50 protein-coding genes (2 of these 50 cut by a window edge) are annotated in these 57,671 nt (G+C 71.2%); 27 read left to right on the top strand and 23 right to left on the bottom strand.

Annotated features, from left to right (window positions below):
* Together greA and BM290_RS26395 are read right to left on the bottom strand one after the other, a co-directional pair.
* A protein-coding gene (gene greA / locus BM290_RS26400; protein ID WP_177319915.1) for a transcription elongation factor GreA crosses the window boundary here: on the bottom strand, positions 1-341 show its 5' portion. 181 nt of this gene lie to the left of the window's left edge; 341 of the gene's 522 nt are visible here — the first part of the coding sequence; it begins with the start codon at positions 339-341; its stop codon lies off the left edge, out of view.
* Between the two features lie 106 nt (positions 342-447).
* Positions 448-870 (bottom strand): DUF4307 domain-containing protein, encoded by a 423-nt coding sequence (locus BM290_RS26395; protein ID WP_093618596.1) that lies wholly within the window; start codon positions 868-870, stop codon positions 448-450.
* A 116-nt stretch (positions 871-986) separates the two neighbouring features.
* On the opposite strand from BM290_RS26395, the gene mca reads away from it, so the two are divergent.
* From mca to BM290_RS26375, 4 genes are all read left to right on the top strand, one after another.
* Positions 987-1,868: a mycothiol conjugate amidase Mca gene (gene mca, locus BM290_RS26390; RefSeq protein WP_093618595.1), complete on the top strand. Its 882-nt coding sequence runs from the start codon at positions 987-989 to the stop codon at positions 1,866-1,868.
* 79 nt (positions 1,869-1,947) lie between these two features.
* Entirely contained in the window at positions 1,948-2,238 is a 291-nt protein-coding gene (locus BM290_RS26385) for a hypothetical protein (protein WP_239143730.1), read from the top strand.
* A gap of 231 nt (positions 2,239-2,469) precedes the next feature.
* Positions 2,470-4,986, top strand: a complete 2,517-nt coding sequence (locus tag BM290_RS26380) for a putative bifunctional diguanylate cyclase/phosphodiesterase (RefSeq protein WP_093618593.1) — start codon at positions 2,470-2,472, stop codon at positions 4,984-4,986.
* A 9-nt stretch (positions 4,987-4,995) separates the two neighbouring features.
* Positions 4,996-6,975 (top strand): thioredoxin domain-containing protein, encoded by a 1,980-nt coding sequence (locus tag BM290_RS26375; RefSeq protein ID WP_093618592.1) that lies wholly within the window; start codon positions 4,996-4,998, stop codon positions 6,973-6,975.
* 2 nt (positions 6,976-6,977) lie between these two features.
* On the opposite strand, the gene BM290_RS26370 is transcribed toward BM290_RS26375, so the two are convergent.
* Entirely contained in the window at positions 6,978-7,475 is a 498-nt protein-coding gene (locus BM290_RS26370) for a Uma2 family endonuclease (protein ID WP_239143723.1), read from the bottom strand.
* Between the two features lie 245 nt (positions 7,476-7,720).
* Here BM290_RS26370 and BM290_RS26365 point away from each other — a divergent pair, with 245 nt between their 5' ends.
* Both BM290_RS26365 and purE read left to right on the top strand, forming a co-directional pair.
* Positions 7,721-8,863, top strand: a complete 1,143-nt coding sequence (locus tag BM290_RS26365) for a 5-(carboxyamino)imidazole ribonucleotide synthase (protein WP_093618590.1) — start codon at positions 7,721-7,723, stop codon at positions 8,861-8,863.
* The gene (gene purE, locus BM290_RS26360) at positions 8,864-9,361 is read left to right on the top strand and encodes a 5-(carboxyamino)imidazole ribonucleotide mutase (protein WP_093618589.1); all 498 of its coding nucleotides are present in this window, start codon (positions 8,864-8,866) and stop codon (positions 9,359-9,361) included.
* On the opposite strand, the gene BM290_RS26355 is transcribed toward purE, so the two are convergent.
* The gene (locus BM290_RS26355; RefSeq protein ID WP_093618588.1) at positions 9,358-14,463 is read right to left on the bottom strand and encodes an SCO7613 C-terminal domain-containing membrane protein; all 5,106 of its coding nucleotides are present in this window, start codon (positions 14,461-14,463) and stop codon (positions 9,358-9,360) included. The two genes, purE and BM290_RS26355, sit on opposite strands and share 4 nt — an antisense overlap.
* Positions 14,464-14,691: 228 nt before the next feature.
* On the opposite strand from BM290_RS26355, the gene BM290_RS26350 reads away from it, so the two are divergent.
* Positions 14,692-15,843: an acyl-CoA dehydrogenase family protein gene (locus tag BM290_RS26350; RefSeq protein WP_093618587.1), complete on the top strand. Its 1,152-nt coding sequence runs from the start codon at positions 14,692-14,694 to the stop codon at positions 15,841-15,843.
* Between the two features lie 96 nt (positions 15,844-15,939).
* On the opposite strand, the gene BM290_RS26345 is transcribed toward BM290_RS26350, so the two are convergent.
* From BM290_RS26345 to BM290_RS26330, 5 genes are all read right to left on the bottom strand, one after another.
* Entirely contained in the window at positions 15,940-16,599 is a 660-nt protein-coding gene (locus BM290_RS26345; RefSeq protein ID WP_239143724.1) for a hypothetical protein, read from the bottom strand.
* A gap of 6 nt (positions 16,600-16,605) precedes the next feature.
* Positions 16,606-18,558, bottom strand: coding sequence for a hypothetical protein (locus BM290_RS26340; RefSeq protein WP_239143725.1), 1,953 nt, complete (start codon positions 18,556-18,558; stop codon positions 16,606-16,608).
* A gap of 23 nt (positions 18,559-18,581) precedes the next feature.
* Positions 18,582-18,920, bottom strand: coding sequence for a hypothetical protein (locus tag BM290_RS50070; protein ID WP_239143726.1), 339 nt, complete (start codon positions 18,918-18,920; stop codon positions 18,582-18,584).
* Positions 18,920-19,231, bottom strand: a complete 312-nt coding sequence (locus BM290_RS26335; RefSeq protein ID WP_093618586.1) for a type VII secretion target — start codon at positions 19,229-19,231, stop codon at positions 18,920-18,922. The genes BM290_RS50070 and BM290_RS26335 overlap by 1 nt, the downstream gene beginning before the upstream one ends.
* Positions 19,232-19,346: 115 nt before the next feature.
* Positions 19,347-20,111 carry a hypothetical protein gene (locus BM290_RS26330; protein WP_093618585.1) on the bottom strand — a complete coding sequence of 255 codons (765 nt, stop codon included), beginning with the start codon at positions 20,109-20,111 and terminating at the stop codon, positions 19,347-19,349.
* Between the two features lie 239 nt (positions 20,112-20,350).
* On the opposite strand from BM290_RS26330, the gene BM290_RS26325 reads away from it, so the two are divergent.
* The gene (locus BM290_RS26325) at positions 20,351-23,713 is read left to right on the top strand and encodes a CARDB domain-containing protein (protein WP_093618584.1); all 3,363 of its coding nucleotides are present in this window, start codon (positions 20,351-20,353) and stop codon (positions 23,711-23,713) included.
* Here the strand turns inward: BM290_RS26325 and BM290_RS26320 are convergent.
* On the bottom strand, positions 23,694-24,134 hold the full coding sequence (locus BM290_RS26320) for a ribosomal maturation YjgA family protein (protein WP_093618583.1): 441 nt from the start codon (positions 24,132-24,134) through the stop codon (positions 23,694-23,696). The two genes, BM290_RS26325 and BM290_RS26320, sit on opposite strands and share 20 nt — an antisense overlap.
* Positions 24,135-24,178: 44 nt before the next feature.
* Positions 24,179-24,496: a hypothetical protein gene (locus BM290_RS26315; RefSeq protein ID WP_143133972.1), complete on the bottom strand. Its 318-nt coding sequence runs from the start codon at positions 24,494-24,496 to the stop codon at positions 24,179-24,181.
* A gap of 567 nt (positions 24,497-25,063) precedes the next feature.
* Here BM290_RS26315 and BM290_RS26310 point away from each other — a divergent pair.
* Positions 25,064-25,624 carry a DivIVA domain-containing protein gene (locus tag BM290_RS26310; RefSeq protein WP_143133971.1) on the top strand — a complete coding sequence of 187 codons (561 nt, stop codon included), beginning with the start codon at positions 25,064-25,066 and terminating at the stop codon, positions 25,622-25,624.
* A gap of 23 nt (positions 25,625-25,647) precedes the next feature.
* Here BM290_RS26310 and BM290_RS26305 read toward each other — a convergent pair whose 3' ends face one another.
* Complete coding sequence (locus tag BM290_RS26305) at positions 25,648-25,935, bottom strand: hypothetical protein (RefSeq protein WP_093618580.1); 288 nt, start codon at positions 25,933-25,935, stop codon at positions 25,648-25,650.
* 467 nt (positions 25,936-26,402) lie between these two features.
* On the opposite strand from BM290_RS26305, the gene BM290_RS26300 reads away from it, so the two are divergent.
* Complete coding sequence (locus tag BM290_RS26300) at positions 26,403-27,152, top strand: hypothetical protein (protein WP_093618579.1); 750 nt, start codon at positions 26,403-26,405, stop codon at positions 27,150-27,152.
* A 95-nt stretch (positions 27,153-27,247) separates the two neighbouring features.
* On the opposite strand, the gene BM290_RS26295 is transcribed toward BM290_RS26300, so the two are convergent.
* A complete protein-coding gene (locus tag BM290_RS26295) occupies positions 27,248-27,460 on the bottom strand; it encodes a hypothetical protein (RefSeq protein ID WP_093618578.1) in 213 nt (70 codons plus the stop codon).
* Positions 27,461-27,617: 157 nt separating this feature from the next.
* On the opposite strand from BM290_RS26295, the gene BM290_RS26290 reads away from it, so the two are divergent.
* Genes BM290_RS26290 through BM290_RS26280 form a run of 3 tightly spaced genes read left to right on the top strand, consistent with a single transcriptional unit; the run spans position 27,618 to position 30,805 of the window.
* Positions 27,618-27,866 carry a hypothetical protein gene (locus tag BM290_RS26290; RefSeq protein ID WP_203779512.1) on the top strand — a complete coding sequence of 83 codons (249 nt, stop codon included), beginning with the start codon at positions 27,618-27,620 and terminating at the stop codon, positions 27,864-27,866.
* A complete protein-coding gene (locus BM290_RS26285; RefSeq protein WP_093618577.1) occupies positions 27,863-28,930 on the top strand; it encodes a LacI family DNA-binding transcriptional regulator in 1,068 nt (355 codons plus the stop codon). Before BM290_RS26290 ends, BM290_RS26285 begins: the two co-directional genes overlap by 4 nt.
* A 33-nt stretch (positions 28,931-28,963) precedes the next feature.
* Positions 28,964-30,805, top strand: a complete 1,842-nt coding sequence (locus tag BM290_RS26280; protein WP_093618576.1) for an RICIN domain-containing protein — start codon at positions 28,964-28,966, stop codon at positions 30,803-30,805.
* A 91-nt stretch (positions 30,806-30,896) separates the two neighbouring features.
* Here BM290_RS26280 and BM290_RS48620 read toward each other — a convergent pair whose 3' ends face one another.
* Positions 30,897-32,783: a hypothetical protein gene (locus BM290_RS48620; RefSeq protein WP_093618575.1), complete on the bottom strand. Its 1,887-nt coding sequence runs from the start codon at positions 32,781-32,783 to the stop codon at positions 30,897-30,899.
* Between the two features lie 45 nt (positions 32,784-32,828).
* On the opposite strand from BM290_RS48620, the gene BM290_RS26270 reads away from it, so the two are divergent.
* Both BM290_RS26270 and BM290_RS26265 read left to right on the top strand, forming a co-directional pair.
* Positions 32,829-33,353 carry an acyl-CoA thioesterase gene (locus BM290_RS26270; RefSeq protein WP_093618574.1) on the top strand — a complete coding sequence of 175 codons (525 nt, stop codon included), beginning with the start codon at positions 32,829-32,831 and terminating at the stop codon, positions 33,351-33,353.
* Positions 33,354-33,373: 20 nt separating this feature from the next.
* A complete protein-coding gene (locus BM290_RS26265) occupies positions 33,374-35,332 on the top strand; it encodes an acetoacetate--CoA ligase (RefSeq protein WP_093618902.1) in 1,959 nt (652 codons plus the stop codon).
* On the opposite strand, the gene BM290_RS26260 is transcribed toward BM290_RS26265, so the two are convergent.
* Entirely contained in the window at positions 35,313-36,038 is a 726-nt protein-coding gene (locus BM290_RS26260; RefSeq protein ID WP_093618573.1) for a TIGR03089 family protein, read from the bottom strand. The two genes, BM290_RS26265 and BM290_RS26260, sit on opposite strands and share 20 nt — an antisense overlap.
* A 183-nt stretch (positions 36,039-36,221) precedes the next feature.
* On the opposite strand from BM290_RS26260, the gene BM290_RS26255 reads away from it, so the two are divergent.
* Positions 36,222-37,367 carry a glycosyltransferase family 4 protein gene (locus BM290_RS26255; protein ID WP_093618572.1) on the top strand — a complete coding sequence of 382 codons (1,146 nt, stop codon included), beginning with the start codon at positions 36,222-36,224 and terminating at the stop codon, positions 37,365-37,367.
* A gap of 40 nt (positions 37,368-37,407) precedes the next feature.
* Entirely contained in the window at positions 37,408-38,508 is a 1,101-nt protein-coding gene (locus tag BM290_RS26250; RefSeq protein ID WP_093618901.1) for a mannose-1-phosphate guanylyltransferase, read from the top strand.
* A 4-nt stretch (positions 38,509-38,512) separates the two neighbouring features.
* On the opposite strand, the gene BM290_RS26245 is transcribed toward BM290_RS26250, so the two are convergent.
* From BM290_RS26245 to cofD, 3 genes are read right to left on the bottom strand one after another with little or no spacing between them, the layout of a single operon-like run.
* Positions 38,513-39,082: an NUDIX hydrolase gene (locus BM290_RS26245; RefSeq protein ID WP_093618571.1), complete on the bottom strand. Its 570-nt coding sequence runs from the start codon at positions 39,080-39,082 to the stop codon at positions 38,513-38,515.
* On the bottom strand, positions 39,079-40,278 hold the full coding sequence (locus tag BM290_RS26240; RefSeq protein ID WP_093618570.1) for a coenzyme F420-0:L-glutamate ligase: 1,200 nt from the start codon (positions 40,276-40,278) through the stop codon (positions 39,079-39,081). Before BM290_RS26240 ends, BM290_RS26245 begins: the two co-directional genes overlap by 4 nt.
* Positions 40,275-41,225: a 2-phospho-L-lactate transferase gene (gene cofD, locus BM290_RS26235; RefSeq protein ID WP_093618569.1), complete on the bottom strand. Its 951-nt coding sequence runs from the start codon at positions 41,223-41,225 to the stop codon at positions 40,275-40,277. Before cofD ends, BM290_RS26240 begins: the two co-directional genes overlap by 4 nt.
* A gap of 92 nt (positions 41,226-41,317) precedes the next feature.
* Here cofD and BM290_RS47550 point away from each other — a divergent pair, with 92 nt between their 5' ends.
* The 3 genes from BM290_RS47550 (at position 41,318) to BM290_RS26220 (ending at position 45,401) form a co-directional block, all read left to right on the top strand.
* Entirely contained in the window at positions 41,318-42,205 is an 888-nt protein-coding gene (locus tag BM290_RS47550; protein ID WP_143133970.1) for a hypothetical protein, read from the top strand.
* Positions 42,206-42,316: 111 nt separating this feature from the next.
* On the top strand, positions 42,317-44,806 hold the full coding sequence (locus BM290_RS26225; protein ID WP_093618900.1) for a bifunctional FO biosynthesis protein CofGH: 2,490 nt from the start codon (positions 42,317-42,319) through the stop codon (positions 44,804-44,806).
* Positions 44,807-45,140: 334 nt separating this feature from the next.
* Complete coding sequence (locus BM290_RS26220; protein WP_093618567.1) at positions 45,141-45,401, top strand: WhiB family transcriptional regulator; 261 nt, start codon at positions 45,141-45,143, stop codon at positions 45,399-45,401.
* A gap of 7 nt (positions 45,402-45,408) precedes the next feature.
* Here the strand turns inward: BM290_RS26220 and BM290_RS26215 are convergent, their stop codons facing one another.
* Positions 45,409-45,885 carry a metallopeptidase family protein gene (locus tag BM290_RS26215; RefSeq protein ID WP_093618566.1) on the bottom strand — a complete coding sequence of 159 codons (477 nt, stop codon included), beginning with the start codon at positions 45,883-45,885 and terminating at the stop codon, positions 45,409-45,411.
* A 185-nt stretch (positions 45,886-46,070) separates the two neighbouring features.
* Between BM290_RS26215 and BM290_RS26210 the strand changes: the two genes are divergently transcribed.
* On the top strand, positions 46,071-46,433 hold the full coding sequence (locus BM290_RS26210) for a DUF3499 domain-containing protein (RefSeq protein ID WP_093618565.1): 363 nt from the start codon (positions 46,071-46,073) through the stop codon (positions 46,431-46,433).
* 277 nt (positions 46,434-46,710) lie between these two features.
* Here BM290_RS26210 and BM290_RS26205 read toward each other — a convergent pair whose 3' ends face one another.
* The 4 genes from BM290_RS26205 to BM290_RS26190 form a co-directional block, all read right to left on the bottom strand.
* A complete protein-coding gene (locus BM290_RS26205; RefSeq protein WP_239143727.1) occupies positions 46,711-47,559 on the bottom strand; it encodes a polysaccharide deacetylase family protein in 849 nt (282 codons plus the stop codon).
* A 214-nt stretch (positions 47,560-47,773) separates the two neighbouring features.
* Positions 47,774-48,148, bottom strand: a complete 375-nt coding sequence (locus tag BM290_RS26200) for a DUF779 domain-containing protein (RefSeq protein WP_093618564.1) — start codon at positions 48,146-48,148, stop codon at positions 47,774-47,776.
* 3 nt (positions 48,149-48,151) lie between these two features.
* Positions 48,152-49,675, bottom strand: a complete 1,524-nt coding sequence (exaC, locus tag BM290_RS26195; protein WP_093618563.1) for an acetaldehyde dehydrogenase ExaC — start codon at positions 49,673-49,675, stop codon at positions 48,152-48,154.
* 37 nt (positions 49,676-49,712) lie between these two features.
* Positions 49,713-50,960 carry a GAF domain-containing protein gene (locus BM290_RS26190; RefSeq protein WP_093618898.1) on the bottom strand — a complete coding sequence of 416 codons (1,248 nt, stop codon included), beginning with the start codon at positions 50,958-50,960 and terminating at the stop codon, positions 49,713-49,715.
* A gap of 57 nt (positions 50,961-51,017) precedes the next feature.
* Here BM290_RS26190 and nfi point away from each other — a divergent pair, with 57 nt between their 5' ends.
* From nfi to ahcY, 6 genes are all read left to right on the top strand, one after another.
* The gene (gene nfi, locus BM290_RS26185; RefSeq protein ID WP_093618562.1) at positions 51,018-51,683 is read left to right on the top strand and encodes a deoxyribonuclease V; all 666 of its coding nucleotides are present in this window, start codon (positions 51,018-51,020) and stop codon (positions 51,681-51,683) included.
* A gap of 85 nt (positions 51,684-51,768) precedes the next feature.
* Complete coding sequence (locus tag BM290_RS26180) at positions 51,769-53,148, top strand: phosphomannomutase/phosphoglucomutase (protein ID WP_093618561.1); 1,380 nt, start codon at positions 51,769-51,771, stop codon at positions 53,146-53,148.
* Between the two features lie 45 nt (positions 53,149-53,193).
* Positions 53,194-53,451 carry a Trm112 family protein gene (locus tag BM290_RS26175; RefSeq protein WP_093618560.1) on the top strand — a complete coding sequence of 86 codons (258 nt, stop codon included), beginning with the start codon at positions 53,194-53,196 and terminating at the stop codon, positions 53,449-53,451.
* Positions 53,451-54,671, top strand: a complete 1,221-nt coding sequence (locus BM290_RS26170) for an SIS domain-containing protein (protein WP_093618559.1) — start codon at positions 53,451-53,453, stop codon at positions 54,669-54,671. Before BM290_RS26175 ends, BM290_RS26170 begins: the two co-directional genes overlap by 1 nt.
* Positions 54,672-54,738: 67 nt before the next feature.
* The gene (gene manA, locus BM290_RS26165; protein ID WP_373871081.1) at positions 54,739-55,923 is read left to right on the top strand and encodes a mannose-6-phosphate isomerase, class I; all 1,185 of its coding nucleotides are present in this window, start codon (positions 54,739-54,741) and stop codon (positions 55,921-55,923) included.
* Between the two features lie 448 nt (positions 55,924-56,371).
* Positions 56,372-57,671: the 5' portion of an adenosylhomocysteinase gene (gene ahcY, locus BM290_RS26160; protein ID WP_093618558.1), read on the top strand. It continues 146 nt past the right edge of the window; 1,300 of the gene's 1,446 nt are visible here — the first part of the coding sequence; the start codon lies at positions 56,372-56,374; its stop codon lies beyond the right edge, outside the window.

The raw sequence follows: 57,671 nt of genomic DNA, 5'->3' as shown, positions 1-57,671 counted from the left end.
TCGGTGTCGCTCTGGTCGTCGTCGAAGTAGATCGTCACGACCGAGCCGGGGCCGACCGAGTCGGCAGCCTTGATCTCGCCGACCTCGGAGTTGCGCAGGAACTCCTTCAAGTACAGGATCCGGCCCTCCTGGCGGCTCTGCTCCTCACGGGCCGCGTGGTAGCCGCCGTTCTCCCGGAGGTCGCCTTCCTCACGCCGGGCGTTGATCTCCGCCGCTATCGCCGGCCGGTTGGCGATCAACTCGTCGAGCTCGGCCTGCAGCCGGTCGTGAGCGTCCTGGGAGAGCCAGGTCTTCGGCGCCTCGGAACTGGACACGGTCGATCTCCTTGCTGAACGGGGCATGGTTGAAACACGCCGCCTGAAAGGCGACATGCTGAACGCAGCGAATTACCAAGCTTACCAGCGGTATGCGTAGTGCCCGGAAGGTGAAGTGTTGTCGGACCTCGCCTCAGTCCGCGGCGCGGCAGCCCATCACGTCGCCGACCGAGGCCCTGCTCGTGGTCTTCACCGGCTGGCTCACCTCGACCGCCGCCCCGCCGCCCTCGGCGCCCGGCACGGTCACCGGCTGGCGGCCGACCTCGAAACCGTCGTAGTCACGGGCCCGCACCATGCACATCGCGGCGCCGCCCTCCGGCACGCGGACCCGGAACCGCACCACCATCTCGGTGTCCGACGGAATGTTCCAGCCGATGATGTCGGCGGTGTAGTCGGTCTGACCGAACTTGTCGTAGTAGGCATAGGTGAGACCGGCGAGCCCGACGCCGAACACCACGGTGGCCACGATCGGGAGCAGACGACGCCGCCCGCCCTCACGACGCCGGCCATACCGGCCGGGCGGGAACACCGGAGCTGTGGCGTGCGTCTCGCTCACCTGACGGCCTCTCGTGCGTTTGTTGTCGGGGGGATCGGCCAGAATGGCAGGGTTCCATCTTCGCAGCCGATCCCGGCCCGCTGACCGCAGGCCTGGTCGAGAGGATCTCAACAACCGTGGCCGAGCAATTGCGTCTCATGACCGTGCACGCGCACCCCGACGACGAGTCGAGCAAGGGCGCCGCCACCATGGCGAAATATGTCGCCGAGGGTGTCCAGGTGCTGGTGGCGACCTGTACCGGTGGGGAGCGGGGCAGTGTCCTCAACCCCAAGATGGATCGGCCCGAGGTGCTCGCCGACATCACGAACATCCGCCGTGCCGAGATGGACCGGGCACGCGAGATCCTCGGCGTCGAGCAGGCGTGGCTCGGGTTCGTCGACTCCGGGCTGCCCGAGGGCGACCCGCTGCCGCCGCTGCCGGAGGGCTGCTTCGGCCTGCAGGACCCGGAGGAGGCGGCCAAGCCGCTGATCAAGCTGATCCGCGAGTTCCGGCCGCACGTGATGACCACCTACGACGAGAACGGCGGCTATCCGCACCCCGACCACATCATGTGCCACAAGATCTCGGTCGTGGCGTTCGAGAAGGCGGGCGACCCCGAGCTCTACCCGGAGCTGGGCGAGCCGTGGCAGCCGTCGAAGCTGTACTACAACTCCGGCTGGACCCGGGCGCGGATGCTGGCGCTGCACGAGGGCATGCTGGCGGCGGGGCTGGAGTCGCCGTACACGGAGTGGCTGGAGAAGTGGGCCGACCGCGACGACCGTGGCGACAAGATCACCACCCGGGTCGAGTGCGGAGAGTACTTCGAGGTCCGTGACGACGCCCTGCGCGCCCACGCGACCCAGGTCGACCCGGACGGGTTCTGGTTCCACATCCCGCTGGAGATGCAGCAGAAGGTGTGGCCCACCGAGGACTTCGAGCTCGCCCGCTCGCTCGTGGACAGCCCGGTGCCGGAGTCCGACCTGTTCGCGGGCATCCGGGAGAAGGTCGACGCCCACTGAGCAGTACGCTGGCGGCGTGGACTTCGTCGTAGCGGTCAACAACTTCGGTGACACCCGATCGGGCGGCCTGGCCGGCCCGATGGGGCTGTTCCTCATCGTCCTCATGTGTGTGGCGACCGTTCTGTTGATCCGCAACATGAACAAGCGCATTCGTCGGCTTCCCGACAGTTTTCCTCTTGCGCCGGAGCAGGATCGTGTGTCAGAGATCGCCCGCGGCGGCGACACGGCAGAGCGTTCCGCGACCACCGGCCCGAGCGACGTCGAGACCGGTCGATCGGTGACGTCTGACCAGGTCGGAGAAGCCGAGGTGGGGGGCGTGCGCGGCGAGCCGGCCGCGCCCGCCCCACGCGACGGCGCGGAGCGTTCCTGATCATCGGGCCGGGCCGAGGCCGCGCGTCGTTTCGGCCGTCCCGCGACGAGTGTGTCCGTGTCGGCCCCGTCAAGCCCTGTTGCGTTCCACAGGATTGATTTAGCCTTCCGCCGGGGGCCGCACGGCCCCGGGACCCTGCGCGGAAGGGGGCGCCGACATGTCACTTGTCCGGCGCCGACTCTCCGTAATCGATCTGCACGTGCATCGTGCCGTGCGATCGCGGATGTCGTCGTGAAAGCCGTCCGCGAGTCCTGGACCAGCGCGACCGGCGCCATCGGCCGCCCCCGTCCGGTGCGGATCCTCACCGCCGTCGTCGTGGTCGCCGCGGCCGCCGCCGTCATCCTCGGCGCCCTGCAACCCGTGCCCTCCGCCGACGGGCGCCCGCTGTCCCCGGTCACCGGAGTCTGCGTGGCCGCCGTCCTGTCGGCCATCGCGCAGCTCGCCGGCCTCCGGTTCCGGCTCGGCCCCGACGCGGTCTCGGTCAGCTGGGCCGAGGCCGCCGTGGTGGTCGGTTTCGTGGTCGCCCCGGCCGGCTGGCTGCCCGCCGCCACCCTGGCCGGCGCCGGCGCCGCGTGGCTGCTGCTCGCCTGGCTGACCGGCCTGCGCAACGTCGCCGAGATAGTCCACCTGGTCGCCTCGATGACGCTCGGCGTGGCCGGCGCCGTCCTGGTCACCGCACTGCTGGCCGGTGACGTCCCGGTGCACAGCGCTCGTCTCCCGCTCGCCCTGGCGGCCGGCGCCGGCACGTACCTGCTCATCACGTTCGGCCTGGTCGTGCTCACCCTGATGCTGCACCGGGACGCCCACCCCGGCCAGATCGCGGCCCGCGTCCTCTACGCCAAGCTGCCGATGTCGGTCGGCAACGTCATCGTCGGGGTCCTCGCCGTCTACGCGCTGATCCGGGAGCCGCTCTGGCTGCTCGCCTTCGGCCCGGTCCTCTGGCTGCTGCACCGGACGTACCGCTTCCACCTGCGCGCCGCCGAGGAACGCCGGATGTGGGAGGCGTTCGCGACCGCCACCGCCCGGCTGCCCGGCGCCAGCGAGGCCGAGGTGGCCCGGGCCGCGCTGCGCGGCGCCCTCGACGTCTTCGGCGCCAGCCGCGCCGAACTCGAGGTGCACACCGGACAGGGCCGGCGGCGGTACGCGCAGGACGGCCCCGGTCTGGAAGGTGTCGCCGGCACCCGCTCCGGCGCGGCCGTCACCCGCACGATGGTCGTCGCCGGGCGTCCCCTGGGCGAGCTGACCGTCTGGCTCGGCGACGCCGGCCTGCCCGGCCCCCGGGACGAGGCGGCGATCGCGGCCTTCGGCGAGGCCCTGGCCGGCGCCCTGCACGATGCGGCCGCCCACCAGCGCATCACCGAGCTCGACGCACGCGCCACCCACGAGCGCCTGCACGACCCGCTGACCGGCCTGAGCAACCGGATCGCGCTGGCCGGCGAGGGCGACCCGCTGCTCCGCTCGCTGGACCGCGACCGCCAGGTGGCCCTGCTGCTGCTCGACATCGTCGGCTTCCGCCAGGTCAACAGCACGCTCGGGCACGGCGGCGGCGACGAGGTGCTCCGCCTGGCCGCCGGCCGGCTCACCGCGCTGGCCCGGCCCGGCGAGCTGGTGGCCCGGATCGGTGACGACGAGTTCGCACTGCTCCTGCCGGTGACGGCGCTCGCCGACTCGGCGTGGCAGCAGACCCGGCCCAGCCCGTTGCCGGACGCTCTGCGCCGCGCCCGGGAGCTGGTCGAGCAGCTGCGCCTGCCGGTCCAGGCGGCCGGGGTCCGGCTCTCCGTCGAGGTGACCGTCGGCGTGGCGGTGGCCGCCGCCGGTGAAGCGGAGGTCGCCGAGCTGCTGCGCCGCGCGTCGATCGCCGTGGACCGGGCCAAGGAGCTGGGCGTCACCGTCGGGACGTACGACAGCGGCCAGGACGCCAGCAGCACCGACCAGCTGGCCCTCCTCGCCGACCTGCAGGACGCGTTCGCCGCCGACGACCAGATCCTGCTGCACCTGCAGCCCGCCGTGGACCTGGTGACCGCTGCGCCGACCGGGGTGGAGGCGCTGGTCCGCTGGCGGCACCCCCGGCGTGGCCACCTGTCGCCGGCCGAGTTCCTGCCCGCTGTGGAACGCAGCGAACTGCTCATCCCCTTCACGCGACGGGTGCTCGACCTGGCGCTGGCCTCGGCCGCCGACTGGACGGCGGCGGGCGTCGACGTGCCCGTCTCGGTGAACGTGTCGGCGCGCAGCCTGACCGACCCGACCTTCCCGGCCCAGGTCACCGAGGCGTTGCGCCGGCACCGTACCCCCGCGTCCCGTCTGGTCCTGGAGATCACCGAATCGGTGGCGGTCAGCGAACAGGAGATCGTCGACGAGGTGCTGGCCCGGCTCCGGGCATCCGGCGTGCAGGTGTCCCTCGACGACTTCGGCACCGGCTTCTCCTCACTGGCCTCGGTCACCCGGATGCCGGTCGACGAGATCAAGATCGACCGCTCGTTCGTGGACGAGATGATCGACTCCGCGGCGGCCGGCGCGGTCGTCCGGGCCGCCGTCGAACTCGGCGTCCGCCTGGGCGTACGGGTCGTCGCCGAGGGCATCGAGACGATCGAGCAGCGGGCCGCCCTGATCGCGCTGGGCTGCCCGTCCGCGCAGGGCTACCACTTCTGCAAGCCGATGCCGGCCGACAAGATCGTGCAGGCCCTGACCCAGCTGGCCCGCTCCGCGCCCCCGAATGTCACGCAGCTCAGAGCGGACGGCACGGCATAGTCTGGGGGCATGGCCAACCGTCTCGCTGATGCCACTTCGCCCTACCTGCAGCAGCACCGCGACAACCCGGTGGACTGGTGGCAGTGGTCGGCGGAGGCGTTCGCGGAGGCACGGCGGCGGGACGTGCCCGTGCTGATCTCGGTGGGATATGCGGCGTGCCACTGGTGTCACGTGATGGCGCACGAGTCCTTCGAGGACGAGGCGATCGCGGCTCGGCTCAACGCGGGCTTCGTGTCGATCAAGGTGGACCGGGAGGAGCGGCCCGACGTCGACGCCGTCTACATGACCGCGACGCAGGCGATGACCGGGCAGGGCGGCTGGCCGATGACGGTCTTCGCCACGCCCGGCGGTCAGCCGTTCTTCTGCGGCACCTACTTCCCCAAGGACCAGTTCGCCCGGCTGATCTCCTCGGTCGAGGAGGCGTGGCGCGACCAGCGCGACGCGGTGATCCAGCAGGGGGCCGCGGTGGTCGAGGCGGTCGGCGGCGCCCAGCTCGTCGGTGGCCCGACGGCGCCGATCTCCGTGGAGCTGCTCGCGGCCTCGGCCTCCGGCCTGGCCAAGGAGCAGGATCAGATGTATGGCGGGTTCGGCGGCGCGCCCAAGTTCCCCCCGCACATGAACCTGTTGTTCCTGCTGCGTCACCACGAACGGACCGGGTCGGCCGAGGCGCTGGAGATCGTCCGGCACGCGTGTGAGCAGATGGGCCGGGGCGGCCTCTACGACCAGCTGGCCGGTGGGTTCTCCCGCTACTCGGTGGACGCCACGTGGACGGTGCCGCACTTCGAGAAGATGCTGTACGACAACGCGCTGCTGCTCCGGGCGTACACGCAGCTGTGGCGGATCACCGGTGACGTCCTCGCCCGCCGGATCGCCGACGAGACGGCCGCGTTCCTGCTTCGCGACCTCGGCACCCCGCAGGGTGGCCTGGCGTCGGCGCTGGACGCCGACACCGACGGGGTCGAGGGGCTGACCTACGCCTGGACGCCCGCCGAGCTGATCACGGCCCTCGGCGAGGAGGACGGGACGTGGGCGGCCGACCTGTTCCGGGTCACCACACGCGGCACGTTCGAGCACGGCCGGAGCGTGCTGGTGCTGGCCCGCGACATCGACGAGGCGGACCCGTCGCTGGTGGAGCGCTGGCGTTCCGTCCGGCGGCGGCTGCTCGCGGCCCGTGCCGGGCGTCCGCAGCCGGCCCGCGACGACAAGGTGGTCGCGTCCTGGAACGGCCTGGCGATCACCGCGCTGGCCGAGCATCCGGCGGCCGAGTCCCGGGCGGCGGCGATCCGGCTCGCCGCGGTGCTGGCCGAGCGGCACCTCGTCGACGGCCGGCTGCGGCGGGTCTCCCGGGACGGAGTGGCCGGCGAGCCGGCCGGGGTGCTGGAGGACTACGGCTGTGTGGCCGAGGCGTTCCTGGCCGTGCACCAGCTGACCGCGGAGCCCCGCTGGCTGGAGCTGGCCCGGCAGCTGCTCGACGTGGCGCTGGCCCGGTTCGGCAACGGGGAGGGCGGGTTCTACGACACCGCCGACGACGCGGAGAAGCTGCTCACCCGTCCGGCCGACCCGACCGACAACGCCACCCCGTCCGGCGCGTCGGCGATCTGCGCGGCCCTGGTCGCCTATGCGGCGCTGACCGGCGAGACGTCCTACCGGGAGGCGGCTGATGCGGCGCTGGCCACGCTCGGCCCGCTGATCGAGGGACATCCGCGTTTCGCCGGGTACGCCGCGACCGTCGCGGAAGCCGCGCTGACCGGGCCGTTCGAGATCGCGGTCGCCACCACCGACCCGGCGGACCCGCTGGTGGAGGCCGCTCTCCGGTATGCGCCGGGCGGCTCGGTGATCGTCGTCGGGACTCCGGACCAGACGGGCGTGCCCCTGCTGGCCGACCGCCCGCTGATCGAGGGGGCGGCCACCGCCTACGTGTGCCGCGGTTTCGTCTGCGATCGCCCGGTCACCACGTCCGACGACCTGCGCGCCCGTCTCAAGGGGTGATCTCAGTGCTCCATCGGCAGGTGGTCGTGCGGGTCCGACTGGAGCAGCCAGCTGAGTGGCTTCTCCGCCGTGACCTGGTATGAGCCGTTCGACAGCCGATACATCGTCACCGTGTTCGCGGTGTCGCGTGCCACCGTCCAGTACAGCGGGATGCCGGCGCCCGCATACTCGTTGACCTTGGTGAACCTGTCGGTGGCCTCGGAGCCGGGCGAGATGATCTCGATGATCAGGAGCAGGCCGTCGAGGTCCAGCCACACCGCATCACCCGGCTCATGCGACCACACGGTCAAGTCCGGAATGCGTCCGGCAGGACCGACGGCTCCCGGAATCCGGATGCCGGGAACCTGCAGGATCTGATCATCCGGCCAACCTGCCCTCAACAGCCATGACATCAGGCGAGTGGCGATCTTGGCGTGCTTTCCATCGGGGGGTGGGACCACGGACAGGACTCCTTGTGCACTTGTCTCGTATCGACGCCCGTGATCGTCGGCCTCGTTCATGGCGGCGAGGTCGTCGAGGGTGATGATGGTAGGCATCAGCCTGCCGATTGCCTCTGCGCTCATACCGCAATGCTAATGGCGAGCAACGGACGCCACCGTGCCGTGGACGGGTGAATTCCGGTGGGCGGCCGGGATGCCGGCGGTAGCGCCCGGAGGGCGGGGGCGGCGTGGTGCGGTGGTGGGAGGTGTGGCCGTACCACCGCGATTTGGGTGTTGATCTGCGGCGTCGCTAGGCTGGCGTGGCGATGGATACCCGAACCGGTCTGCCTGTAGTCGGCATGGTGGGGGGCGGGCAGCTGGCCCGTATGACCCACCAGGCCGCCATTTCTCTCGGCCAGTCACTGCGCGTGCTCAGTGAGAAGCCCGATGACAGTGCCGCGCTGGTCGCGGCCGACGTGCCGATCGGCACGCACACCGATCTCGCTGCTCTGCGTGAGTTCGCGAAGGGGTGCGACGCCGTCACCTTCGACCACGAGCATGTGCCGACCGAGCACATCGAGGCGCTCGAGGCCGAGGGGGTGAAGATCTTCCCGGGGTCGAAAGCGCTGGTCTTCGCCCAGGACAAGGGCATGATGCGGGAGCGGCTGGCGGCCCTGGGCGCGCCGGTGCCGCGCTGGGCGCGGGTGACGACCGGCGAGGAGATCGAGGCGTTCGCGGGCGGGTCCTGGCCCGTCGTCGCCAAGGCCACCCGAGGGGGGTACGACGGTCGCGGTGTCTGGATGGTCGGTTCCCGCGAGGCCGCCGACGATCTCGTGTCGACCGGCATCTCGCTGATCGTCGAGGAGAAGGTGCCGCTGCGGCGCGAGCTCGCCGCCCTGGTGGCGCGGTCGCCGTTCGGGCAGGTCGCGGCCTATCCGGTGGTGGAGACCGTGCAGCGGGACGGGATCTGTGTCGAGGTTGTCGCGCCCGCGCCGGGCCTGTCCGAGGAGCGCGCGCTGGAGGCCCAGCAGCTCGCCATCGACCTGGCCACCTCGCTCGGTGTGGTCGGCCTGCTGGCGGTCGAGCTGTTCGAGACCGACGCCGGCATCGTGGTCAACGAGCTGGCCATGCGCCCGCACAACTCCGGTCACTGGACCATCGAGGGCGCCCGGACGTCGCAGTTCGAGCAGCATCTACGGGCCGTCCTGGACTATCCGATGGGTTCCACCGCGCTGGCCGCGCCGGTCGTGGTGATGGCGAACGTGCTGGGGGGCGAGCCCGGCGGCATCTCCATCGACGAGCGGTTGCACCACCTGTTCGCCACCGATCCCGGCGCCCGGGTGCACCTCTACGGCAAGCAGATCCGTCCGGGCCGCAAGATCGGTCATGTGACGGTGCTCGGCGACGATCTGCACGAGGTGCGGGCGCGGGCGGTTCGCGCCGCGAAGTGGCTTCAGGAGGGTGTGTAGATGAATCCCGTCGTCGGCATCATCATGGGCAGCGACTCGGACTGGCCGACCATGGAGGCGGCCGCTGTCGCCCTGGCCGAGTTCGACATCCCGTTCGAGGTCGGTGTGGTCTCCGCCCACCGGACCGTGAAGAAGATGGTGGACTACGCCGAGTCGGCGGCCGACCGGGGCATCCGGGCGATCATCGCGGGCGCCGGCGGGGCCGCGCACCTGCCGGGCATGGTGGCCGCGCTGACCCCGCTGCCGGTGATCGGCGTGCCGGTGCCGCTCAAGCACCTGGACGGGATGGACTCGCTGCTCTCGATCGTGCAGATGCCGGCGGGCGTGCCGGTGGCCACCGTGTCGATCGGCGGGGCGCGCAACGCCGGTCTGCTCGCGGTCCGCATTCTCGGGGCGTCGCACCCGGAGATCCGCCAGCGGATGGTGGATTTCCAGGCCGGGCTCGAGAAGCTGGTCGCCGAGAAGGACGCGGCGCTGCGCGACCGGCTGATGGGCTAACGCATCTTCGACAGCACCTCGCGGAACTCCTGGGTGCGCCGGCGGTTCTCGCTCGACGCGCCCAGGAACAGCAGGACCACACCGACCGGGATCAGCATCAGCCACGGGCCGCCGACGGTGAAGGCGAACGCCAGCGCCGCGACCACCGTGGCGACGGTGCCGACCACCACCGGGGCCTGCTGACGGCTGCGCGAGCCGATGATCAGCGTCGCGACCGCTCCGAGCAGCAGCAGCACCGCCCGCAGGTCACCGCCGTTGCCGGCGATCATGATGCCGATCGTCGGCACGAACGCGGCGAGCAGCGCCGGGCCGTACGCCGCCCAGCTGCTCAGGTCGGGCCGGTGATGCGCCTCGACCACACCGACCGCCAGCGCCAGTGCGGCGAACGGCAGTGTGTACGCCTCCGGCAGGCCCACCTCGTTCAGCGAGATGAACAGCCACCAGCCGGCGATCTCGAACCCGACGGCCACCCAGAACAGCGTGCGCCGCTGAGCGGCCGTCCGGTCCGGCCGGGACGCGGTCAGGCCCAGCACCGCACCCCAGGCCGCGAGCAGCGCCGCCAGGTGAGCGGGGGAGTAGAGGGCCAGCACTCCGGCGACGGCCGCCGACGCGTACCCGCTCCACTCGACGGTGATCGCCTCCGCCCGGTACTGCGGGAGACCCAGCCGGGGCAGCGCCGCCTCCAGCGACAGCAGTCCCGCGCCGACCGCGAGCACCCCGAACGCCGCCCAGTGCCGTTCCAGGCCGAGCGAAATCGCCACCGCCATCACGAACATCTGGCCCATCACCGCGGCGAACAGCCAGCCCAGCAGCCGGGCCGACTGGTTGCGCCCGGCGAGTGCCGCGACCAGCCCGACACCGACCGCGCTGCCCAGCGTGAAGACGGTCAGCGACTCCAGCGCCAGGCTGCCGGCCAGCCCCGCGCCACCGGCCAGCAGGCCGATCACGAAGACGACCGCCCGGGTGATGCGCAGCAGCGGCGCCCGGTGGGCGAGCGGCGGCGGGGTGAGCGCCAGCCCCAGCATCGAGATGGTGAAGACCACCAGTGCCGCTCCGGTGGCGGCCGGGAACCCGGCGTCCAGGGCGATCGGGGTGATCAGCAGGGTCAGCGCAAGACCCGGCAGGATCACCGGGACCGCCTCGGACACCTTGCCGCCGAAACCGACGGCGGCGAGCGCCGCAGCGCCGGTGAGCAGGACCGCGGCGAGCGCGCTGGTGCCGTCCACCAGCCCGGCGGCCGGCTCGGTCAGCGCCGGGATCGGGCCCTCCCAGATCGCCCGCAACTGGCCCAGCGGGTCGACCAGGGCCGCCCGCAGAGCCGGGGCCAGCGAGAACAGCGCCAGAATCGTCGGCAGCAGCGCCAGCATCACGGCACCCGCGGCCGGGTCGGCGAGCCAGCGCTCACCCCAGCCGGACCGCCGGAGACGCAGGTAGCGGCTGGCGGCCGGGCTGTCGTCGAACGGCGCGATCCGCGGCACCGGCGACGGCGGTGGCGGGACCGCGCCGCGCAGCATCTCGGCGAGCACCCCCACCAGGGCGGCCGCAGCCGCGTAGAGCGCCGTCGGGTGGTCGGTCGGGATGCAGGCGACAGCGGTGACCGTGGCGCCCAGCACCACTCCGATGGTCGCCCACGGCAGATAGTGCGGCACGAACCGGCCGATCGCGGCCAGGATCGCCAGGCCCAGCGTGGACCCGGCCAGCGCGGCGGTCAGCACCACCTCGATGCCGTGCCCCTGATCGGCGGCGAGCGCGGCCAGGAAACCGGGCAGCGCCAGCAGCACCGACCCGGTGGCCGCGCCGCCGATCTGCGCCCGATGCTGCGGCAGCACCCGCTCCGGGGCCTCGTCCGGTGTCTCCTCCAGCTCGGCGGTGTCCTCGAACGAGGTCGGCGGGGCCTTCACCGGAATCCGGGCGGCGGCCGCCACCACCGTGCCGAGCAGCACGATCGCCAGCAGCGCCAGCGCGGTCGACCAGGGCCGGGCCAGGCCGGCCGAGGCGGCGTGCAGCAGCACCGCGGCGGCCACGCCGGCACGGGCCCGGGCCGAGTGCGCGTCGGCCGCGGCGACGGCGGCCAGCGCGAAGGCGACCGCCACCGCGGTGCCCACCAGCAGCGGAGACCACCAGGGCATGCCGAACGCGTACGGCGTGCCGATCGCGGCCAGTGCCGCGGCCAGCCCCGACGCGTACGGCGACCACGGTTTCGGCATCGCGATGGCCGCCGTGATCGCGATCGCCACCAGGGCGAACGGGGCCTGCCAGGCGCCCGCCTCCGGGGTGGCCGGATAGGCGGACAGATCGGCGGCCCACAGCGGGCCGGGCAGCGACAGCACCCGCAGCCCGCCGACCACCGCCTGCCAGCCGGCGATCGCGCCCACCACCAGGGCGGCCAGCCCCAGGCCACGGGCCGGGCCGGGCCGCCAGTCGTCCGGCAGCACGGTGACACCCATGCCGACCAGCAGCACCATCACGGCGGCCACGGCGAGAGGCGCGTCCGGGAAGGCGAGGGCCGCGACCCGGGCCAGGGCGCCGCAGATCGCCACGGTGGCGGCCGCGGCGGCGATGTCCGGGCCGTCCAGCAGCCGGTCCGTACGCCCCCGGTTGTCGATCGACTTGGCGAAGAAGAGCAGGGAGGCCGCGCCGAGCAGCAACGCCCCCACCCAGATGTCCGGCGCGGCAGCGCCCGGGGCGAAGAGCGCGGCCAGCGCCATCGCCATCGCACCCAGCCCGGTGCCGACCGTCATCGGCAGGCTGATCTCCCGCCGCGCCACCTGGAACACGGCGGCGTAGCTGAGCGTGGCGGCGACCGCGAGGAACCCGGCGGCCAGCGCCGGAACGGTCGAGCCGGCGGTCGGCGGCGGACCGCCACCCGGGTCGGAGACGGCGAGCGCGGCGGTCACCGCGGCGCCCGGGATCGCCAGCGCGGCGGCGCCGGACGCCCAGTCGCCGATCACCCAGGCGAACAGCCGCACCGGGATCTGCCGGGCCGCGATCGCGACCATCACTCCGGCCCCGGCCAGCGCGGTCAGCACGGCGGCGGTCAGCCAGGAGGCGCTCAGCGCGGCACACGCGCCGAACAGCCCGACCACGCCGGCCGCGGCCACGTGTGTCGCGGCGGTCCGCAGCGTGTTGGCCCACAGACCGGCGGCGCCCAGCCCGATCGACGCCAGCACCAGCGGCCACGGCGCCTCCGACCAGGGCAGACCCAGCGAGGCGGGCACAGCCAGGGCGGTCAGGGCGATGCCGATCACCGCGCCCTCGTGCCGGATCGTGGTGGGCAGCGCCAGCGCGGCGGCGATCGTCATGAGCAGCGCGCTGAAGGCCAGCAGCCAGCCGGACGGGCCGACCGCCTCGGCGAGCCGCTGAGCGTACGCCGCGGTGTCCGCGTCCCAGATCGGGCGGGCCGCGGCGACCGGGGCGATCGCCGCGCGCAGCACGTCCACCCCGACGACCAGGCCGAGCAGCAGCAGCGCGCCGGTCGACGCGTACTGCGGGCCCCGGCGCATCGTCTCCGGCAGCATGCCGATGACCGCGCCGGCCACCGCGACCGTCGCGGCGGCGGCCACCACGCTCCAGTTCGGCGCCACCACCCCGGCGATCCGGGCCATCGCGCCGATCACCGCGAGGGTGAGCACGGCGCCCGCCACGTTGATCGCGGTCGGCTGCTTGAGCAGGCGTGCCGCCGCGACCGCGGTGAGCGCGGCGGCGATCAGGATCACGCCGGACCGCAGCGCGTCGCCCAGCACCTGGGCCTGCAGCAGCGCCACCGACGAGTAGAGCAGCGCGCCCGCGGACGCGATGCAGAGCAGCGCGAACGTCAGCTCCCGCAGCCAGTCGGCGGACGGCGGGACGGCCGGCGGGGCCAGCGGCATCGAACCGGCGGGCGGCGCCCCCTCCGGCCGCGGCCCGGGAAAGATCCGGGTCGGCAGCCAGCGGCGACGCGGCCGGTTGAAGCCGGGGATGATCAGGTCCGGCTCCTCCTGGCGGGACTCCGGGCGCGGCGGGGCGTCCGCGGCGTACGACGAGGGGTCCGCCGGGTCGGGACCGCGGTCGGTGTCCGCGTCGGCGAGCGACTCGCGGTCGGCGGCCACCGGCCGCCCCAGCGGCCAGCGCGGCACGAGCCGCCCGGCCCGGATCACCCGGGTGAGGAGCAGGAGGTCGAGGAGGGCCACGGCGGTCAGCGCGAGGCCCCAGCCGGCCGGGCTTTGGATCATGGGGTACGCCAGGAGCGGCGCGACCGGCTGCGTGGCGATGACCGTCGCGTACCGCGGCGCGGCGAGTCGCGTGGCCCCGGCGTAGACGAACGCGGCCACCGCGGTGATCGCGAAGGTGATGCCGAGGTAGAGCGCGGTCGGCACGTCCTTGCCGGTCAGCGGGCTGCCGTGCAACGCATACAGCGTCATCGGGAGCAGGATCAGGCCGATCGCGGCGATCGCCTCACCGGTGGAGGTGAGGCCGCGCTTGGCCACGCCGGGCGCCACCGACAGCGCGATCCCGGTGGCCAGCGCCAGGATCAGCGCCCGGGTGAACTGCGAGTCCGCCACCGAGGCGAAGACGACGGCCGCCACCCCGAGCAGCAGCGCGCCCAGGACCAGCAGGATGTTCTGCACCGACTGGGTGGACGCCTCCGGCGGATGCTCCATGGTGGCCAGCGGCGGGCGGCGCGGCGGCGGTTTCGGGCGCTCGACCCGCTCGGTGGGCGGCGGGTCGTCGACCAGCACGGCCACGCCGTCGGTGGCGACCCCGGGCGGCCCGGTGTGTGTGGTGCCGGGCTCGGCCCAGTCCGGCGGCGGTGGCTGCCGGCGTGGCGGCCGCGACTCGCCGGCCGGCTGGCTCGGCGCCTGCTCGCCGGGCTGCGGCGGTGGTGGATAGTCGTCGACCGGCTTACGGCGCGGCGCCGTACGCCGCGTCTTCGCCCCTTTGGACCGCTGCTGCTTCTGGGCGTGCGCGAGGATGTCGCGCTGGAACAACGCGGCCTGGAGCTTGCTCGCGATCTTCGTCCGCTCGGCGGCGGCCTGCATGTCGCGAATCTTCAGGTCGGATATGGAGGCGTCGATGCGAGCCAGTTGTTCGTCAACGTGATCGGGCTCGTCAGCCTGCGCCACAGGACCTCCTCGACCGTCCGGCCGCTGTCTGTAGTTAGAGCATGCCTTTCCGGCACCTCATTAGAACAGTCTCAAGCGGGTGGAGATCTGTGGAAACGGACCCGAACCCGGCGGTTTCCCCGGGTGCCCAGGTCAGGCCGCGATATTCGGCACACTCCGGACTGTTGCCCAGCCCACGCTACGCACCGGTAACATTGCCCCGGGACGACCTTAGGGAAGGTTAAGGGCATGGCTGATTTCGACGTCTACCGGCTTCCGGAGGACCACGAGACGATCCGCGCCGCCGTGCGCGAGGTCTGCGACGCGCGGGTCGCCCCGCACGCCGCCGAGGCCGACGAGACGGGTGAGTTCCCCAAGGCGTCGTATGACGCCCTGCGTTCCTCGGACTTCCACGCCCCGCACATCCCGGTGGAGTACGGCGGCGCCGGCGCGGACGCCCTCGCCACCGCGATCGTGATCGAGGAGGTGGCCCGGGCCTGCGCCTCGTCGTCGCTGATCCCCGCGGTCAACAAGCTCGGCACGATGCCGCTGATCATCGCGGCCTCCGAGGAGCTCAAGCAGAAGTATCTGAGCAAGGTCGCGGCCGGCGAGGGCATGTTCTCCTACTGCCTGTCCGAGCCCGAGGCCGGCTCCGACGCCGCCTCGATGACCACCCGCGCGGTCCGCGACGGCGACCACTGGGTGCTCAACGGCGTGAAGCGCTGGATCACCAACGCCGGCGTCTCCGAGTACTACACGGTCTTCGCGGTCACCGACCCGGCCGCCCGCTCCCGCGGCATCTCCGCCTTCGTGGTGGAGAAATCCGACGCGGGCGTCAGCTTCGGCGCCCCGGAGAAGAAGCTCGGCATCAAGGGCTCCCCGACCCGCGAGGTCTACTTCGACAACGTGCGCATCCCGGCCGACCGGATCATCGGCGCGGAGGGCACCGGCTTCGCCACCGCGATGAAAACCCTCGACCACACCCGGGTCACCATCGCCGCCCAGGCCATCGGCATCGCGCAGGGCGCGCTCGACTTCGCTCTGGGGTACGCGAAGGAGCGCAAACAGTTCGGCAAGGCGATCGCCGACTTCCAGGGCCTGCAGTTCATGCTCGCCGACATGGGCATGAAGCTGGAGGCGGCCCGCCAGCTGACGTACGCGGCGGCCGGCAAGAGCGAACGCGGCGACGCCGACCTGACCTACTTCGGAGCGGCCGCGAAGTGCTTCGCCTCCGACGTGGCCATGGAGATCACCACCGACGCGGTCCAGATCCTGGGCGGTTACGGCTACACCCGCGACTACCCGGTCGAGCGCATGATGCGAGACGCCAAGATCACCCAGATCTACGAAGGGACCAATCAGGTCCAGCGCATCGTGATGGCACGACAGCTCCTCAAGTAGGCCGTGGGACCGCGTGCCGGGATGCTGTCGCCGTCGCCCGGGTGCTGATCCGTCAGCAGCCGGGCGGCATTGCCCGACAAGAATTCTGACGTTCCGTCAAGGTTGGTGCTGGGCCCATTTCGTGCAATCCGCCCCGTACTTCGCCTTCCGGTCGGCATCGGGGTTCCAGCGCTGGTCGGCAAGCCAGCGACGTTCGCCGTCGCCGGTCTGGACGTTCTCCACGACGAGCGACTCCAGGTTTGCCCGGTCTTTGCGGATTTGCGGGTTGGTGTTGCTCGCCTCGTGCCACCAGCCGATATCGGTACAGAAGGTCACTCTGGCCTGGTCCGGGCCGAGCTTCTCGACGCCCATGAGTTTCACCCAGATCGGGCCGATCAGCGGGTCGCCGGCGCCTGAAGACCCCAGCCCTGCGAGGACCTGCTGGTAGTACCGTTCGGTGAACAGGAACGGTGCGAGCGTCATGATCGGAGTCCAGTCGGTCGCCTCCGATCGCCAGTAGGCGTGGGTGAGGCCTCGCCTGGCCGCGAGAACCTCGTCGACATCGGCCTCCTGCGGTAGGTCCCAGTTGATCTTGAGATCCCCCACGCCATCGATCGGCACCTGCTGGTACGCCTCGTCGAATGTCATCGACGAGGCGGCGGCACTCGGCCTGCTGGCGACCGGCGTACCCCCATTGTTGGGCTTTTCGCTATCGGTGCAACCGGCCGCCATCAGGGTGATCATCACGGCGGTGATCGCCGCAGCACGCAGTCTCACTGGGGATCAACCGCCCTTCGGCATGTCCGGGGTCAGGGTGGACTTCGCCCAGTCGTAGCCCAACTGGTAGGCGGTGCCCGCCTCGGTGGCGGCGGTACTCACCGTGTCCACGCCGATAGTGGCCTTGTACTCTCGCCAGCTGGCGAAATCGTCGTCGATCAATTCACTCATCGGCCTCATCCCACCGTTCCCGTCTCGGAACATGGATTCCAGCCCTGGAAGCTTGCCGCTCTCGTAGAACGCGGCTTCAGCGATGGCGACCGCGCTGTTGCGCCCGGCACCGAGTATCTCGCCGACCTCGTAGCGGGTCTGTCCGCTGCTGTCGGTCTTCTCCCACTCCTCCAGGCCTTCCAGCGCCTGCTCGACGTATCCGTTGAGCAGGTCACCTGCTCCGGGAACCTTCGCGACCGTCGCGCCCACGGCTCCCTCCACCAGGGGGCCGACGATCTTGTAACGGGTCTCGATGTCGGCGTTGGTCCTCTCGTCCAGCTGCACGCTGGTCTCGATCTTCGCCTCGACGGCCCCCAGATCGAGAGCACCCATCACCCCTCCGTAGTTTTGCGAGATGACCTTCATGGCGTCCAGGTTGGCGCGCAGGTCAGCGTCCGGGTTCTGCCTACCGGAGAGGACGTAGTCGTAGGCGGCGGCGCCGTACCCGGCCTCGGCCCTGGCGACGATGTCGTGTGCGGCCTCCTCCTTGCCGATGTCAGCGAGGAACCGCACCAGCTGCTGGCGGTCGACGTCGATGGCGTCCGGCGTTCCGTAGTCGGCGTCGGAAATGTTGCCGTTCACGTCGGCGATGTACCTCGACATGATCCGGGCCATCGAGTCACGCATCTCCGGCGGAATCACATCGGTCTTCATGAACTCGTTGGACTCCTTACCCTTCGCGTGTTCCGCCCTGTCGGCGTCCTGAGCACCCGTGACCTTCTCGTCGACGGAACTCTCGTAGACGATCGCCTCGACGAGGTGCCGGGCGGCCGGTCCGGGGTGGTCGAGCGTGGCGCGTTCGAGAGCGACACCGAGATCGTCGAGGCCGTTCTTCCGGTAGTCCTCCCCGTGCTGCAGCGCCTCGGCCGTCCAGCCGGGCCCGCCCGGGAGGTCGGCTTCCCAGTTCCGGTCGGTGAGCAGGTAATCGAGGCGGGGCAGCCGGCCGCCGTCCGGCGCTCGGGGATCGGTGGAGGATTCGGTGACGCCGGTGAACAGGTCACGGGCGCCTTCGCCATTGCGTGACAGCCCGTCCATCAGGGCGTTGACCGGGTCGTATCCGGCCGGCAGGGAGTTGTCGTCGTGGCCCTGGGTCCAGTCCAGGCGGACGTTCTCGCCGCGCCCCACGTTCCATAGGTCGCTGCCCTTTCCCTGCTCCATCTCGAAGTCGACGATGTCGCCGCCGACGGTGGCCACGAACCCGGGGTCCAAGCCGCCGTTGTGCAGCAGCGGGGAAAGCAGCTGATAGCCGTGGACGCCCTCCACGTACCGCATCGGGCTGGACGGATCGCCGATGTCCATCCGGCCGCGTCCGGCCGTCATCAGGTCGGAAACCCACTGGCTGGACAGCTCGTACTCGCCACGCGTGTAGTCCTCGCCCCGCAACCCGCCCGAGGTGCCGGCCGGCTCGGTCGCGGTGGCCAGCATCTTCCCGAGGCCGTTCTGCAGATCCCGCACCATGGCGGCCCGGTCGCGGTCGAACAGCACGTCATCGACATCCTTGCCGGGGTGATCGAGCTGGTAGGTCGCCAAGGCGCCGGTCAGCTCCAGCAGACCCTTCGGCCCGAGATCGTCGAGAAACTCGAAGGCGAAGACCCGATCCTCGCCGTATGTCCGGATGAGATCCCGTAGCTCGTCGAGCTCCGCAGCGGTCGGCTCATACCCCTGGTTCATGAACTTGCGGGCCAGTTCCTGTGCCCGGGCGATCGCGTGGGGCGGGCTCGTCCCGAAACCAGACCCAGCCGACGGCACGTTGTCGTTGATGGCTCCGGCCGTCAGGTCGTCCTGCGCCCGGCCTGCCGGGCGGCCTCGACGATGCTCTCGGCCTGCTGGCGCAGCGCGCTCATCGCGTACGCATGCTGATCCATCGCCTGCTGGATGCGCCGCGCCGGGCCGTAGGTGTTGTCCACCTCGCCGAGAGCGGCGGTGGACTCCTGAAACGTCGCGGCCGAGCCCGCCCCGTCCGGCCACGCGAACGCGAGGTCACGAACGCCACTGATCAGCTGGTCCGTGGCATCGTCGACAGATTGCACGAGCCGCTGCCAGCGGTCCGCCGCCTCATGCCACGGACCGGCGTCGAACGACAACAGGAGCGGCAACGTCAGCTCACTCATCACAGCACCTGCGATGCGCTGTATCGAAACTCGTCCGCCCCGGCCTGATCGGCGCCCTGATAACTGTCGGCGGCGCCTGTCATCTTTCGGCCGAGGCGGTCCACGCGGGCGGTGATCCGGTCCATGGTCGCCATCCACGCAGTCTCCGCCGCGCGCGCTGCCGTACCGGCCGCGGACCCGGGCTGACCAGCGGGCGCGAGGCCCGCCCCGGCCGCCTTCACGGCTTGACGCAGCGTCACGGCGGCTGCGGCGACATCGGACCCCATGATGCGCAGGGCCACCACGTCGACGCCCAACTGGCTCGGCTGCATCGATGTCCTCCCCGTCGCGCACGATCGGTGTCTCCACCGGAACGTACGCCGACATCGATGCCGCGGTTCGCCGGGCGAGTCCACACTCCTCGGCGCGTCGCTGCTGCTTGCGGCGTCAACGCCGTTCGGCGGTGTGGTGGCTGGCGCCGGTGTGGAAGGTGCTGGTCCGGAGCCGGCGGGTGCGGGTCTCGTCCATGGCTGTCAGGGCCGGTGGTGGTGGGACGCGGGTGAAATGTGGCCGGAAGTGGTCGCGGCGTTCGGGCCAGGTCATCACGACGATGCTGAGCAGTGTCAGGCCGAGGAACAGGGACAGGAAGAAGTAGTCGAAGACGCCCACGAACAGGCCGTCCGGATGCTCGCCCCACAGCATGGGGGCGGCCCAGGCGAACGGCAGGAACAGGGCGATCGTGGCCGCCGCCATCTGCAGATGGTCGCTGGGATTGTGGTGGGCCCATCTGCTGCGCAGCCACTCCGGCACCCCGGCCCTCGTGTCCTGTTCGGCCAGGAAGCGGCTGTGGCGCTCGGTCAGCGCGCTGAGGGCGGTCGGCTTCTCCCGCCGGCTGAGGGCGTCCAGCACGGCGACCTCGACCGGATGATCGGGCGGCACGTCCGGCCCGCCGTCCGCGGGCAGCGACAGCAAACCCTCGGCGTCGATCTGCACCCGGCCGTCGAGCAGTAGCGCCGCCGCGGCCGCACGGTCCATGTCGGCTGTTCGGCCGGTTCGGGCGATCGCGTGGTACGGGTCGATCTCCACCGCCGTGACCCGGGCCGCGGCCGTCCGGCGATCGGCGCGGTCACGTGCCGCCCAGAGGACGGCGATTCCGGCGCTCACCAGAGCAGTGCCCCAGGCCAGCACCTCGAAGTAGTCGCCCAACGACATGCCGATCCTCTCGCCACTGTGGCCCGACTGTAGGGCCGCGCACCAAGCCCAGCCACGGCGCTGCACGTTCTGGACGCACAGCGTTGACGAACCGATGACATATCTGAAACATTGAATGCCTCGTCACGCAAAAAGTCAGCAGAGTGACGAAAAATTTGCACTGCCGAATCCCTTCCCCCTCGGCGTGGCGGCGTCCCTCTGCTGGGTGGCTCCTGCGCCGGTCCGACAGGACGGACCTCATGAAGCCGATATCCCTCAGCAGACGGCTGGTCAGCGTGGCCCTCGCGGCCGGACTGACCGTCCTCGGTCTCGCCCCGGTGGCCGCGCACGCCGCCGGTGGACCCAACCTCGCGATCGGTAAGGCGGTCTCCGCCAGCGGCGCCCTCGGGGCCCAGCCGGCGTCCGCGGTCAACGACGGCAACCCGAACTCCTACTGGGAGAGCCCCAACAACGTCTTCCCGCAGTGGATCCAGGTCGACCTCGGCAGCACGGCCGCGATCGACCAGGTCGTGCTGAAGCTGCCGCCGGCGTCCGCGTGGGCCACCCGCACACAGACCCTGAGCGTGCAGGGCAGCACCGACGGCTCCTCGTTCGGCACGCTCTCGGCGTCGGCGGGACGGGTGTTCAACCCGGCCACCGGCAACACCGTCACGATCAACTTCACCGCGGCGACCACCCGGTACGTCCGGGTGCACATCACCGCGAACACCGGCTGGCCGGCGGGTCAGCTCGCCGAGCTGGAGATCTACGGTACGGCCGGGCCGGTAGACCCCGATCCGGACCCGCCGGCCGGCGGCAACCTGGCGGTGGGCCGCGCGGTCGAGGCGTCCTCGGCGGTCTTCACCTTCGTGGCGGCCAACGCCAACGACGGCAACGTCGGCACCTACTGGGAGTCGGCCGGGTTCCCGTCGACGCTGACGGTGAAGCTCGGCGCCGACGCCGATGTCACCGGCCTGGTCGTCAAGCTCAACCCGGACACCGCCTGGGGTCCGCGGACGCAGAGCATCCAGGTGCAGGGGCGGGCCGGCACCGCGACCGCCTTCACCGAGCTGAAGGCCCGCGCCGACTACGGGTTCAGCCCGTCGGGCAACCAGAACACGGTCACCATCCCGGTCAGCGGGCGGGCTTCGGACGTACGTCTGCAGCTCTTCAGCAACACCGGCGCGCCCGGAGGCCAGATCGCCGAGCTGCAGGTGATCGGCGCCTGGGCGCCGGCGCCGGATCTGGTCGTCACCTCGACCACGTGGAGCCCGGCGAGCCCGAACGAGACGTCCGTGATCACCCTGACCGCCACGGTCCGTAACGCGGGCACGGTGACCGCCGCGGCGACCGGTGTGGACTTCAAGATCGGCGGGACCGTCGTGGCCCGCGCCGACGTGCCCGCGCTCGCGGCCGGCGCCTCGGCGACCGTCACCGGCAACGCCGGGACCCGGCCGCAGGGCAGTTACACCGTGTCGACGACGGTCGACCCGGCGAACACGGTGGCCGAGTCGAACAACGACAACAACACCTTCACCGCGGCCGGCCAGCTCGTCGTCGGCCAGGCGCCGGGGCCGGACCTGCAGGTGACCGCGATCAACCTGACGCCGGCCAATCCGGCGGCCGGCGCCGTGGTCAGCTTCACCGTCGCGGTGCAGAACCGGGGCATCAGCGACGCGGGCGCCAGCACCACCCGGGTGGCGGTCGGCTCGTCGACCCTCACCGGGGCCACCCCGGCGATCGCGGCCGGCGCCACCACGACCGTGACGATCGGCGGCACCTGGACCGCTGTCAGCGGCGGCGCGACCGCCGTCGCGACGGCCGACTCGGCGGGTGTGATCACCGAGACGAACGAGAACAACAACACGCTGTCCCGCTCCATCGTGGTCGGTCGTGGCGCCGCCGTGCCGTACGTCTCCTACGAGGCCGAGGCCGCCCGTTACCAGGGCACGCTGCTGCAGGCCGATCCGCTGCGCACGTTCGGGCACACCAACTTCGCCAGCGAGTCCAGCGGACGCCAGTCGGTACGCCTGAACAGCACCGGACAGTTCGTCGAGTTCACCTCGGTCAACCAGACCAACTCGATCGTGGTCCGCAACTCGGTGCCGGACTCCGCGAGCGGCGGCGGCCAGGACTGGACGATCAGCCTGTACGTGAACGACGTGTTCAGCCGGAAGCTGACGCTGAGCTCGCGCAACAGCTGGGTGTACGGCACCACCGACGACACCGAGTCACTGTCCGACACCCCGCAGGCCGACGCCCGGCGGCTCTTCGACGAGTCGAACACCCTGCTCGGACAGTCGTACCCGGCGGGCACCCGGTTCAAGCTCCAGCGCGACTCGGGCGACACGGCGAGCTTCTACATCATCGACCTGATCGACCTGGAGCAGGTGGCACCGGCGCTGAGCCAGCCGTCCGGCTGCGTCTCGATCACCGGTTACGGCGCGGTCGCCGACGACGGGCTCGACGACACCGCCGCGATCCAGCGGGCCGTGACCGACGACGAGAACGGCGTGATCCCCTGCGTCTGGATCCCGGCCGGCCAGTGGCGCCAGGAGCAGAAGATCCTGTCCCCGGACCCGGCCCGCGGTCAGTGGAATCAGAAGGGCATCCGCAACGTCGTGATCCGCGGCGCCGGCATGTGGCACACCCGGCTCTACAGCAACACCCAGCCGCACCAGGTGACCGGAAACATCAACCATCCGCACGAGGGCAACGTCGGCTTCGACATCGACGACAACACCCAGATCTCCGACCTGGCGATCTTCGGCAACACGCAGAACCGGGCCAACCGCGGGCACGGGCTCAACGGCCGGTTCGGGAAGAACACGAAGATCAGCAACGTGTGGATCGAGCACGTCAACGTGGGCGCCTGGGTCGGCCGTGACTACTCGGACACGCCCGCCTACTGGAACCCGGGTGACGGCGTGGAGTTCACCGGCATGCGGATCCGGAACACGTACGCCGACGGCATCAACTTCTCCAACGGCACCCGGAACTCGCGCGTGTTCAACTCCTCGTTCCGGACCACCGGTGACGACGCGCTGGCGATCTGGGCCAACCCGTACGTCAAGGATCAGAACGTCGACATCAACCACGACGACCACTTCCTGAACAACACCGTCCAGCTGCCGTGGCGGGCGAACGGCATCGCCATCTACGGGGGTCACAACAACAGCGCCGAGAACAATCTGGTGTACGACACCGCGAACTACCCGGGCATCATGCTGGCCACCGACCACAGCCCCCTGCCGTTCTCCGGCACCACGCTGCTGGCCAACAACGGGCTCCACCGGACCGGCGGGGCGTTCTGGAACGAGGACCAGGAGTTCGGCGCGATCACGCTGTTCCCGTCCACCAAGGACATCACCGGCGTCACCATCCGGGACACCGACATCGTCGACTCGACCTATGACGGCATCCAGTTCAAGAACGGCGGCGGCAACATGCCGGACGTCGCCGTCACGAACGTGCGCATCGACAGGTCGAACAACGGCGCGGGGATCCTGGCGATGAGCGGGGCCCGCGGCAACGCGGTGCTGTCGAACGTCCAGATCACCGGTTCGGCCGACGGCGACGTCGTGATCCAGCCGGGCTCGCAGTTCACCATCTCCGGGCGCTGATCGAGGAGGCCGCGGGTCCGCCCGCGGCCTCCGCCGTCCGTCGGCGGGCCCACCGGTGCGCGATGACCAGTGGGACCACGCCGACCGGATACCAGATCAGGTCGACCGGGTCGAATGCCGCGCCGAGCACGAGCCGGGCGATCAGGCTCTCCGCGGACAGCGCCGCCGGGATCCCGGTGAGCTGGAAGACCTCGGCGCCCCAGCACCAGGCCAGGGCGACGCCACCGACCGCGAACGGGCCGAGCCGGGGAGCCGTCAGACGCACGCCGGCCCAGATCATCGACGCGTAGAGGGTGGTGCCGGAGGACTGTTCCACCAGGCCGCCGAGGGGCGCCACCGCGCGGATGGCGAGGGCGGCGGCCAGGAATCCGAGCACGGCCCCGAGCATCGCGAGGCGCAACCGCCGGTGGCTGATCGACATGGCCGCGATCGTAGGCGGCGACCGGAAGTCCGATCGGGGCCGGCTCAGCTCCGGTGGGCCGGATACAGGCGGCGCTGGTTGACCGGGAACCGATGGCCGGGCGCGGGGTCGGTGTCCCGGGAGGCGTACGGGCCCGCGGCGAGCCGGGCGGTGGTGCTGCTCAGCGATCGGCAGGCCCGGTTCGGGTCACTCATCAATCGCATGATCGACCGGGACGCCTCGTCATATCCGACGCGGTACGCCTCGTCACGCTCCACCCCGTGCCGGTGCCACTGGTGGATGCGGCCGACCGCGTAACCGGTGGACATCACGATGGCCAGGGTGAGGAGGAAGTACATGTGGTAGTTGCCGGGCGCTGTCATGATTCACCCGCCGAGTGTTCCGCGGCATTACCTTCTTTCATGACTTCCATCCTTGGTGGTACGTTTCCCGGATAGCGGATCATCGAATTTCGAATTCGCCGAAACTCGTCTCTCAGCACAGGAAACTCATCGCCGACGACGGGGGATGTCAGTCGAGGGTCCACCGTTGACGGCAGAACGAGCGTCCGCGAATACCCGATCGGCCCAATTCTCCGGTGGTTTCGTCCCGGTGACGTGAATGATCTCCTCTCCCGCGGTGGCCGACGATTACGGTCGCCCGAATGGCCCCGGCCGCGCGGTCTGATCGTCGGTTTCCGCCGCTGATCGAGGGGTGCCGTGGCCCGGCTGAGGGAGACCGAACGAGTGAGAAAAGGCTCAGGTTCATGCGAACGGTCGGACAAGGATTTGCTTCCTTTGACCGTTTCCGAACGATTTAAAGGGAATCACCCGGTCGCGGCCGACGGGTCTCCACCCCGGCCTCCTGATCCGAGAAAGGTTCCCACGGATGTCTCAAGACGCCGGTACGACCGGTTCCGTGCCGTCTCTCGCAGGCGAAGGGTGTCCGTCGTGATCATGGAGACCGAGGTGATGCTGCATCGCCGCGAGGCCGACGGCGTCACCGTCTACCAGGCGTCGACGGCACACCAGCCGGCTCCCGATCCCGAGCCCCAACCGGCGCCGTCGGACCGTGCGATCGCGATCCTGGCTCTGGCTCAGCGCACCGCCGACGACCACGTGGCCGAGGCGCAGGCCCGCGCCGACCGGATCCTCACGGAGGCGCAGACGTACGCCGACGAGGTGCGCACCGAGGCCGACCGGCTCCTGTCCGACGCGCGGGCCGAGGCCGAGCGCATCGTGTCCAACGGTTCCGTCTACGCCGAGCAGTTACGGCTCCAGGCGCAGCAGCGGTACGAGGACGCCGTCGGCGGCCTGTCGATCAAACGGGAGGCGCTGCAGCGGCAGGTCGAGAACCTGGCCGTCTTCGATCACGACTTCCGGCACCGGATCACGCTGTTCCTGCAGAGCCAGCTGCGGGCGCTCTGGGCTGAACATCCGCAGGCCATGGACGTGCCGGGCATGGGGGAGCAGCTGTCCGGCGGCTTCGCCGACGAGATCGGGCCGAGTTGAGGCGGCCGGCCGCCGGGGTGGTGTCAGTCCCGCCGGTTGCGCAGGCGCCGCTGACGCTGCAGGTCGATCTCGCGCCAGTTGTCCGGGATCTGGTCGACGAAGAACCGCTGGACCGGAGAGAGCCCGCCGGCCTGGGCGAGCAGCTTCTGCATGCGGATCCACCGGCGCGTGTCGGTGCGTGCGCGCTGCACCCGGGCGCGCGCGACGGGATCCGACGGATCGCTGTACGGCTGGTCGCTCTCCAGCAGCGCCAGCGCCGCCTTGTACGCCGCTCGCCAGCGAGCCGGCAGGGTGGTATCGACTTCGTGCATGGGAACAACCTGCCAGAAATGTCGGCCTGCATCAGGAACGTCTATTTTCTACGCGCGGGGGCCGACTACCAGCCGAACCGCCGTCGTGCAAGGTGCCGAAATACCCTTGTGTGAACTATTTCGGGGGAGGGGCGACACGGATCGGCCGACGTGTGGCCAAGTGGCCGTCGTGATTTCAGCCGCCGGTGGATGGCCGGACGGACGAGCGGGGCTCGGCGGGAAGGTGACAGGTACCGACCGGGCGCCCTACGTCAGGTAGGTGACGGCCGATCGGAACGGCGGACCGCGCCGGTTGTCGTGAATTCCGCTCGTCTATCGGCGGGTCTCACCGGCGCGGTCCACTGAACGGATGGCCGTCGAAGGCCGGTCCGGCGTCCGGCAATATCCGCCCGATCGACATCCGGCGTGGCGTCAATCGTGTTTTCCATCCCGAAAGGCACGACCAAAGCCCGTCGGAAGGAATTGCGATGAAAAAGCTCGCCCGGATGATGACCATGGGTGGATTCGGTCTTCTCACCGCGCTGGCGGTCGGGGCCGGGCCGGTTCAGGCGGCTCCCGTCGACAGCGCGCCGGCCACCAACCCGGGGCCGCGTCAGATCCAGCTGCGTGAGGGCGTGCAGATCGCCGGCTACTACCGGACGGCCAAGGCGTGCCAGCGGTCCGGCCGGTTCGGTGAGCGCAACGCCTACTGGGACGTCCACAAGTGCGCCCCGGTGCGGGTGGGCCTCCGCCGCGGCGCCTGGGCGCTGCAGGCGGCCAGCTACGACGACTGGGACCGCCTCGGATTCGCTGTTCCGCTGAGCGCCGTCTGTGAGTTCCCGGTCCAGTACCGCCCGACGTGGGTGGGACAGTTCCGCCCGGGCCGCCCGGGTTACGTGCACCCCTACTACCCGCGCTACAACCGCCCTGGTCACGGCAAGGGGCACGACCGCCCGGACCATGGCCGCCCGGACTACGACCGTCCCGGCCAGGGCCGCCCGGACCACGGGAACGACTACGGGCGCGACCACGGTGGTGACTACGGACGCGACCACGGGCGTGACTACGGGCGCCCCGCGGAGCGGCAGCCCGGCAAGCCCGGCGACCGTCCCGGCGACAAGCCCGGGGACCGGTCCGGATTCGGCACGGCGAAGCCGTCGGCCCCCAGCACCCCGGTGAGCCCGAGCCCGAGCACGAGCACGAGCACGCCGGTCCGCGGCGGCCACGGCTCGCGCTGAAAGGGGGGATGCGCGACGGCTGCTTCATGACCCTGCGGTGCGTGTGACCGCGCCGGGGCGGGTACGGCTTTCCTGTCGTGTCCGCCCCGGCGTGATCAATCCCGGGACGTTTCCGGAGAGAACTCCTCGGCGGGCCGGGAAACGAGCGGGAACAGCGTCTGATAACCGTGCCGGTAGCCTTCTCGAAAAGAGCGGTCACGGTCCAGACCCAATTTGTACCATTGATGGAAACGGCCCCCGGCATAAGAGGCCAGGGCCGAGATCATGGTGCAACCGATGATCTGTAGGACGCTGCTGTCGGTCGGCATCCGATTACCTTAGTTTTTCGATACGGCGTATCGGACGGGGCTTTCGGTGCAGACCGTTCCGCCGATCATCCGAGCCGTCCCGTGGTCCCGGGGATTACGGGCCGCATCGGGGATCCACCCGATGCGGCGCCGACGGCCGCTTCCTACCGTCGAAGACATGAACCTGCTGCTCAGAATGCTCGGCGTCGTCGTGGCGCTGTTCTTCGTCGTGCGGGCGGTGGCCGAGCCGTTCGTCATCGACGTGACCGATCCGTCCACCTATGCGAACGACTGGGGCGGCCCCAGCCTCGCCGGCGTGCTGGCGGTGCACTGCGGGCCCGGCATCCTGGCCGCGATGTTCCTCTACGGGTCGGTGGTCCGCTGGCGCACCGCGCGCACGAAGGAACCCGTATCGTCCGCCCGATGAAACAGAGCGATGAAACAAGAGCGACGGTACGGGATGTCGCCGCCCGGACCGGCCTGTCCATCGCGACGGTGTCCCGGGTGCTGAACGGGCGCGCCAACGTCGCGCCGCACACCCGGGAGCGCGTGCTCGCCGCCATGGGGGAGCTCGGCCAGAAGGCGCCCCGCCGGCGTGGCGAGCGGGCCACCGGCATCTACCTGCGCTGCCCCTACCTGCTCACCGACTACTTCGGGCTGATCGTCTCCGCGGTCACCGAGGCGCTCGAGCCGCACGGCCTGCAGGTGATCCTGAACGCGGGCGTCGCCGCCCAGCAGGACCACGTGCTGACCGCGCTGACCGGGCGCCGCGACGTGGCCGGGGCGATCCTGATCCTGCCGCCGGAGCCGGGGGCCGAGCTGGCCCGGCTGCGGGACCGCGGCTTCCCCTTCGTGGTGCTCGATCCCCGTACCCCGCCGCCCCGGAATCTCGCGGCGGTGTCCGCGGCGCACTTCTCCGGCGCCCGGCAGCTCACCACCCACCTGATCGATCTCGGGCACCGCCGGATCGGCATCGCCGGCGGCCCGCGCGACTGGCTGGCCGGGGAGAACCGGTTCGCCGGCTATCTCGCGCCGCTCGCCGACGCCGGGGTGCTGCCGGCGCCGGAGCTGATCCGGTTCGTCGCCGAGCCCACCGTCGAGCTGGGCCACCGAGCCGCCGCCGAGCTGCTGGACCTGCCGGACCGGCCGACCGCGCTGGTGGCGTTCAACGACAAGATGGCGATCGGGGCACTGCACGCGGCCGCCGAGCGGGGGCTGCGCGTGCCGGACGACCTCTCGGTGGCCGGGTTCGACGACATCGAGCTGGGACAGGCGTGCCGGCCGAGGCTCACGACGGTCCGGCAGCCGCTGGAGGAGATGGGCCGGATGGCCGTGCACCTGCTGCTGCGGATGCTCGGCGGGCACCGGCTCGACGCGTTGCACGTGGAGCTGGCGACCGAGCTCGTGGTCCGGGAGTCCACCGGGCCGATTCCTGACGTGTTTCATGGTTCCGGAACCGCCGCGCGCCATTCCGTAACACGGATGCATTGACCCGTACAAATTATTGAAGGTTTCCTTCCAGCCATGAGAAAGACCGCGTTGCTCACGGCGGCCCTGATCGGCGCCGCCTCGCTGAGCGCACCGGCCTACGCCGCCGGAGAAACCGTCAACGTCTACCTCACCACCACCTCGGACAGCGGCGGCCGGACCGTGACCCGCGGCCTGGCGCAGCAGGCGTCCATCGCCTTCGGCCCGGCCGGCGGCAGCGCGAACCAGACCATCACCGTCGACGAGGGCACCACCTACCAGACCTTCGAGGGCGCCGGCGCGTCGATCACCGACACCACCGCCTACCTGCTGCGTGGCGGCCCGATCAGCGCCGCCACCCGCGACCAGGTCATGTCGAAGCTGTTCAGCCCCACCGACGGCATCGGGCTGTCGTTCGTGCGCAACCCGATCGGCGCCTCCGACCTGTCCCGGCCCGGCAACGTCTCGCTCGACGACACCTGCTGCGATCTCAACGACTTCGGCGCCAACGGGTACGACACGAACGTGCGCCTGCTCACCCAGCAGGCCCGGCAGCTCAACCCGGCGCTGCGGGTGAAGGGTGTGCCGTGGAGCGCGCCCGGCTGGATGAAGGACAACGGCCGGATGGACCAGATGGGCTGGCTCAAGTGGGAGCACTACCCCACCTACGCCCAGTACCTGGTCAAGTACATCCAGAGCTACCAGGCCGCGGGTGTGCCGATCAACTACATCTCGGTGCAGAACGAGCCGAACTGCTGCCAGGCCTCGAACCCGACGGCGATGAACTACCCGGGCATGAGCTGGAACCCGGCCGGGCTGGTCGAGTTCACCAAGAACTTCGTCTACCCGGCGTTCCGCGCGGCCGGCATCACCACCAAGGTGCTGATCCACGACTGGAACTACGGCGACTACGCGAACTTCGGCGCCGCGATCCTCGCCGACGCCGGGGTCCGCAACGACCCGCTCTTCGGCGGCATCGCCTGGCACGGCTACGCCGGTGACCCGATCGTCGGCTCGCAGGTGCACGACGCGTACCCGGCGGTACGGCAGTTCAGCACCGAACACTCCGGCGGCACCTGGATCACCAACCAGCACAACGAGGACATGGCCGACATCGTCAACTACACCCGCAACTGGAGCAGCAGCGTCGTCAAGTGGAGTCTCGCGCTCAACCAGAGCATGGGCCCGCACAACGGCGGCTGCGGCACCTGCACCGGCCTGATCACCGTGCAGGAGGGTGGCTCCCGGGCCGGCCAGGTCGACTACACCATCGAGTACTACACGACCGGCCACCTCACCAAGTTCGTCAAGCCCGGCGCGGTGCGGATCGCCTCCAACAACACCGCGGTGCAGAACGTGGCCTGGCGCAACCCGGACGGCGGCAAGGCCCTGATCGCCCACAACGGCGGCACGAGCAGCCAGTCGGTGCGGGTCAACTGGGGATCGCAGTCCTTCGTCTACACACTGCCCGCCCGTACCACAGCGACCTTCACCTGGTCCGGAACCGGAACCCCGGCGCCCGGCGGGACCATCACCGGCCTGGCCGGCAAATGCGTCGACGTGGCGGGGGCCGTCAACACCAACGGCACGGCGATTCAGCTGTACGGGTGCAACGGCACCGCGGCCCAGCAGTGGAGCCGCCCCGGTGACGGCACGCTGCGCTCGCTCGGCAAGTGCCTCGACATCAGCGGCCCGAGCAACGCCGACGGCACCGTCGCCCACCTCTGGGACTGCCACACCGGCACCTCCCAGAAGTGGACGCTCGACAGCTCGCAGCGGCTGGTCAACACGTACTCCGGCAAGTGCCTCGACGTGACCGGCAACAGCTCCGCCGACGGCGCCCGCCTGCAGATCTGGACCTGCACCACCGGCGCCAACCAGAAGTGGGCCCTCAACTAGCCGGGCTTCAGGGGTCAACGGGGCCGGGCCCGCACTGACGAGGAAGGGCGGACGCCACGTGGCGTCCGCCCTTCTCGGGGTCGTGCGAAGGTCAGGATTCGATCGTCGGCGGGCGACGCTGGGCCGGGATCACGGCGACCGGCTCGGCCGGCAGCTTCAGCGGCTCGGTTTCGTCGCTCGGCGTCGTGACCAGGGCGGTCGGCTCGTCCACCGGCTTCGAGGCCTCGGCGGGAGCCGACAGCAGCGTGGTCTTGTCCTGGTCCGCGTCGTCCTTCGCCGAGGGCTTCTCGTCCTTTTCCGCCTGGGGTTCGGCGGGAGTGGTCGAGGGCGTCGCGGTGACGGGCACGGCGGCCGTCGCCGGTTTGGCGGGCGGGACACTCGCCGAGGCGGCGGGTGAGGCGGAACCTGTCGCCGGTTTGGTGGCCGGGACACTCGCCGAGGCAGTGGCGGGTGCATCGGAGGGCGTTGCGGGTTTGGCCGGCGTGACGGCTGCCGAGCCGGTGGCCGGGGCGGGGGAAACCGGCGCCGAGGCCGCCGCGGGCTTCGCAGGTGTGATGGTTGCGGCGGCCGGTGGGGCCGAGGCCGTCGCGGGCGCGACCGAGGCCGAGCCGCTCGCCGGTTCGGTGGGCGCGGCACCCGCCGAGGTCGAGGCGGACGGCGCCGCCGGCTTGGGCGTGACCGACGCCGAGCCGCTCGCAAACTTCGCAGAGCCTGAGGCCGCACTGCTGGCCGGGGCCGCGGTGGCGGGTTTGGCCGGGGCGGCCGTGACGGAGGCTGAGCCGCTCGCCGGGGTTGCGGCGACCGAAGCAGAGCCGGTGGCCGGCGCAGGGACGGTTGCGGGTTTGGCCGGCGTGGCCGTGACGGAGGCTGAGCCGCTCGCCGGGGTTGCGGCGACCGAAGCAGAGCCGGTGGCCGGCGCAGGGACGGTTGCGGGTTTGGCCGGGGCGGCCGCGACGGAGGCTGAACCACTGGCCGGCGCGGGGGTGGCTGCGGGCTTTGCGGGCGCCCCGGCGACCGAAGCCGAACCGCTGACCGGTGCGGCGGTGGCGGGCGTGGTTGCGGGTTTGGCCGGGGTCGCGGCGACCGAAGCGGAGCCGCTGACCGGTGCGGCGGTGGCGGGCGTGGTTGCGGGTTTGGCCGGGGTCGCGGCGACCGAAGCGGAGCCGCTGGCCGGGGTTGCGGCAGCCGCCGGCTTGCGGGTGGGCTCGGCCAGGCCGAAGCCGCTCACCACGGTCGGTTCGTCGCCGCCGGGGGCGAGGCCCGCGCCGGTGACGACGGTCGGTTCGGAGGCGCCGAGCGGGAGGACAGTGGTGGGTTCCGGCTCGGGTGTCCGGGGCGCCGGCTTCGGGGCGGCCGGCGACTGGGGCTGGGTGACGAAGACGGTGCGGTCGTTGTTCGCGACCACCTCGGTGCGGTCGGCGCGCAGCGGGGCCGGCGGGACGCGGTTCAGCGCGACGGTCGGGTCGGCCGGGATGCCGGTGCGGATGACCGTGGTCTGCTCGGCGGCGACCGGGGTGCCGGCCACCTTCGCCGCGCCGCGGAAGCGGCCGATCTCGCCGATGATCGGCAGCACCGGCGGCTCGTAGCGGGCCCAGCGGCGGGCGCTCAGCGCGGTGAGGATGAGCGGGATCGACAGCACCGCGGCCAGGCCGTACCCGGGGCGGCTGAGGTCGAAGCCCTCCTTGGCGATCGCCGGGGGCCATAGGTCCGCATACGCCCCGGGGGAGTTGAACGCCCAGAGGGTGACGCCGAGGTAGACGACCCCGGCGAGGACCGGCCCGGCGGGGGAGACCGGCCCGGCGGCGAGGATCGAGAAGAGGATGCCGCCGAAGATCAGCAGCAGGAGCCCGCTGACCGACTCGGCGGCGAAGAAGTCCCGGCCGCGACTGCTCAGGTCGTCGGTGAACCCGACGGCGAGGAGCACCCAGATGCACGGGGCCAGCACGAGTGCGTAGAAGATCGACCTGAGGTGACGCATGATCCGGCACGGTACCCGGCACCGGCAAGAACTACCGTACCGGCTATGGAAGAACAGCATCCCGGCCGGCCGACCGCCCTGTCCCGGGTTACTCTGAGCCGGATCATGACGGCCGTCGACGTGAACCTCTACGGGACCGTGCACGGCGGCGTGCTGATGAAGTTCGTGGACGACGTGGCCGGCGCGGCCGCGGCCCGGCACAGTGGCGGCACCGCGGTCACCGCCGCGATCGACGAGATCGTCTTCCTGGAGCCGGTCCGGGTGGGTGACCTGGTGCACGCGTACGCGCAGATCAACTGGACCGGCAGCACCTCGATGGAGGTGGGGGTGAAGCTGGCCGCCGAGCGCTGGGACGAGGTCGGCCCGGAGCCGCTGCCGGTGGCCACCGCCTATCTGGTGTTCGTGGCCGTGGACGCGGCCGGCAACCCGCGCCGGGTGCCGCCCGTGCTGCCCGCCGACGACGAGGACAAACGCCGTTTCACCGAGGCGATGATCCGCCGTGACCACCGGCTGGCCCGGCGTGCGGCGATCCAGCGGGCGCGGGCCGAACATCACTCGGCGGCCGGCTGACCCACCGTTAAGGTGTGGTGATGACGACAGGTGTGGTGACGGCGGGCACAGTGCTGTGGGAGCCGCCGGCGGACATCCGGGAGACGTCCCGGATCGGGCGTTATCTCGCGTGGCTGGAGTCCGAGCGGGGCCTCTCCTTCGCCGACTACGCGGCCCTGTGGCAGTGGTCCGTCACCGACCTGCCGGCCTTCTGGCAGTCCATCTGGGACTGGTCGGGGGTGGTGGCGCACACTCCGGCGACGGCCGTGCTGGAGTCGTCCGGCATGCCGGGGGCGCGCTGGTTCCCCGGAGCCACGCTCAACTACGCCGAGAACGTGCTGCGCATGCCGGGGATCGCCGACGACGAGACGGTCGTTCACGCGTACTCCCAATCTCGGGAACCGATCGCCCTGACCGCCCGCGGCCTGCGGGAAGAGGTCCGGAGGGTGCGTGCCGGGCTGAAGGCCCGCGGTGTCGGGAAGGGTGACCGGGTCGCGGCCTATGCGCCGAACATCCCGGAGACATATGTGCTGATGCTCGCGACCGCGAGTCTCGGCGCGGTGTTCTCGTCGTGCGCGCCGGAGTTCGGCGCCCGCAGCGTGATCGACAGGTGGATCCAGATCGAGCCGAAGGTGCTGGTCGCGACCGACGGCTACCGGTACGGCGACAAGGACGTCGACCGGCGCGGGGAGATCGACACGATCCGGGCGGCCATCCCGTCGATCGAGCACGTGGTCACCATCGGCTACCTGCATCCGGGCGGCGACTGGGCCTCCCTGAGCGGCGACGATCCGATGGCGTTCGAGCCGGTGCCGTTCGACCAGCCGCTCTACGTGCTCTACAGCTCCGGCACCACCGGTCTGCCCAAGCCGATCGTGCACGGCCACGGCGGCATCCTGCTGGAGCACCTCAAGATCCTGGCGCTGCACCACGATCTGGGGCCGGGCGACCGGTTCTTCTGGTTCACCACCACCGGCTGGATGATGTGGAACTACCTGGCCAGCGGCCCGGCCGTGGGCGCGGCGATCGTGCTCTTCGACGGCAACCCGGGCTGGCCGTCGCTGGACGCCCTGTGGGACCTGGTCGACACGGCGGGCATCACCTACTTCGGCACGTCGGCGCCGTTCCTGCTGGCCTGCCGCAAGGCCGGGCTCACCCCGCGGAAGCCGCTCAAGGGCCTCGGCTCGACCGGCGCGCCGCTGCCGTCGGAGGGCTGGGCCTGGGTGTACGAGGCGGTCAGTCCCGACGTGCATCTGGTCTCGCTCTCCGGCGGCACGGACGTGTGCACCGGTTTCGTCGGGGGAGTGCCGCTGCTGCCGGTCCGGGCCGGGGTGATCACCTGTCGTGCGCTGGGGGCGCGCGTGGAGGCGTACGACCCGCTGGCCCGGCCCGTCGTCGGTGAGCTGGGCGAGCTGGTGATCACGGCGCCGATGCCGAGCATGCCGGTCGGCTTCTGGAACGACCACGACGGCTCCCGATATCGCGAGGCCTACTTCGACGTCTTCCCCGGCGTCTGGCGTCACGGCGACTGGATCACCGTCGGCCACGACGGCAGCTGCGTGATCACCGGCCGGTCGGACGCCACCCTGAACCGGGGCGGCGTGCGGCTCGGCACCGCCGAGTTCTACTCGGTCGTCGAGGGGCTGCCGGAGGTCGCCGACTCACTCGTGGTGCATCTCGACAAACCGGACGACCCGAACGGTGAGCTGCTGCTCTTCCTGGTGCTCGCCGAGGACGCCGACCTCGACGACGCGTTGCGCGCGCGGATCGCGAAGGAGTTGCGCGGCGCCCTCTCGCCCCGCCACGTGCCGGACGCCGCCTATCAGGTCGGCGCACTGCCGCGCACCCTGTCCGGCAAGAAGCTGGAGGTGCCGGTGAAGCGGATCCTCACCGGCACCCCGGTCGAGTCGGCGGCGGCCAAGGGCGCCCTGGCCAACCCGGACTCCCTGAACGCCTTCGCCGCCCTTTACGCCGAGCGGGTCACGCCAGCGTCAGAGTGACCTTCTCGGTGGCGGCCCGGGCCTCGGTCTTCGACGTGTCCAGGTTGGCGCAGAGCACGATCGACGCGCCGGCCGCGAGCGGGGCCAGCAGCCAGTCGTTGGCGTCCGGGTAGAAGGCGGTGTCGATCAGCACCCGGGCGCCGGCCGTGATGCCGAGCTCGGTGGCCCGCTCCAGAGCCGCCTCGACGACGTCCTGGTGGCTCAGCTCGACGTATCCGGCGAGCGCCCGGTCGGCGGCTCCGACCGGCTCGCCGCGGAAGTGGTCGCCGTGGTTGCGGACCTCGGTGACGTAGTCGGCATACCCCTCGGGCGGCGTGCGCAGCGGCATGGCCAGCGGGAGCAGGCCCGTCGCATACCGGTCGAGGGTGGCCCAGCCGGCCGCCCGCTCCACCAGCTCGGGCGTGGTGAAGAGCGCCTCGACCGGCTGCGGGTCGCCACCCAGATCGGCGGCCAGCCCGGCGGCCGACACACCGAGCAGCAGCGCCGCGGTCTGCCAGTGCGGCGGCAGCAGCAGGGCCACCGTGTCGCCGTGGCCCAGGCCGACCCCGTCGACCAGCAGGTTCGCGGTCTTCGCCACCCAGTTGTCCAGGGTCGTCCCGGACAGCTCGGTCCGGTCGCCGGTGGCATCGTCATACCAGGTCAGCAGCGGAGCGGCCGGGTCGCGCGCGACCGCTTTCGCGAAAACCTGCGGGATCGTCGTGTTCATCGCTTTACAGCGTAGGCGGATCACGCACAGTGATGGCCTCACAAAGGGCCCCAACGATCGGCAGTGTCGCGGACACCTGCCCGAAGCCTTCCCGGCGTACCCTCGAACCGTCGGTGGTCCCACTGCCGTACAGGTAGGCGGAACCATCGCATCGGTACGTCAGAGCTGCCAAGGAGATGCCTCGTGACCCCCGGTCGCCCCCCGCGAGTGCTCGTCGACGCCACCAGCGTCCCCGCCGACCGAGGCGGTGTCGGCAGATACGTCGACGGGCTGCTCGGAGCCCTGGGGCAGCAGAGCCCCGGCCGCGTCGAGCTCGCCGTCGTGTCCCAACGATCGGATGCGGAGCGTTACCGCCGCATGCTGCCGGGGGCCGAGGTGATCCCCGGCCCGGCGGCGATCGTTCACCGGCCCGCCCGGCTGGCCTGGGAGCAGACCGGGTTGCCGCTGCTCGCGCAGCAGGTCGGGGCGGACGTGCTGCACTCGCCGTTCTACACCTGCCCGCTTCGGGTGGGATGTCCGGTGACGGTCACCGTGCACGATGCGACCTTCTTCACCGAGCCGGAGCACTACGACAACACCAAGCGGACCTTCTTCCGCAGCGCCATCAAGACCTCGCTGCGCCGGGCCGCCCGGGTGATCGTGCCGAGCAAGGCCACCCGCGACGAGCTGATCCGTCTCCTCGACGCCGACCCGACCAAGATCGACGTGTCGTATCACGGGGTCGACCACTTGGCCTTCCACGCCCCGGCGGAGGACGAGAAGGCCCGGGTCCGGGCGCGGCTCGGCCTGGGCGACTCCGGCTACGTGGCGTTCCTCGGCGCCAAGGAGCCGCGGAAGAACGTGCCCAACCTGATCCGTGGCTGGGCCCGGGCGGTCGCCGACTGGCCCCGCCCGCCGGCCCTGGTGATCGCCGGTGGCCAGGGGCACGACGACGACATCGACCGCGCGGTCGCCGAGGTCCCGCCCCACCTGCGCCTGCTGCGACCAGGCTATCTGCGCTATGCGGACCTGCCCGGTTTCCTCGGCGGCGCCCTGGTCGCCTGCTACCCGTCCTTCGGTGAGGGTTTCGGCCTGCCGATCCTGGAGGCGATGGCCTGCGGCACCCCGGTGCTCACCACGCCGCGCCTGTCCCTGCCGGAGGTCGGGGGTGACGCTGTCGCCTACACGACCGAGACGCCCGAGCGGATCGCCGAGGACCTCGCTGACCTGCTGCACGACGAGGATCGCCGCCGCACACTCGCCAAGGCCGGCTTCGATCGGGCGAAAGAGTTCACCTGGGAGTCCAGCGCGGAGGTACATGTAACAACGTGGAATCGGGTTGCGTCTTGATCATCAACTAAACTTTCCGCGCATGAGCGACGAACAGGCCGTGTTGTACGGAGTGGTTCTTGCCGGGGGCACCGGAACCCGTCTCTGGCCACTGTCCCGCGCCGGTCATCCCAAGTTCCTGCACCCGTTGACCGGCACCGAAGCCTCCCTTCTGCAGGCCACGGTGGACCGGCTGGACACTCTTGCATCCCCCGACCGGGTGTTCGTGGTGACCGGTGTGGCCCACGCCGCCGCGGTGTCCCGGCAGCTCGCCGCGATGCCCGAGGAGAACGTGCTGATCGAACCGTCGCCGCGGGACTCGTGCGCGGCGATCGCGCTGGCGGCCGCGGTGATCGCCCGGCGTGATCCGGAGGCGATCATGGGCTCCTTCGCGTCCGATCACCTGATCGCCGACAAGGAGGCGTTCGCCGCCGTGATCCGGCACGCGATGACGGGCGCGAGCCAGGGACTGCTGATGACCCTCGGCATCACCCCGACCAGGCCCGAGACGGGATACGGCTACCTCCAGTGCGGCGCCGCGGTCGGTGACGGCCCGCTGGTGAAGGTGGAGGAGTTCAAGGAGAAGCCGACCTACGACGTGGCCGAGAGCTACGTGAAGTCGGGCAACTACCTGTGGAACGCGGGGATGTTCGTCTGGCGGGTGGACGCCTTCCTGGCCGAGCTGCACCGTCAGCAGCCGCAGCTCGCCGCCGGGGTCAGCCGGATCGCCTCCGCGTGGGGCACCGCCGACCAGGAGGAGGTCATGGGTGACGTCTGGCCGACGCTGCCGAAGATCTCCGTCGACTACGCGGTGATGGAGGGCGCGGCCGCGGTCGGCCGGGTCGGCACCGTGCCCGGCGACTTCGGGTGGAACGACGTCGGCGACTTCCACACCCTCGGCGAGGTGCTCACCGCCGACCAGTCCGGCAACGTGGTCGTCGGCCACGACACCGGCGCCGAGCGGCCCACCGTGCTGCTGCGCGAGACCGAGGGTCTGGTGGTCGTCCCGTCATCCGGCCGTCTGGTCGCCGCCATGGGTGTGCGCGACCTGGTCATCGTCGACACTCCGGACGCCGTCCTGGTCTGCCCGCGCGAGCGTGCCCAGGAGGTCAAGCAGCTGGTCGACCACCTCAAGGAGCTGGGCCAGCACGGTTACATCTGAGCCGTCACGCTCCGGCCCCGGTCACTCTGGCCAGGGCCGGAGCGATCTGCTGGACCGTTCCGGACGCCAGCGGCGACGGCAGCGCGTCCGCCGTGAACCAGCGCAGGTCCGACGACTCCTCGCTGATCCGCTCCACGCTGCCGGCCGGGGCCCGCAGCAGGAACCGCACGTCGTAGTGCACCGACGGCTCGGCCGGGGCGCCGTCGCGCGGGCCGCACCGCACGTCGTGGATGTCGATGTCGATCGGTGTGGGGTCGAGGATCAGGCCGGTGATGCCGGACTCCTCGGTCGCCTCGCGGAAGGCGGCCGCGGCCAGTGTCGGGTCGCCCTCCTCGCAGTGCCCACCCAGCTGCATCCACAGCCCGAGCCGCCCGTGCAGGCAGAGCAGGACCCGGCTGTCGTCACCGACGATCAGGGCGCTGGCCGTCACATGGCCGAGCCGGTGCGCCCGGGTCATCGCCACCGGGCCGTCGGCCAGCAGGTCCAGGGTGCGCTTGCGGGCCAGCTCGGCGTCGTCCGAGGTGGCGGCCCAGCTGCTGAGGACGTCGACGGTGTTCTCGTACAGCGCGGTCATCGGGTTGCTCCGGTGGTCTCGGCTCCGCCGTCGTGGACCCGGCCTTCGCCGGCCGACGATCGGTAGGTCAGGGTGACACCCTCGTCGTCGATGACGGCGGTGGTCTCGATGCCCTCGGCGGCGAGGGCGGCGCGCAGCCGATGTGCCTCGGTGCCGACGCGGATCAGCTCGGACGCCCCACCAGCACTCGGCATCAGCCGGACACCGCCCGGCTGCCGGTCGACCCGGGCGGTGATCAGCGTCTCGACGGCGGCGAACGCCCGCGCCACCGTGGCGGTCCGGTCCGGAGCGGCGGCGGTGCCCGGTGACAGGGCCGGACTCCCGGCGGCGATGGCGGCGCCCGATGGCGGAGCCGGAGCCACGGAGGCGGTGGCGGTGTGGGCCAGGGTCGCCCGGTCGGCCAGGGTCGCGGCTGCCCGGAGCCCGTCGGCACGGGCCTCGGCGGTGCCGAGGCTGAACATGTCGCTCTCCGCGTCCCGGATCAGCACCGCCGCGCCGGAGCCCTCGCCGGAGCGGGGATAGCCCCGCACCACCGCCACCGGCACCCGGTCGCACTTGCCCTTGACCAGCTCGGCCGCGGCCGCCAGCTCGTCGACCACGGCCATCTGGGTCAGGGACAGCTCGTTGCCGTAGGGATCCACCTGACCACGATGATCGAGGAGCGCCTCGATCCCGGCGGCGCCCAGAGCCACGTCGGTCAAGCCGTTGCGCCAGGCCCGCCCCATGGTGTCCGAGACGACGATCACCACGTCGAGCCCGCGGGCCAGCAGATCGGCGCGCAACCGGCGGGCCGACGCGTCCGGGTCCTCCGGCAGCAGCACGAGATGGGTCTTGTCCACGTTCGACGCGTCGATGCCGGCGGCCGCCATCACGAAACCGTGGTGGGTCTGCACGATCGAGGTGGGGCCGCGGCGGGCCACCACCCGGGCGGTCTCGCCGTCGAGCGCCCGCTGCCGGGCCTCCTCGCGCTCCGGCCCGTCCGCCGGGACCTCGACCAGGCGGCCCTCCGCCTTCGACACGATCTTGCTGGTCACCACGAGCACGTCGCCGTCGAGGATCCACGGTGCGGCGCTCACGATCAGCCGCGCCAGGTCGTCGCCCGCCGTGACGTCGCCGATCCCGCGGACCGGCAGGATCTGCAGACCGTCGGCGGGGGCGCCGCCGACGGGAGCCGTGCCGGCCGGGCTCCCGGTCATCGGGCCAGCTCCATCGCGGCGGCGACCATCGCGGCGGTGGCGTCCTCGTCGCGCATCCACAGCGGCACCGCACGGGTCCGCACACCGGGCACCTCGGCGCCCTCGTCGGAGGTGTCGACCAGCCAGCCGTCGAGCAGGCCGCCCTCGGCGCGTGGACCGTACATCCGCCCGACACCGGCCGCGCTCACCTCGACCTCGAGCGTGGCCAGGCACTTGTCGGCCATCCCGCGGACCGGGGCGCCCCCGATGATCGGCGACACGCCCACCACCGGCGCCGGACCGTGTGCCACCGCGTCCTTGAGCGCGGGTACGGCCAGGATCGGGGCGATGCTCACCACCGGATTGCTGGGAGCGACGAGGATCACGTCGGCCGCGGCGATCGCGTCCAGCACACCGGCGCCCGGTTTCGCCACGTCGGCCCCGCGGAAGACGAAGTTGTGCGTCGGCACGTCACCCCGGTAACGCACCCACCACTCCTGGAAGTGGATCGCCTTGCGCTCGCCGTCGATGTCCACCACCACGTGCGTCTCCAGGCGGTCGTCGCTCGCCGGGAGCAGGGTGATGCCGGGCTGCCAGCGCTCGCAGAGGGCCGCGGTGACCGCGGAGAGCGGATAACCAGCGGTCAGCATGGTGGTGCGCACCAGGTGGGTGGCGGTGTCCTTGTCACCGAGCCCGAACCAGGACGGCTCCACCCCATACTTCGCCAGCTCCTCCTTGACCACCCAGGTCTCGCCGACCCGGCCCCAGCCGCGCTCGGGGTCGGCGGCGGCGCCCAGCGTGTACATGACGGAGTCCAGGTCGGGACAGATCTGGAGGCCGTGCATGCGCACGTCGTCGCCGACATTGACGACCGCCGTGACCTCGGCGCCGACGGCTCTGGCATACGCACGAACGCCGAGAAGGAAACGGGCACCGCCGATGCCCCCGGTCAGGACCACGATCCGCATGAGTCCCATCCTCCCGCACCCGCGCCGTCCCCTTGGTTGCCGGGTATCGGTTTACTCTGTGCCGACCTCGATCAACCGCACCGGGAGCAACCGTGACGACACCACCGCAGCCGGATCCGGCCGCCGAGAAGACCATCGGGCAGTATCTGCGCCCCCTGCGTGACCTCGCCGCCTACGCTCTGATCGCGGCGCCGGCGGTGTTCCTGCTGGTGGCCGTTTTCGAGCTGTTCCGCGGCGACTTCACCGTGCAGACGCGATACAGCTTCGGGTCGTTCGTCAACGTCGAGACGATCTTCTTCCCGCTCGCCGCCGTGATGCTGGCGCTGGGTGTCAAGCCGGTCCACCCGAAGGCGCGGCTGATCACCATGCTCGCCCTCGGGGAGTACGCGGTGGCGTCCTTCTTCGGGGTGATCTTCGGGCTGCTCTTCGGGGTGAGCGGGATCGCCGCCCAGGACGCCGGGGCGGCCTTCAACGCGCTGCTCGTCCGGGTCGCGTGGCTCGCGGTGCTCGGGGTGGCGGGGTATGCGTTGCTTCAGGTCTGGCTCGGCTACTACCCGACGGTGAAACCGCAGCCGGGTGTCTACGGCCAGCCCTACCAGCCCCAGCAGTACGGCCCGCCGCCCGGCTACGGCCAGCAGCCGCCCTACGGCGCCGCCATGCCCGGCCCGATGCCGCCGGGCACGCCGACGCCGCCGCCGGTCGCCACGCAGCCGTTCAGCGTCCCGCCCGCGCCCTACGGGCAGTACCCGGCCGTCCCGCCGCCCGCCTGGGGCGCCGCGGCCCCTCCGCCGCCGCCCGTGCCGCAGGCGCCCTACGCCGAGCCCACCCAGCCGGTGCCGCCGCATGTCCCGCCGGTCCCGTCGGCTCCGCCGCATGTCCCGCCGGTCCCGTCGGCCCCGCCGGCCTCGGACCGCACCGAGGTGCTGCCCGACGAGCGTCCCGGCTTCGGCCCGGCCGCGCAGGACCCGCCCCGCCAGTGACCGACCGGCCTCGCGGGCCCGGATGGTGTTCCATGACACGCTCCGGGCCCGTGCGGGTAGCGGCAGGCGAAACGATTCCGGCCTAGGCTGCTTTGCGTGGTAGAGGTCAACGTGGAACCCGTACCGACCGAGGCGAGCATCCGCCGCGCACTGCGCCGCGCCGCTGACGGTAAAGCGATCGACGTGGATGAGGCCGTGGCGCTGCTCACGGCCCGTGACGAACAGTTCGACGAGCTGCTGGCGATCGCCGGCGGCATCCGGGACGCGGGTCTGCGCGAGGCGGGGCGGCCGGGCGTCGTCACGTACTCCCGCAAGGTCTTCATTCCGTTGACCCGGCTCTGCCGGGACCGGTGCCACTACTGCACGTTCGCCACCGTGCCGCACAAGCTGCCGGCGCCGTTCCTGGAGCGCGACGAGGTCCTGGAGATCGCGCGGCAGGGCGCGGCGCAGGGTTGCAAGGAGGCGCTGTTCACCCTCGGCGACCGGCCCGAGGAGCGGTGGCCGGCGGCGCGGCAGTGGCTCGACGAGCGGGGGTATGACTCGACCCTCGACTACGTGCGTGCCTGCGCGATCGCCGTGCTGGAGGAGACCGGCCTGCTCCCGCACCTCAACCCCGGGGTGATGAGCTGGGCCGAGCTGCAGCGGCTCAAGCCGGTCGCGCCGAGCATGGGCATGATGCTGGAGACCACCGCCACCCGGCTCTGGTCGGAGAAGGGCGGGCCGCACTACGGCTCGCCGGACAAGGAGCCCGCGGTCCGGCTGCGGGTGCTCGACGACGCCGGCCGGGTCGGTGTGCCGTTCACCACCGGCATTCTGATCGGCATCGGGGAAAATCTGACCGAGCGGGTCGACTCGCTCTTCGCGATCCGGCGGACGGCCCGGGAGTTCGGGCACATCCAAGAGGTGATCGTGCAGAATTTCCGTGCCAAGCCGGACACGGCGATGCGCGGGATGCCCGACGCGGAGCTGCGCGAGCTGGCCGCCACGGTGGCGGTGGCCCGGATCATCATGGGCCCGCGGGCCCGCATCCAGGCCCCGCCGAACCTGATCGACGACGAGTTCGCGCTGCTGCTGCGGGCTGGGATCGACGACTGGGGCGGCGTCTCCCCGGTGACACCCGATCACGTGAATCCGGAGCGCCCGTGGCCGCAGATCGACCTTCTCGCCGAAAAGACGGAGAAGTCCGGGTTCATCCTTCAGGAGCGGCTCACCATCTACCCGGAATATGTCCGTCGTGGTGACGAGGGCTGGCTGGACCCGCGCCTCAAGACCCACGTAGCGGCGCTGGCGGAGGAGACCGGCCTCGCAAGGATGGACAAGAACCCCGTGGGGCTGCCTTGGCAGGAGCCCGACGACGCCTTCGGCGGCGGCCGCACCGACCTCTTCAAGAGCATCGACGAGGAGGGGCGTACCGAGGACCGGCGCTCCGACTTCGACCACGTCTACGGCGACTGGGCCGAGGTCGCGGCACACGTCCGCAGCGCCCCGGCGAGCATGCCCACCGACGTGGTGGCGGCGCTCAAGCTGGCCTCGGAGGACCCGGCCACCCTGCTCCTGGAGCAGCACGAGGACAAGGCGATGGCGCTGTTCAACGCCGACGGCCCGGCCCTCGACGAGCTCGCCCGGATCGCCGACGACCTGCGGAAACAGGTCAACGGCGACGACATCACGTACGTGGTGAACCGCAACATCAACTTCTCGAACGTCTGTTACGTCGGCTGCCGGTTCTGCGCGTTCGCCCAGCGGGAGAAGGACGCCGACGCGTACCGGCTGTCGGTGGAGCAGGTCGCCGACCGGGCCGAGGAGGCCTGGCGGGACGGGGCGTCCGAGGTGTGCATGCAGGGCGGCATCGACCCCAAGATGCCGGTCACCGCGTATGCCGACCTGGTTCGCGCGGTCAAGCAGCGGGTTCCCGGGATGCACGTCCACGCGTACTCCCCGATGGAGATCGTCACCGCCTCGGCGAAGGCCGGGGTGTCGCTGCGGGAGTGGCTGACCGATCTGAAGGAGGCCGGCCTCGGCACCATCCCGGGCACCGCCGCCGAGATCCTCGACGACGACGTGCGCTGGGTGCTGACCAAGGGCAAGCTGCCCACGTCGACCTGGGTGGACGTGGTGACCACCGCGCACCAGGTGGGCATCCGCTCCAGTTCGACCATGATGTACGGCCACGTCGACCACCCGCGCCAGTGGCTGGGCCACTTCCGGGTGCTCGCCGGCATCCAGGACGTCACGGGCGGCTTCACCGAGTTCGTCGCGCTGCCGTTCATCCACACGAACGCGCCGATCTACCTGGCCGGCATCGCCCGCCCCGGTCCGACCTGGAGGGAGAACCGGGTCGTGCACGCGATGGCCCGGGTGCTGCTGCACGGCCGGATCGACAACATCCAGTGCTCCTGGGTGAAACTCGGCGACGAGGGTACCCGCGTGATGCTCAACGGCGGTTGTAATGACCTGGGGGGCACTCTCATGGAGGAGACGATCTCGAGGATGGCCGGGTCGGAGCACGGTTCGGCCCGGACGGTCGCGGAGTTGAAGGAGCTGGCGGCCGCCGCGGGCCGTCCGGCTGTGGAACGCACCACGGTGTACGGACGTCGCTGACGGGGCACATGATCCATTCGGCGGACCCGGGTAGGGGGACCCGCTGCCTCTTAGTCACGAATCGGGTTAAATTGGACGCGGGGGCCCGGCTTCGCGTTACCTTCCGGCAGCTTGGAGCGATAGGGCTGGAACAGGCCTGTGATCTGCTCTCCAGGGGTGCGGAAACGGGCCCATTTAGCAGGTTCGGCTTGACGACGCACGTCTTACACGCGTGTAATTTTGGTGGGGTTGTGGGGACGATGTGGCACAAAGGCGTCGTACCCACAAAAACACGCCGCGTGCGTGGGGGGTCAGCGCCGGCTTTCGTGCCGGCGCGGAATTTGGAGGCACGCCGATGGAAGCGACGCAGGTTGAAGGGGTAGACCTGCTCGGGGACGCGCCCGAGTGGCAGGAGCGGGCGCTGTGTTCACAGACCGATCCCGAGGCTTTCTTCCCTGAGAAGGGCGGCTCGACGCGCGAGGCGAAGCGCATCTGCGGCCGCTGTGATGTGAAAGCCGAGTGCCTGGAATATGCGCTCGGTCACGACGAGCGTTTCGGGATCTGGGGTGGACTGTCCGAACGTGAACGTCGCAAGTTGAAACGACGAGTGGCCTGAGTAAACGCTAGGCCAGCTCGTCGGGATCCACCCCGAGCAGGTTGGCAACCTGCTCGATGATCACGTCGTGGACGAGGTCGGCGAGGTCCTCCCGATCCATCGCCCGGAACTCCAGCGGGCGGCGGTAGAGCACGATCCGCGGCGGCAGCTCATGTCGCCCCGGGCGGCCCGGCAGCAGCCGGGCCAGGGGCACCTCGCCGTCCTCGAGCACGTCCGAGTCGTAGACGTTCAGCTCCGGAGGCACGTCCTCGACGGCGAACTCCACGCCGGCCAGCTCCTTGGCATAGCGGCGCTCCAGGCTCTCCACGGTGTCCAGCACCAGGTCGTCGAAGATCTCCGCCTTGGTGCGGGCCAGCGGCACGGTCGCCGGGACCAGACGGCCGCGCAGGCCGCGCCCGTGCCGATCCCGGCGCGCGGGCCGGCCCGGTCCGGGGCTGCGGGTCGCCTTGCCATCCGTCCGGCGGCGTTCGGGACTGGTGGTCACGCGGCCAGCGTAGCCCCACTCGGCCGACGGTCGTGCTCAGCCCGTAGTCATCGTGTGTCCGTGCCGTTGATTCGCCCCATCGGGTCGGCGTGTTCAACGACCATCGCCGAATCGTGATACGCCCGGGTCGGCGTGTCGCGAGGCAACACGACCCAGAATCGCGAACGGGGAGATAAGTTGCCGCCGTGAGGTCACCACGGCGCTGCTCCCGGAACGGCTGTCCCCGACAGGCGGTCGCCACCCTGACCTACGTCTACGGCGATTCCACGGCCGTCGTGGGCCCCCTGGCGGCGTTCGCCGAACCCCACACGTACGACCTGTGCGAGACGCACGCCCGCAGCCTCACCGCCCCCCGAGGCTGGGAGCTCGTCCGCCACGACGGCGACTTCGCACCCCCACCCCCCACCACCGACGATCTGGTGGCCCTCGCCGAGGCCGTCCGCGAGGCGGCCCGGCCGGTCCCGCCGCGCCCGGATGACACCGATCACACCCCGGGCCACCAGACCGGCCGCCGCGGTCATCTCCGGGTGATCCCGCCCTCGCACTGAAAAATCCCGCAGCGGTACGGGCCGCCCCGCCCTCAATCGCACTCGGCCCGTTCCCGGGCCACCCCGCGACGTCCGCGGCCCGTCCGGCCCGTCAGCGCGCCTCTCGGGCGAAAGCGTCCCCCCACCGAACCCCCGGGCGGCCTCACGTGACAGCCCCGAGGGCAGCCGCCCTGTCGTGAGGGCTGCCCCCGGCCCTGCGACAGCTCTGGCGGCCGGGTCGGAGCCGGCCGCCAGAGTTTGTTCGGGGGTGTGGCCCCGGATCGGGGGCCGGCCGGGGTCAGGTCAGGGCTACCAGCTGGAAGCGCTTGCGGAGCCAGGGGATGAGCTCGCGGTAGGCGTCGATGGTGGCCGGCTGCGCGTAGTCGTGGGAGAGGACGATCGCGCCCGGGTGCGTGTTCCGTTTCACCGACCGGATGATCTTGTCCCGGTGCGAGTTGTTGGACTCGGTCTCCTTCTGGTCCCAGTCGCGAGGGTCGACCTTCCAGTAGATCGAGTGCATGCCCATCTCGGCGGAGATCTTGACCAGGGCCGGTGTGAAGTTGCCGCCCGGCGCCCGCATGTAGCGGATCTTCGCGTCCGGCACGGCCGCGCGGATGGCGGCGTTGGTGCGCTCCAGGTCGGCGCGGATCGCGTGGTGGGAGCGCTTGCCCAGCTTGAGGTCGTGGTCCCACGAGTGGTTGCAGAAGCTGTGACCGCCCTTGGCGATCGCGCGCACCATGTCGGGGTGGCGGCGCGCCTCGGTCCCGACCAGGCAGAAGGTCGCCTTCACCTTCTCCTTGGCGAGGAGTTTCAGCAGTTTCGGCGTGAGATCCGGGTCGGGCCCGTCGTCGAAGGTGAGCGCGACGCCCTTGGACCCGGTCGTCAGCAGGCTCCCGGCGGGCCCGGTCCTGCCCTTCGGCTTGACGATCGGAACGCTCTCGGTGCGTTCCTTCGACGGTTTCGGCGCGGGCTTGGCCGGCGCCGCCGCCGGTGCGGATGCCGATGGCGCGGGCGCGGCGCCGGACGGTGCGACGCTCGGCGTCGGCTGTGCGGTGACGGTCGCCGCGGTCGCCTGGCCGACGAGTCCCGTCATGATCAGCGCGACGCTGATCGCGAAGGCCTTCCGGGTGTGCGACAGCCGTATCAAGAGACCTCCCCAGGTCGGTGGTGCGCCTGCCGACGATGCCTCGAATCGCAGCCGGTCGCCACCACCACATGTTCGTTTGGCGCGAATCCGGTAATGCGTCAAGTTTGGCCGCAGTTGGATCGCGCTTCACCGATGGGGTCGGTCACGGTGGTAAATGTCTCGAATGTCTACCCAGGCGGTGGGCGGGGCCGGCACGACCCCGCCCACGAACGGATTAGCCCAGTTCCGCCAGCTCCTGCGGGGTGAGCAGGCGGGAGCGGATGAGGAACCGGACGCCCTCGGGCGCCTCCAGCGAGAAGCCGGAGCCGCGGCCGGGGACCACGTCCACCGTCAGGTGCGTGTGTTTCCAGAGTTCGAACTGACTGGCCGACATCCAGAACGTGATGGGCTCCGGCACCCCCTCGATGGCCAGAGACTGCAAGAGCACGTCGGATCCGCCGGTACGGAACTCGCCCTCCGGGTAACACATCGGCGAGCTGCCGTCACAGCAGCCGCCGGACTGGTGGAACATCAGTGGCCCGTGCTGACCCCGCAGCTGCCGCATCATGGCGGCGGCCGCGGGGGTCACGTCAACCCTCGTCGCGACCATCGCCTAGAAGAAGCCGAGAGCCTTGGGCGAGTAACTGACCAGCAGGTTCTTCGTCTGCTGGTAGTGGTCGAGCATCATCCGGTGGTTCTCCCGCCCGATGCCGGACTGCTTGTAGCCGCCGAACGCCGCGTGCGCCGGGTAGAGGTGGTAGCAGTTCGTCCACACCCGTCCGGCCTTGATCGCCCGTCCGGCCCGGTACGCCTGGTTCCCGTCCCGTGTCCACACGCCGGCGCCCAGCCCGTACAGCGTGTCGTTGGCGATTGTGATCGCGTCGTCGAAGTCGCCGAACGGCGTGACCGAGACCACCGGCCCGAAGATCTCCTCCTGGAAGATCCGCATGTTGTTGCGGCCCTCGAAGATCGTCGGCTGCACGTAGTAGCCGCCGGCCAGGTCGCCGGGCATCTCCGCCTTGGCCCCGCCGACCAGGGCACGCGCGCCCTCCTGCCGGCCGATGTCCAGGTACGAGAGGATCTTCTCCAGCTGGTCGTTGGAGGCCTGCGCGCCGACCTGGGTGTCGGTGTCGAGGGGGTTGCCCTGCTTGAGGTTCTCCACCCGTTTCACACCGGCGGCCAGGAAGTCCGAGTAGTGGCCCTGCTGGATCAGCGCGCGGGACGGGCAGGTGCACACCTCGCCCTGGTTGAGCGCGAACATCGCGAAGCCCTCGAGCGCCTTGTCGAAGAAGTCGTCGTCGGCCCGGCTGACGTCCTCGAAGAAGATGTTCGGGCTCTTGCCGCCCAGCTCCAGGGTGACCGGGATCAGGTTCTCCGAGGCGTACTGCATGATCAGGCGGCCGGTGGTGGTCTCGCCGGTGAACGCGACCTTGGCCACCCGGTTCGAGCTGGCCAGCGGCTTGCCCGCCTCGACGCCGAAGCCGTTGACGATGTTCACCACACCGGCCGGGATCAGGTCGCCGATCAGCGAGAACAGGTAGTGGATCGAGGCCGGGGTCTGCTCGGCCGGCTTGAGCACGACCGCGTTGCCGGCGGCCAGGGCGGGGGCCAGTTTCCAGACCGCCATCAGGATCGGGAAGTTCCACGGGATGATCTGCGCGACCACGCCGAGCGGCTCGTGGAAGTGGTAGGCGACGGTGTCCTCGTCCAGCTCGCCCGCACTGCCCTCCTGCGCGCGGATGGCGCCGGCGAAGTAGCGGAAGTGGTCGATCGCCAGCGGGATGTCGGCGGCCAGCGTCTCGCGTACCGCCTTGCCGTTCTCCCAGGCCTCGGCGACGGCGAGCTTCTCGAGGTTCTGCTCCATCCGGTCGGCGATCCGGTTGAGGATGTTGGCCCGCTCGGTGGGAGAGGTGCGGCCCCAGCCGGGAGCTGCGGCGTGTGCCGCGTCCAGGGCCTTCTCCACGTCCTCGGCGGTGCCGCGGGCGACCTCGGTGAAGATCTGCCCGGTCACCGGGGACGGGTTGGTGAAGTACTGGCCCTTGGCCGGCGGGACGTACTCGCCACCGATGTAGTGGTCGTAGCGGGACTGGTAGCTGACGATCGAGCCCTCGGAACCGGGCGGGGTATAGATGGTCACGGTCTCGCCTCCTCGTTTCGGCGGACCTTAGTTACGGCTACGTTGCAGCAACGTTGCACGCGTATTCACGGGTCAGCACGGCGACCCGGCGGGCGGCGACCGGGTCGGCCGGGGCCAGCGTGGCGTACGCCTCCCAGAGATCCAGGTCGTCACTGCCCCACGTGCTGTTCAACCAGGTCTGGAGCATCCGCCGGTCGCCCGAGGCCAGGATCGCGGTGCGCAGCCGGTGATCCAGCAGCCGCCGCAGCCGCACCACGCCGGGCGCGTCCGACCCGGGCAGCAGCGGTCCCGGATAGGCATCCAGGGCCTCGGCCGTACGTCCCGCGTCCAGCAGCCGCGCCACCAGCCCGAAGTCGGTCTCCAGCGCGGTCCGCAGCCGGTAGGGACGGGAGTCGAGCAGCTCCGGGCCGAGGATGCGGCGCAGCCGGGACAGCTCGGCGCGGATCGTCACCGGGTTCACGTCGTCGCCGTACAACTCGATGCCCAGCTGGTCCCCGGTGCGCCCCTCCGGATAGACGGTGAGCAGCGCCAACAGTTCGGAGTGGCGGCGGCCGAGACGCACCTGCCGGCCGTTCACCGCGAGGCGGGCCTCGTCCCGGCCGAGTGCCGCGACATGCGGTTGGCGCACGACCGGTTCGACCGTGCGGAGGTACGCCTCGGCGGCCAGCGCCGTGGCCCGGACCAGGGCGAGACTGTGCGGATTGGCCAGATGGTCCCCGCCGGTGACGTCGATCGCCCCGAGCAGCCGGCCGGTGCCGGGATCGTGCACCGGGGCCGCCGCGCACGTCCACCGCTGCACCGGATGGCTGAAGTGCTCGGTCGCGAAGATCTGCAGCGCGTGGTCGACGGCCAGCGCGGTGCCCGGCGCGTTCGTCCCGGCGTGCGCCTCGTCCCAGCGGGCGCCGGGCACGAAGTTCATCGCGGCGGCGCTGCGCAGCGTGGCCGGATGCCCCTCGACCCAGAGCAGCCGGCCGTTGGCGTCACAGACCGCCATCATGTGGTCGCCGTCCTCGGCGAGGCCGCCCAGCAGGTCCCGGAAGATCGGCATGACCCGGGCCAGCGGATGTGCCGACCGGTACGCCTCCAGATCGGCGTCCGCCAGGTCGATCGGCGCCGTGCTGTCCGCCCCGATGAACGCGGCGGAGCGGGCCCACGAGTCGGCCACCACCGGGCGCAGGCGATCCGGCTGGCGCTCCCCGGCCAGGAACCTCTCGTGGGCACGGCCGATCAGCCGGATCCGCTCGGCGGGGTCGTCTCCGGGGGTCAGCGCGAGCCACGGGTTCACCGGCAGCACCTCCAGCCCCCATCGTGACCCGCGTCACGGCTGGTGACAACAGTCCCTATGCTGCGGGCCGTGCAGCCGTGGCCGCGTACCGAAGAAGAAGCCCTCGCCGTGCAGGACGCCTTGCGTTCCCGCGTCGTCCTCGACGACGGCCCGGAGTCGCCGGCGACCGTCGCGGGCCTGGACGTGGCCTACGCGGACGACGACTCGCGTCTCGCCGCGGCGGTGGTCGTGCTGAACACCGCCGATCTCTCGGTCGTCGACACCGCCGTGGTCCGCGGGGCGCCGGCCTTCCCGTACGTCCCGGGGCTGTTCGCCTTCCGCGAGGTGCCGGCGCTGCTGGCGGCACTCGAACGGCTGACCGTGCGGCCCGGCGTGCTGATCTGCGACGGGCACGGCCTGGCCCATCCGCGCCGCTTCGGCCTCGCCGCCCACCTCGGCGTGCTCACCGATCTCCCGTCGTTCGGCGTCGGGAAGACCCGGCTGGTGGGAGACTGGGAGCCGGTCGGCGAACCGCGGGGCTCACGATCCGCGCTCGTCGACGCGGGGGAGACGGTCGGCGCCGTACTGCGTACCCAGACCGGGGTGAAGCCGGTCTTCGTCTCCGTCGGCCACCGGATCGGCCTGGACCGCGCCTGTGCGCTGACGTTGCGCCTGGCCCCGCGTTTCCGCCTGCCGGAGACCACGAGGGTTGCGGACCGTGCATGCCGGGATTCCCTGAGTTAATCGCCCGGCAGCGCGGTTAAAACATGGGGGTACCAGGCACTCCGCTACCCTCGGGGCCAAAGGGGACTTTCCTGAGGAGTGAGCAGTGTCTGATCTGTCGCAGATCATCAAGGCGTACGACGTACGGGGAACCGTCCCGGACCAGTTCAACGAGACGGTGGCCCGGGCGATCGGCACGGCGTTCGTCGAGATGTTGCGCGAGTCCGGTGACGAGCCGGACCAGATCGTGATCGGCCACGACATGCGGGAGTCGGGTCCCAGCCTGGCCGCCGCCTTCGCCAACGGGGCCAACGCCGCCGGCGCCGCCGTGATCAACATCGGGCTGGCCTCGACCGACCAGCTGTACTACGCCTCCGGCGCGCTGAACCTGCCGGGCGCGATGTTCACCGCCAGCCACAACCCCGCGCAGTACAACGGGATCAAGCTGTGCCGGGCCGGCGCCCGCCCGGTCGGCCAGGACAGCGGCCTCGCCGTGGTCCGGCAGCGCGCCCAGCAGCTGCTCGCCGATCTGAACGCGGAGGCCGACGGCCCGTCCCGGGTCGAGCAGCGTGACGTCCTCAAGGACTACGCGGCTCACCTGCGCTCGCTCGTCGACCTGTCCGGCATCCGGCCGCTCAAGGTGATCGTCGACGCCGGCAACGGCATGGGCGGTTACACCGTCCCGGCCGTCCTCGGCGACCAGGTGCTGCCCGCCCTGCCGCTGACCATCGCGCCGCTCTTCTTCGAGCTGGACGGCTCGTTCCCCAACCACGAGGCCAACCCGCTCGACCCGAAGAACCTGGTCGACCTGCAGAATGCGGTCCGTGAGCAGGGCGCCGACATCGGCCTGGCCTTCGACGGCGACGCCGACCGCTGCTTCGTCATCGACGAGAACGGCGACCCGGTCTCGCCGTCCGCGATCACCGCGCTGGTGGCGAGCCGTGAGCTGGCCAAGTTCCCGGGCAGCACGATCATCCACAACCTGATCACCTCGGCCGCGGTGCCGGAGATCATCACCGAGAACGGCGGGAAGCCGGTCCGCAGCCGGGTCGGCCACTCGTTCATCAAGGCCGAGATGGCGTCCACCAACGCGGTCTTCGGCGGCGAGCACTCGGCGCACTACTACTTCCGCGACTTCTGGTTCGCCGACACCGGCATGCTCGCCGCCATGCACGTGCTCGCCGCGCTCGGTGGCCAGGAGCAGCCCCTGTCGGAGTACGCCGCGGAGTACGAGCGGTACGTCGCCTCCGGTGAGATCAACTCCACGGTGGCCGACGCGACCGCCAAGATCGCCGAGGTGCGGGCCGCGTTCCCGGACGCCTCGGTGGACGACCTGGACGGCATGACGTTCCAGGTCGGCGACGGTGCCTGGTTCAACCTGCGGGCGTCCAACACGGAGCCGCTCCTGCGGCTCAACGTGGAGGCTCCCGACGCGGACCGGATGGCAAAGCTACGTGACGAGGTCCTGGCCATCGTTCGTGGATAGGATCGCCACGACCGGAGTTCTTTCGCGGCGATTAGGAGTAACTCGGTGGCGCTCGATCAGCAGTTGCTGGAGATTCTGGCCTGCCCGGACACCCATCACGCGCCCCTCGAGCACGACGCCGGCGCGCAGACGCTGACGTGCACCGAGTGCGGCCGGATCTTCGAGATCCGCGACGACATCCCGATCCTGCTCCTCGACGAGGCGCGGGAGCCGGGGTCGCCGGCCGCTTCCGGCCCGGCGGGTCCGGCCGGTTCGCCGGACGCCGCCGGTTCGTCGGACGATTCCGTCGAGGGGTCGAACTGATGGCCGCGCCACGGGGTGGCTCCGCCGGGGTCAACGGGCACCGGATCGCCGACGAGTCGCTGCTCAACGACGAGAAGTCGATGCTCGCCAACGACCCGGGCGGCATGCTCCGGGCCACCGCCTCGGCGGGCGCGCAGGTGCGTGAGGCTGCGGCGCTGGCCTCCGAGGTCGACCTGAGCATGCTCGCCGACGAGGGCCGGCCGCGTGCCGTCGTGGTCGCCGGCATCGGCACCGCCGGTCTGACCGGCAGCATCCTGTCCACGGTCGCCGGCCCGCGGTGCCCGGTGCCGATCATCGGGCACCGCAGCGCTGGTGTGCCCGGCTGGGTCGGCGCGGCCGATGTGGTGATCGCGGTCTCCGCGTCCGGCCGCAGCCCCGAGGCGCTGGCCGCGGCCGAGGCCGCCGCCCGCCGCGGCGCCCGCCTGGTCGCCATCGGCAACCCCGGCTCCGACCTGGAGGCGCTGGCCGAGCGGGCCCGTGCCCCGTTCATCGGGGTGCCGCGCCGCGCCCCGGCCCGGGCGACGCTCTGGGGCCTGACCATCCCGGTGCTCTTCGCCGGCCGGGCGCTGGGCATCGCCAAGCTGGCCGAGGCGGACATCGCCGAGACCGCCACCCGGCTCGACGCCGACGCCGAGCGCTGCCGTCCGGGCGCCGACTCGTTCGTCAACCCGGCCAAGGAGCTGGCGCTCGGCCTGGCCGGCTCGGTGCCGATCGTCTGGGGCTCGTCGCCGCTGGCCACGGTCGCCGCCCGCCGGTTCGCCGACACGCTGGCCGCCAACGCCCGCTACCCGGTGATGGCCGGTGCGCTCGGTGAGGCCGGTCGTGGCCGGGTCGGCCTGCTCGACGGCGTGTTCGGTGGTCTGGCGGAGACGACGCGTGACATCTTCGCCGACCCCGACGACCACGACGAGACGCTCACCCGCCTGCGGCTCGTGGTCTTCCGCGACGGCGGCCTCAACCCCGAGGACGACGCGGACGAGCCGGTGGCCGTGGAGGAGCGCCGGGCCGACGCCATCCAGACCATCGCCGACCGGCGCGGGGTCCGCTGCGACGTGCTGACCGCCGAGGGCGGCTCCACCCTGGAGCGGCTCGCCTCGCTGGTCGCGGTGCCCGACTACGCCTCCCTCTACCTGGCCCTGGCCCACGGCCTGGACCCGATGGCGGTGCCGGCGATCAGTGAGATGAAGGAGCTCGCCAACCCCCTGCCCGAGGGGTTGTGAGCCTGGAAGCCCGGCCGTAACCGGCGCGACCCCCGGGTCGCGCCGGTTAGCTGCTACTTTGCCGGGTATGACCGTGTATCCCTTGACCGGAGTCATCCGGCCGTATGCCTGGGGTTCCCGGACCGCGATCGCCGACCTGCAGGGCCGTCCCGCCAGCGACGGGCCCGAGGCGGAGCTGTGGCTCGGCGCGCACCCCGGCGACCCATCCACCGTGCCGGGCCCGGACGGGCCGGTCGACCTGGTCCAGCTGATCGGGGCGGACCCGGCCGGGCAGCTCGGCGACGACGTCGTGACGACCTTCGGGGCGCGTCTGCCGTACCTCCTGAAGGTCCTCGCGGCCGACGCCCCGCTCTCGTTGCAGGCCCATCCCGACGCGGAGTACGCCAAGGTCGCGTTCGCCCGGCAGGAGGCCGACCCGGCGGCGCCGAGGAACTACACCGACGCCTACCACAAGCCCGAGATGCTGGTGGCGCTCACGCCGTTCGAGGCGCTGTGCGGTTTCCGTGACCCGGCGGTCGCGGCCGCCGTGATCGGTGCGCTCGGCGTGGCCCGGCTGGAGCCGGTGGTGACCGCTCTGCGTGGCGGCGACCTGGCCGAGGCGGTCCGGCTGCTGCTCGCCTGGCCGGCCGGCGACCGGGCGGCCCTGATCGACGAGGTGGTCGCCGCGGCCCGCGCCATCCCGGCCGGTCACGAGCACACCGACTCCTTCACGCTCGCCACCGGCCTGGCCGCGCACTATCCGGGCGATCCCGGGGTGCTGGTCGCGCTCCTGCTCAACCTGGTGCGCCTGGCGCCGGGCGAGGCCATCTGGATGCCGGCCGGCAACCTGCACGCCTACCTCAAGGGCCTGGGCGTCGAGCTGATGGCGGCCAGCGACAACGTGCTGCGTGGCGGTCTCACCCCGAAACGCGTCGACGTCGACGAGTTGCTGCGGGTGTTGCGGTTCGAGGTCCTCGAGGACCCGCTGCTGCACGCGACCGAGCTCGAGCCCGGTGTGGAGACGTGGAGCGTGCCGGTCGGCGACTTCGTCCTCTACCGCATCGAGCTGGACGGCACCCGCCCGCCCGTCGAGGTGCCCGCCCACGGCCCGCGGATCGTCCTGTGCACGGAGGGGACCGTGTTCGCCGGCCAGAGCGAGGACGGCACCCCGGTCGAGCTGAACCCCGGAACGGCGGCCTACGTCCCGGCCTCCGCCGGCGCGATCAAGGTGGCCGGCACCGGCCGTCTCTTCGTGGCCGCCGTGCCCGGCTGAGCACCGACGTTCCCCGACGCCCCGGGGGCGGCCAGGCGCCGCCCCCGGGGCGTCTGACGTTCTCTGATGCCCCGGAGGGTGCCGCCTGGCCGCTTCCCGGGGCGTCGTCCGTTCCGGCGGAGATCGTGACGGACTGTCCAGTAGACATGCCCGAAATTTCTGCAAATAACTTGACATGGCGGTTGCAGAGTGTGAATCTAAGAGCACGCAGCGTCATTGGTGATCGGGGGGTCCCACGGACGCGCGCGGTACCAAACCGGGGGGATGAACGGGGCGGCGGGCTCAGGCCTGTCGCCCCGTTCGCTATGCCACCGCCCGGCGCGGCGGGCCTGGCAGGCCGTGTCGGGCGCGGTGGTTTCCGGGGCCGGCTGGGTCGTACCAAATCGGGGTTTTCGGGGTGAAGATCTGCATAGAGTGAACCGCTGCTTCGGCACCCACGGGGGTTCACATGACTGGCACCGACGGTGATTTCAAGGTCGCCGACCTGTCGCTGGCCGCGTTCGGCCGCAAGGAGATCGAGCTGGCCGAGCACGAGATGCCCGGCCTGATGGCGCTCCGCGAGGAGTTCGGGCCGGCGCAGCCGCTGCGCGGGGCGCGGATCACCGGGTCGCTGCACATGACGATCCAGACCGCGGTGCTGATCGAGACGCTGACCGCGCTCGGGGCACAGGTGCGCTGGGCCTCCTGCAACATCTTCTCCACGCAGGACCACGCGGCCGCGGCGATCGTGGTGGGGCGCGACGGCACCCCGGAGAAGCCGGCCGGCGTGCCGGTCTACGCCTGGAAGGGCGAGACGCTCGACGAGTACTGGTGGTGCACCGAGAAGGTGCTGCGCTGGCCGGACGGCGAGGCGCCCAACATGATCCTCGACGACGGTGGCGACGCGACGCTGCTGGTGCACAAGGGCGCTGAGTTCGAGCGGGCCGGGGCCGTGCCGTCGCCGGAGACCGCCGACTCCGAGGAGTACGCGGTGATCCTCCAGCTGCTGGGGCGGAGCCTGGCCGAGGACGACAAGCGGTGGACCCGGATCGCAGCCGGTGTCAAGGGCGTCACCGAGGAGACCACCACCGGCGTGCACCGGCTCTACGAGATGCAGCAGGCGGGGACGCTGCTGTTCCCGGCGATCAACGTGAACGACTCGGTGACGAAGTCGAAGTTCGACAACAAGTACGGCTGCCGGCACTCGCTCATCGACGGCATCAACCGGGCCACCGACGTGCTGATCGGCGGCAAGGTGGCGGTGGTCTTCGGGTACGGCGACGTCGGCAAGGGCTGTGCCGAGTCGCTGCGCGGCCAGGGCGCCCGGGTGATCGTGACCGAGGTCGACCCGATCTGCGCGCTCCAGGCCGCGATGGACGGCTATCAGGTCGCGACGATCGACGAGGTGGTGTCCTACGCCGACATCTTCGTCACGGCGACCGGCTGCTTCAACGTGATCACCCACGAGCACATGGCCCGGATGAAGCACCAGGCCATCGTCGGCAACATCGGGCACTTCGACAACGAGATCGACATGGCGGGCCTCACCCGGCGCGGCGACGTCCGGAGGATCACCATCAAGCCGCAGGTCGACGAGTGGCGGTTCGACGACGGTCACTCGATCATCGTGCTCTCCGAGGGCCGTCTGCTGAACCTCGGCAACGCCACCGGACACCCGTCGTTCGTGATGAGCAACAGCTTCTCGAACCAGACGATCGCGCAGATCGAGCTCTTCACGAAGACCGCGGAGTACCCCGTCGGGGTGTATG

It is taken from the genome of Actinoplanes philippinensis (assembly GCF_900113015.1).
In the GTDB taxonomy this organism is placed as follows: Bacteria; Actinomycetota; Actinomycetes; order Mycobacteriales; family Micromonosporaceae; genus Actinoplanes; species Actinoplanes philippinensis.
Note: the sequence above shows the minus strand (reverse complement) of the source record. Positions and strands in the feature narration are given on the sequence as shown.

Excerpts from the sequence above, each read along its gene's own strand:
- cofD (WP_093618569.1), bottom strand. The coding sequence starts at position 41,225 with ATGCGGATCGTGGTCCTGACCGGGGGCATCGGCGGTGCCCGTTTCCTT.
- BM290_RS26370 (WP_239143723.1), bottom strand. The coding sequence starts at position 7,475 with ATGAACGAGGCCGACGATCACGGGCGTCGATACGAGACAAGTGCACAA.
- BM290_RS26385 (WP_239143730.1), top strand. The coding sequence starts at position 1,948 with ATGGGGCTGTTCCTCATCGTCCTCATGTGTGTGGCGACCGTTCTGTTG.
- BM290_RS26265 (WP_093618902.1), top strand. The coding sequence starts at position 33,374 with ATGACGACAGGTGTGGTGACGGCGGGCACAGTGCTGTGGGAGCCGCCG.
- nfi (WP_093618562.1), top strand. The coding sequence starts at position 51,018 with ATGCTGCGGGCCGTGCAGCCGTGGCCGCGTACCGAAGAAGAAGCCCTC.
- BM290_RS26280 (WP_093618576.1), top strand. The coding sequence starts at position 28,964 with ATGAGAAAGACCGCGTTGCTCACGGCGGCCCTGATCGGCGCCGCCTCG.
- BM290_RS26285 (WP_093618577.1), top strand. The coding sequence starts at position 27,863 with ATGAAACAGAGCGATGAAACAAGAGCGACGGTACGGGATGTCGCCGCC.
- BM290_RS26245 (WP_093618571.1), bottom strand. The coding sequence starts at position 39,082 with ATGACCGCGCTGTACGAGAACACCGTCGACGTCCTCAGCAGCTGGGCC.
- BM290_RS26330 (WP_093618585.1), bottom strand. The coding sequence starts at position 20,111 with ATGTCGTTGGGCGACTACTTCGAGGTGCTGGCCTGGGGCACTGCTCTG.
- manA (WP_373871081.1), top strand. The coding sequence starts at position 54,739 with ATGACCGTGTATCCCTTGACCGGAGTCATCCGGCCGTATGCCTGGGGT.
- BM290_RS26375 (WP_093618592.1), top strand. The coding sequence starts at position 4,996 with ATGGCCAACCGTCTCGCTGATGCCACTTCGCCCTACCTGCAGCAGCAC.
- BM290_RS26325 (WP_093618584.1), top strand. The coding sequence starts at position 20,351 with ATGAAGCCGATATCCCTCAGCAGACGGCTGGTCAGCGTGGCCCTCGCG.
- BM290_RS26270 (WP_093618574.1), top strand. The coding sequence starts at position 32,829 with ATGGAAGAACAGCATCCCGGCCGGCCGACCGCCCTGTCCCGGGTTACT.
- BM290_RS26240 (WP_093618570.1), bottom strand. The coding sequence starts at position 40,278 with ATGACCGGGAGCCCGGCCGGCACGGCTCCCGTCGGCGGCGCCCCCGCC.
- BM290_RS26315 (WP_143133972.1), bottom strand. The coding sequence starts at position 24,496 with ATGACAGCGCCCGGCAACTACCACATGTACTTCCTCCTCACCCTGGCC.
- BM290_RS26335 (WP_093618586.1), bottom strand. The coding sequence starts at position 19,231 with ATGCAGCCGAGCCAGTTGGGCGTCGACGTGGTGGCCCTGCGCATCATG.
- BM290_RS26295 (WP_093618578.1), bottom strand. The coding sequence starts at position 27,460 with ATGCCGACCGACAGCAGCGTCCTACAGATCATCGGTTGCACCATGATC.
- BM290_RS26305 (WP_093618580.1), bottom strand. The coding sequence starts at position 25,935 with ATGCACGAAGTCGATACCACCCTGCCGGCTCGCTGGCGAGCGGCGTAC.
- BM290_RS26260 (WP_093618573.1), bottom strand. The coding sequence starts at position 36,038 with ATGAACACGACGATCCCGCAGGTTTTCGCGAAAGCGGTCGCGCGCGAC.
- BM290_RS26200 (WP_093618564.1), bottom strand. The coding sequence starts at position 48,148 with ATGGTCGCGACGAGGGTTGACGTGACCCCCGCGGCCGCCGCCATGATG.
- BM290_RS26320 (WP_093618583.1), bottom strand. The coding sequence starts at position 24,134 with ATGTCGATCAGCCACCGGCGGTTGCGCCTCGCGATGCTCGGGGCCGTG.
- BM290_RS48620 (WP_093618575.1), bottom strand. The coding sequence starts at position 32,783 with ATGCGTCACCTCAGGTCGATCTTCTACGCACTCGTGCTGGCCCCGTGC.
- BM290_RS26350 (WP_093618587.1), top strand. The coding sequence starts at position 14,692 with ATGGCTGATTTCGACGTCTACCGGCTTCCGGAGGACCACGAGACGATC.
- BM290_RS26170 (WP_093618559.1), top strand. The coding sequence starts at position 53,451 with ATGGCCGCGCCACGGGGTGGCTCCGCCGGGGTCAACGGGCACCGGATC.
- BM290_RS26365 (WP_093618590.1), top strand. The coding sequence starts at position 7,721 with ATGGATACCCGAACCGGTCTGCCTGTAGTCGGCATGGTGGGGGGCGGG.
- BM290_RS26290 (WP_203779512.1), top strand. The coding sequence starts at position 27,618 with ATGAACCTGCTGCTCAGAATGCTCGGCGTCGTCGTGGCGCTGTTCTTC.
- BM290_RS50070 (WP_239143726.1), bottom strand. The coding sequence starts at position 18,920 with ATGAGTGAGCTGACGTTGCCGCTCCTGTTGTCGTTCGACGCCGGTCCG.
- BM290_RS26220 (WP_093618567.1), top strand. The coding sequence starts at position 45,141 with ATGGAAGCGACGCAGGTTGAAGGGGTAGACCTGCTCGGGGACGCGCCC.
- purE (WP_093618589.1), top strand. The coding sequence starts at position 8,864 with ATGAATCCCGTCGTCGGCATCATCATGGGCAGCGACTCGGACTGGCCG.
- BM290_RS26300 (WP_093618579.1), top strand. The coding sequence starts at position 26,403 with ATGAAAAAGCTCGCCCGGATGATGACCATGGGTGGATTCGGTCTTCTC.